Annotated in this window: 58 protein-coding genes and 2 pseudogenes (2 of these 60 running past the window's edge); 37 read left to right on the forward strand and 23 right to left on the reverse strand. The window is 51.7% G+C overall.

Annotated features, from left to right (window positions below; translation table 11 throughout):
• The 5 genes from ACK2JC_RS10210 to ACK2JC_RS10230 form a co-directional block, all read left to right on the forward strand.
• Positions 1-1,273: the 3' portion of a relaxase/mobilization nuclease domain-containing protein gene (locus tag ACK2JC_RS10210; RefSeq protein ID WP_118447844.1), read on the forward strand. The gene continues 350 nt to the left of window position 1, outside the view; only the last 1,273 of its 1,623 coding nucleotides appear in the window; the start codon falls outside the window, past its left edge; it ends in the stop codon at positions 1,271-1,273.
• A gap of 184 nt (positions 1,274-1,457) precedes the next feature.
• Positions 1,458-1,670: a hypothetical protein gene (locus ACK2JC_RS10215; RefSeq protein WP_005927784.1), complete on the forward strand. Its 213-nt coding sequence runs from the start codon at positions 1,458-1,460 to the stop codon at positions 1,668-1,670.
• Entirely contained in the window at positions 1,660-2,403 is a 744-nt protein-coding gene (locus tag ACK2JC_RS10220; RefSeq protein ID WP_117783661.1) for a phage replisome organizer N-terminal domain-containing protein, read from the forward strand. The genes ACK2JC_RS10215 and ACK2JC_RS10220 overlap by 11 nt, the downstream gene beginning before the upstream one ends.
• A complete protein-coding gene (locus ACK2JC_RS10225; RefSeq protein ID WP_117783660.1) occupies positions 2,400-3,254 on the forward strand; it encodes an ATP-binding protein in 855 nt (284 codons plus the stop codon). Before ACK2JC_RS10220 ends, ACK2JC_RS10225 begins: the two co-directional genes overlap by 4 nt.
• Positions 3,251-3,448, forward strand: a complete 198-nt coding sequence (locus tag ACK2JC_RS10230) for a transposon-encoded TnpW family protein (RefSeq protein ID WP_009320846.1) — start codon at positions 3,251-3,253, stop codon at positions 3,446-3,448. The genes ACK2JC_RS10225 and ACK2JC_RS10230 overlap by 4 nt, the downstream gene beginning before the upstream one ends.
• A 61-nt stretch (positions 3,449-3,509) precedes the next feature.
• On the opposite strand, the gene ACK2JC_RS10235 is transcribed toward ACK2JC_RS10230, so the two are convergent.
• Positions 3,510-4,049, reverse strand: a complete 540-nt coding sequence (locus tag ACK2JC_RS10235; protein WP_117783659.1) for a DUF3795 domain-containing protein — start codon at positions 4,047-4,049, stop codon at positions 3,510-3,512.
• A 213-nt stretch (positions 4,050-4,262) separates the two neighbouring features.
• Here ACK2JC_RS10235 and ACK2JC_RS10240 point away from each other — a divergent pair, with 213 nt between their 5' ends.
• From ACK2JC_RS10240 to ACK2JC_RS10305, 14 genes are all read left to right on the forward strand, one after another.
• Positions 4,263-5,873, forward strand: coding sequence for a recombinase family protein (locus ACK2JC_RS10240; RefSeq protein WP_117783658.1), 1,611 nt, complete (start codon positions 4,263-4,265; stop codon positions 5,871-5,873).
• A 36-nt stretch (positions 5,874-5,909) separates the two neighbouring features.
• Positions 5,910-6,056, forward strand: coding sequence for a Maff2 family mobile element protein (locus ACK2JC_RS10245; protein ID WP_411338513.1), 147 nt, complete (start codon positions 5,910-5,912; stop codon positions 6,054-6,056).
• An 82-nt stretch (positions 6,057-6,138) separates the two neighbouring features.
• Positions 6,139-6,990, forward strand: a complete 852-nt coding sequence (locus tag ACK2JC_RS10250) for a VirB6/TrbL-like conjugal transfer protein, CD1112 family (protein ID WP_021749495.1) — start codon at positions 6,139-6,141, stop codon at positions 6,988-6,990.
• 4 nt (positions 6,991-6,994) lie between these two features.
• Positions 6,995-7,903, forward strand: a complete 909-nt coding sequence (locus ACK2JC_RS10255) for a hypothetical protein (protein WP_021749496.1) — start codon at positions 6,995-6,997, stop codon at positions 7,901-7,903.
• Position 7,904: 1 nt separating this feature from the next.
• The gene (locus ACK2JC_RS10260) at positions 7,905-8,297 is read left to right on the forward strand and encodes a PrgI family protein (protein ID WP_006774460.1); all 393 of its coding nucleotides are present in this window, start codon (positions 7,905-7,907) and stop codon (positions 8,295-8,297) included.
• Positions 8,257-10,653: a VirB4-like conjugal transfer ATPase, CD1110 family gene (locus ACK2JC_RS10265; RefSeq protein ID WP_036630487.1), complete on the forward strand. Its 2,397-nt coding sequence runs from the start codon at positions 8,257-8,259 to the stop codon at positions 10,651-10,653. The genes ACK2JC_RS10260 and ACK2JC_RS10265 overlap by 41 nt, the downstream gene beginning before the upstream one ends.
• Complete coding sequence (locus ACK2JC_RS10270; RefSeq protein ID WP_021749498.1) at positions 10,650-11,606, forward strand: DNA-methyltransferase; 957 nt, start codon at positions 10,650-10,652, stop codon at positions 11,604-11,606. The genes ACK2JC_RS10265 and ACK2JC_RS10270 overlap by 4 nt, the downstream gene beginning before the upstream one ends.
• Positions 11,603-13,570, forward strand: coding sequence for a C40 family peptidase (locus ACK2JC_RS10275; protein WP_021749499.1), 1,968 nt, complete (start codon positions 11,603-11,605; stop codon positions 13,568-13,570). Before ACK2JC_RS10270 ends, ACK2JC_RS10275 begins: the two co-directional genes overlap by 4 nt.
• A 21-nt stretch (positions 13,571-13,591) precedes the next feature.
• Positions 13,592-13,858 carry a DUF4315 family protein gene (locus ACK2JC_RS10280; RefSeq protein WP_007709576.1) on the forward strand — a complete coding sequence of 89 codons (267 nt, stop codon included), beginning with the start codon at positions 13,592-13,594 and terminating at the stop codon, positions 13,856-13,858.
• The gene (locus ACK2JC_RS10285) at positions 13,848-14,579 is read left to right on the forward strand and encodes a DUF4366 domain-containing protein (protein WP_021749500.1); all 732 of its coding nucleotides are present in this window, start codon (positions 13,848-13,850) and stop codon (positions 14,577-14,579) included. Before ACK2JC_RS10280 ends, ACK2JC_RS10285 begins: the two co-directional genes overlap by 11 nt.
• Positions 14,576-16,651 carry a type IA DNA topoisomerase gene (locus ACK2JC_RS10290; protein WP_021749501.1) on the forward strand — a complete coding sequence of 692 codons (2,076 nt, stop codon included), beginning with the start codon at positions 14,576-14,578 and terminating at the stop codon, positions 16,649-16,651. The genes ACK2JC_RS10285 and ACK2JC_RS10290 overlap by 4 nt, the downstream gene beginning before the upstream one ends.
• The gene (locus ACK2JC_RS10295; RefSeq protein ID WP_002584962.1) at positions 16,648-17,016 is read left to right on the forward strand and encodes a cysteine-rich VLP domain-containing protein; all 369 of its coding nucleotides are present in this window, start codon (positions 16,648-16,650) and stop codon (positions 17,014-17,016) included. The genes ACK2JC_RS10290 and ACK2JC_RS10295 overlap by 4 nt, the downstream gene beginning before the upstream one ends.
• A 124-nt stretch (positions 17,017-17,140) precedes the next feature.
• Positions 17,141-20,491 carry a YodL domain-containing protein gene (locus tag ACK2JC_RS10300; RefSeq protein ID WP_021749503.1) on the forward strand — a complete coding sequence of 1,117 codons (3,351 nt, stop codon included), beginning with the start codon at positions 17,141-17,143 and terminating at the stop codon, positions 20,489-20,491.
• Positions 20,492-20,495: 4 nt separating this feature from the next.
• Complete coding sequence (locus ACK2JC_RS10305; protein ID WP_002584960.1) at positions 20,496-20,705, forward strand: transposon-transfer assisting family protein; 210 nt, start codon at positions 20,496-20,498, stop codon at positions 20,703-20,705.
• A gap of 201 nt (positions 20,706-20,906) precedes the next feature.
• Here ACK2JC_RS10305 and ACK2JC_RS10310 read toward each other — a convergent pair whose 3' ends face one another.
• The 3 genes from ACK2JC_RS10310 to ACK2JC_RS10320 all read right to left on the reverse strand — a co-directional run bounded on the left by ACK2JC_RS10310 (position 20,907) and on the right by ACK2JC_RS10320 (position 23,089).
• Positions 20,907-22,241 (reverse strand): relaxase/mobilization nuclease domain-containing protein, encoded by a 1,335-nt coding sequence (locus ACK2JC_RS10310; protein ID WP_021749504.1) that lies wholly within the window; start codon positions 22,239-22,241, stop codon positions 20,907-20,909.
• The gene (locus tag ACK2JC_RS10315; RefSeq protein WP_002584958.1) at positions 22,202-22,531 is read right to left on the reverse strand and encodes a plasmid mobilization protein; all 330 of its coding nucleotides are present in this window, start codon (positions 22,529-22,531) and stop codon (positions 22,202-22,204) included. The genes ACK2JC_RS10310 and ACK2JC_RS10315 overlap by 40 nt, the downstream gene beginning before the upstream one ends.
• 201 nt (positions 22,532-22,732) lie before the next feature.
• Positions 22,733-23,089: a helix-turn-helix transcriptional regulator gene (locus ACK2JC_RS10320; protein WP_002584957.1), complete on the reverse strand. Its 357-nt coding sequence runs from the start codon at positions 23,087-23,089 to the stop codon at positions 22,733-22,735.
• A 398-nt stretch (positions 23,090-23,487) separates the two neighbouring features.
• Here ACK2JC_RS10320 and ACK2JC_RS10325 point away from each other — a divergent pair, with 398 nt between their 5' ends.
• The 6 genes from ACK2JC_RS10325 (at position 23,488) to ACK2JC_RS10350 (ending at position 28,193) form a co-directional block, all read left to right on the forward strand.
• Entirely contained in the window at positions 23,488-23,673 is a 186-nt protein-coding gene (locus ACK2JC_RS10325; protein WP_003431289.1) for a cysteine-rich KTR domain-containing protein, read from the forward strand.
• Between the two features lie 16 nt (positions 23,674-23,689).
• Entirely contained in the window at positions 23,690-24,673 is a 984-nt protein-coding gene (gene rlmN / locus ACK2JC_RS10330; RefSeq protein WP_002584956.1) for a 23S rRNA (adenine(2503)-C(2))-methyltransferase RlmN, read from the forward strand.
• Between the two features lie 473 nt (positions 24,674-25,146).
• The gene (locus ACK2JC_RS10335; RefSeq protein ID WP_002604474.1) at positions 25,147-25,584 is read left to right on the forward strand and encodes a sigma-70 family RNA polymerase sigma factor; all 438 of its coding nucleotides are present in this window, start codon (positions 25,147-25,149) and stop codon (positions 25,582-25,584) included.
• Positions 25,568-25,810, forward strand: a complete 243-nt coding sequence (locus ACK2JC_RS10340; RefSeq protein WP_002604473.1) for a helix-turn-helix domain-containing protein — start codon at positions 25,568-25,570, stop codon at positions 25,808-25,810. Before ACK2JC_RS10335 ends, ACK2JC_RS10340 begins: the two co-directional genes overlap by 17 nt.
• A gap of 458 nt (positions 25,811-26,268) precedes the next feature.
• Complete coding sequence (locus tag ACK2JC_RS10345) at positions 26,269-26,442, forward strand: transposon-encoded TnpW family protein (protein WP_002604472.1); 174 nt, start codon at positions 26,269-26,271, stop codon at positions 26,440-26,442.
• Positions 26,443-26,519: 77 nt separating this feature from the next.
• On the forward strand, positions 26,520-28,193 hold the full coding sequence (locus tag ACK2JC_RS10350) for a recombinase family protein (protein ID WP_002604471.1): 1,674 nt from the start codon (positions 26,520-26,522) through the stop codon (positions 28,191-28,193).
• 7 nt (positions 28,194-28,200) lie between these two features.
• On the opposite strand, the pseudogene ACK2JC_RS10355 reads toward ACK2JC_RS10350, so the two are convergent.
• Positions 28,201-28,389: pseudogene (locus ACK2JC_RS10355) on the reverse strand (recombinase family protein); the annotation flags it as partial.
• Between the two features lie 3 nt (positions 28,390-28,392).
• Complete coding sequence (locus ACK2JC_RS10360) at positions 28,393-28,647, reverse strand: hypothetical protein (protein WP_368272236.1); 255 nt, start codon at positions 28,645-28,647, stop codon at positions 28,393-28,395.
• A 264-nt stretch (positions 28,648-28,911) separates the two neighbouring features.
• Between ACK2JC_RS10360 and ACK2JC_RS10365 the strand changes: the two genes are divergently transcribed.
• The 10 genes from ACK2JC_RS10365 (at position 28,912) to ACK2JC_RS10410 (ending at position 36,813) form a co-directional block, all read left to right on the forward strand.
• Positions 28,912-29,100, forward strand: coding sequence for a DNA-binding protein (locus ACK2JC_RS10365; protein WP_368272237.1), 189 nt, complete (start codon positions 28,912-28,914; stop codon positions 29,098-29,100).
• A complete protein-coding gene (locus ACK2JC_RS10370) occupies positions 29,093-29,785 on the forward strand; it encodes a response regulator transcription factor (protein WP_368272238.1) in 693 nt (230 codons plus the stop codon). The genes ACK2JC_RS10365 and ACK2JC_RS10370 overlap by 8 nt, the downstream gene beginning before the upstream one ends.
• A gap of 5 nt (positions 29,786-29,790) precedes the next feature.
• On the forward strand, positions 29,791-30,708 hold the full coding sequence (locus tag ACK2JC_RS10375) for a sensor histidine kinase (RefSeq protein ID WP_368272239.1): 918 nt from the start codon (positions 29,791-29,793) through the stop codon (positions 30,706-30,708).
• Positions 30,709-30,843: 135 nt separating this feature from the next.
• A complete protein-coding gene (locus tag ACK2JC_RS10380) occupies positions 30,844-31,770 on the forward strand; it encodes an ABC transporter ATP-binding protein (RefSeq protein ID WP_368272240.1) in 927 nt (308 codons plus the stop codon).
• Complete coding sequence (locus ACK2JC_RS10385; RefSeq protein ID WP_368272241.1) at positions 31,763-32,557, forward strand: ABC transporter permease; 795 nt, start codon at positions 31,763-31,765, stop codon at positions 32,555-32,557. Before ACK2JC_RS10380 ends, ACK2JC_RS10385 begins: the two co-directional genes overlap by 8 nt.
• A gap of 12 nt (positions 32,558-32,569) precedes the next feature.
• Positions 32,570-33,385 carry an ABC transporter permease gene (locus tag ACK2JC_RS10390; RefSeq protein WP_368272242.1) on the forward strand — a complete coding sequence of 272 codons (816 nt, stop codon included), beginning with the start codon at positions 32,570-32,572 and terminating at the stop codon, positions 33,383-33,385.
• Positions 33,386-33,390: 5 nt separating this feature from the next.
• Positions 33,391-33,852, forward strand: coding sequence for a hypothetical protein (locus ACK2JC_RS10395; protein WP_368272243.1), 462 nt, complete (start codon positions 33,391-33,393; stop codon positions 33,850-33,852).
• Between the two features lie 383 nt (positions 33,853-34,235).
• Complete coding sequence (locus tag ACK2JC_RS10400) at positions 34,236-34,670, forward strand: sigma-70 family RNA polymerase sigma factor (RefSeq protein WP_287826608.1); 435 nt, start codon at positions 34,236-34,238, stop codon at positions 34,668-34,670.
• Complete coding sequence (locus ACK2JC_RS10405; RefSeq protein WP_287826607.1) at positions 34,667-34,903, forward strand: helix-turn-helix domain-containing protein; 237 nt, start codon at positions 34,667-34,669, stop codon at positions 34,901-34,903. The genes ACK2JC_RS10400 and ACK2JC_RS10405 overlap by 4 nt, the downstream gene beginning before the upstream one ends.
• 542 nt (positions 34,904-35,445) lie before the next feature.
• A complete protein-coding gene (locus ACK2JC_RS10410; RefSeq protein ID WP_368272244.1) occupies positions 35,446-36,813 on the forward strand; it encodes a reverse transcriptase/maturase family protein in 1,368 nt (455 codons plus the stop codon).
• A 110-nt stretch (positions 36,814-36,923) separates the two neighbouring features.
• On the opposite strand, the gene ACK2JC_RS10415 is transcribed toward ACK2JC_RS10410, so the two are convergent.
• Positions 36,924-37,562, reverse strand: a complete 639-nt coding sequence (locus ACK2JC_RS10415; RefSeq protein ID WP_411338484.1) for a PD-(D/E)XK nuclease family transposase — start codon at positions 37,560-37,562, stop codon at positions 36,924-36,926.
• A gap of 263 nt (positions 37,563-37,825) precedes the next feature.
• On the opposite strand from ACK2JC_RS10415, the gene ACK2JC_RS10420 reads away from it, so the two are divergent.
• Positions 37,826-39,523 carry a PucR family transcriptional regulator gene (locus ACK2JC_RS10420; RefSeq protein WP_320938450.1) on the forward strand — a complete coding sequence of 566 codons (1,698 nt, stop codon included), beginning with the start codon at positions 37,826-37,828 and terminating at the stop codon, positions 39,521-39,523.
• Positions 39,524-39,631: 108 nt separating this feature from the next.
• Here the strand turns inward: ACK2JC_RS10420 and ltrA are convergent, their stop codons facing one another.
• The 12 genes from ltrA to ACK2JC_RS10480 form a co-directional block, all read right to left on the reverse strand.
• Entirely contained in the window at positions 39,632-41,023 is a 1,392-nt protein-coding gene (gene ltrA, locus ACK2JC_RS10425; protein ID WP_411338485.1) for a group II intron reverse transcriptase/maturase, read from the reverse strand.
• A complete protein-coding gene (locus ACK2JC_RS10430) occupies positions 40,983-41,201 on the reverse strand; it encodes a hypothetical protein (RefSeq protein ID WP_166434608.1) in 219 nt (72 codons plus the stop codon). The genes ltrA and ACK2JC_RS10430 overlap by 41 nt, the downstream gene beginning before the upstream one ends.
• 314 nt (positions 41,202-41,515) lie before the next feature.
• The gene (locus ACK2JC_RS10435) at positions 41,516-42,829 is read right to left on the reverse strand and encodes a hypothetical protein (protein ID WP_276854530.1); all 1,314 of its coding nucleotides are present in this window, start codon (positions 42,827-42,829) and stop codon (positions 41,516-41,518) included.
• Between the two features lie 12 nt (positions 42,830-42,841).
• Complete coding sequence (locus ACK2JC_RS10440; RefSeq protein ID WP_320936096.1) at positions 42,842-43,663, reverse strand: polysaccharide deacetylase; 822 nt, start codon at positions 43,661-43,663, stop codon at positions 42,842-42,844.
• Positions 43,653-44,507 (reverse strand): polysaccharide deacetylase, encoded by an 855-nt coding sequence (locus ACK2JC_RS10445; protein WP_368272194.1) that lies wholly within the window; start codon positions 44,505-44,507, stop codon positions 43,653-43,655. The genes ACK2JC_RS10440 and ACK2JC_RS10445 overlap by 11 nt, the downstream gene beginning before the upstream one ends.
• Positions 44,508-44,780: 273 nt before the next feature.
• Complete coding sequence (locus tag ACK2JC_RS10450; protein WP_320936095.1) at positions 44,781-45,548, reverse strand: SDR family NAD(P)-dependent oxidoreductase; 768 nt, start codon at positions 45,546-45,548, stop codon at positions 44,781-44,783.
• 128 nt (positions 45,549-45,676) lie between these two features.
• Complete coding sequence (locus tag ACK2JC_RS10455) at positions 45,677-46,453, reverse strand: SDR family NAD(P)-dependent oxidoreductase (protein ID WP_242999244.1); 777 nt, start codon at positions 46,451-46,453, stop codon at positions 45,677-45,679.
• Between the two features lie 14 nt (positions 46,454-46,467).
• On the reverse strand, positions 46,468-47,172 hold the full coding sequence (locus ACK2JC_RS10460) for an ABC transporter ATP-binding protein (RefSeq protein ID WP_107435824.1): 705 nt from the start codon (positions 47,170-47,172) through the stop codon (positions 46,468-46,470).
• Entirely contained in the window at positions 47,172-47,948 is a 777-nt protein-coding gene (locus ACK2JC_RS10465; RefSeq protein WP_320936094.1) for an ABC transporter ATP-binding protein, read from the reverse strand. Before ACK2JC_RS10465 ends, ACK2JC_RS10460 begins: the two co-directional genes overlap by 1 nt.
• A 3-nt stretch (positions 47,949-47,951) precedes the next feature.
• A complete protein-coding gene (locus ACK2JC_RS10470) occupies positions 47,952-48,827 on the reverse strand; it encodes a branched-chain amino acid ABC transporter permease (protein ID WP_411338486.1) in 876 nt (291 codons plus the stop codon).
• 13 nt (positions 48,828-48,840) lie between these two features.
• Positions 48,841-49,716, reverse strand: a complete 876-nt coding sequence (locus tag ACK2JC_RS10475) for a branched-chain amino acid ABC transporter permease (protein ID WP_107435826.1) — start codon at positions 49,714-49,716, stop codon at positions 48,841-48,843.
• Between the two features lie 130 nt (positions 49,717-49,846).
• The gene (locus tag ACK2JC_RS10480; protein WP_092371972.1) at positions 49,847-51,025 is read right to left on the reverse strand and encodes an ABC transporter substrate-binding protein; all 1,179 of its coding nucleotides are present in this window, start codon (positions 51,023-51,025) and stop codon (positions 49,847-49,849) included.
• A 455-nt stretch (positions 51,026-51,480) separates the two neighbouring features.
• On the opposite strand from ACK2JC_RS10480, the gene ACK2JC_RS10485 reads away from it, so the two are divergent.
• Positions 51,481-52,731 (forward strand): AraC family transcriptional regulator, encoded by a 1,251-nt coding sequence (locus ACK2JC_RS10485; RefSeq protein WP_276951988.1) that lies wholly within the window; start codon positions 51,481-51,483, stop codon positions 52,729-52,731.
• Between the two features lie 156 nt (positions 52,732-52,887).
• On the opposite strand, the gene ACK2JC_RS10490 is transcribed toward ACK2JC_RS10485, so the two are convergent.
• The 4 genes and pseudogenes from ACK2JC_RS10490 to ACK2JC_RS10505 form a co-directional block, all read right to left on the reverse strand.
• Positions 52,888-53,988, reverse strand: coding sequence for a hypothetical protein (locus ACK2JC_RS10490; RefSeq protein ID WP_092371848.1), 1,101 nt, complete (start codon positions 53,986-53,988; stop codon positions 52,888-52,890).
• A 299-nt stretch (positions 53,989-54,287) separates the two neighbouring features.
• Positions 54,288-55,223 (reverse strand): annotated as a pseudogene (gene arcC, locus ACK2JC_RS10495) (carbamate kinase); the annotation flags it as partial.
• A 27-nt stretch (positions 55,224-55,250) separates the two neighbouring features.
• Positions 55,251-56,243: an ornithine carbamoyltransferase gene (gene argF, locus ACK2JC_RS10500; RefSeq protein WP_092371847.1), complete on the reverse strand. Its 993-nt coding sequence runs from the start codon at positions 56,241-56,243 to the stop codon at positions 55,251-55,253.
• A gap of 38 nt (positions 56,244-56,281) precedes the next feature.
• A protein-coding gene (locus tag ACK2JC_RS10505; protein ID WP_320936092.1) for an arginine deiminase crosses the window boundary here: on the reverse strand, positions 56,282-56,333 show its final stretch. Its footprint extends 1,175 nt past the window's final position; only the last 52 of its 1,227 coding nucleotides appear in the window; its start codon lies beyond the right edge, outside the window; it ends in the stop codon at positions 56,282-56,284.

Below are 56,333 nucleotides of genomic sequence, written 5' to 3' on the forward strand. Positions count from 1 at the left end.
CCAAGCCCTAATCTGCACCCACCCGGACGGGCATAACCATAGCGGCAATATCCATGTGCATATCGTCATCAACTCCCTGCGGATTTATGAAGTCCCGCTTCTGCCCTACATGGACAGACCAGCCGATACACGGGAGGGCTGCAAGCACCGCTGCACCAATGCCGCTATGGAATATTTCAAGAGTGAAGTCATGGAGATGTGCCACCGGGAGGGGCTTTACCAAATCGACCTCTTGAACGGCAGCAAGGAACGGATAACGGAACGGGAATACTGGGCGGCAAAGAAAGGGCAACTTGCCCTTGATAAAGAGAACGCCGCCAGAGAAGCCGCAGGACAGCCGACCAAGCCCACCAAGTTTGAAACGGACAAGGCGAAGCTGCGCCGGACGATACGGCAGGCACTTTCCCAAGCCGCCAGCTTTGACGAGTTTTCTTCCCTTTTGCTGCGGGAGGGTGTGACCGTCAAGGAGAGCCGGGGGCGACTTTCCTACCTCACGCTGGACAGGACGAAGCCTATCACAGCCCGGAAGCTGGGGGACGATTTTGACAAGGCTGCTGTCCTTGCCCTGCTCACGCAGAACGCCCACAGAGCCGCCGAACAGACCAAAGCCATACCCGAATACCCTGCTGCAGTTAAAAAGCCGTCACAAGGGGAAAAAACCACAAAAACCACCCCAGCAGACAACACCTTGCAGCGCATGGTTGACCGGGAAGCCAAGCGAGCCGAGGGCAAGGGCGTGGGCTATGACCGCTGGGCTGCAAAGCACAACCTAAAGCAAATGGCGGCTACCGTTACCGCCTATCAGCAGTACGGCTTTTCTTCCCCGGAGGAACTGGACGAAGCCTGTTCTGCCGCCTATGCCGCCATGCAGGAAAGCCTTACAGAGCTGAAGCAAGTGGAAAAGACGCTGAACGGGAAAAAGGAGCTGCAACGGCAGGTGCTTGCCTATTCCAAGACCCGCCCTGTCCGGGACGGGCTGAAACAGCAGAAAAACGCCAAAGCAAAAGCAGCCTACCGACAGAAGCACGAAAGCGACTTTATCATAGCAGACGCAGCCGCCCGCTATTTCAGGGAGAACGACATTTCCAAGCTGCCGAGTTATAAAGCCCTGCAAGCAGAGATTGAAACCCTTATCAAAGAGAAAAACAGCGGCTACAACGATTACCGGGCAAAACGGGAGGAATACCGCCGCTTACAGACTGTCAAGGGCAATATCGACCAGATTTTACGACGGGAACGCAAGCCTGTGAAAAGGCAGGAACAAGAGCGATAAAAACCACCCAAAAATGTACCCGAACCCATACAGAACAAGGGGGCTGCCCCGTACCCTATCCGCAATACCAAAGGATTTTTTAACGGGCTTACAGGGCAGAAAAACCCCGAAAATGATACCGAGATGATACAGAATTACCGCCGATACCGCCACACCAGCGGAAACGGCAGAAAGGAGCGCACCCATGCCAAGAATGAGCAAGAAACGGCGGCTGGAATGGTCTTTTTTCCTGCGGCAAGTGAAAGTCGGGAATACCACCTGCGACCGTATCACATACAACGACCTCTGCCGGGGCTGTACCCATAGCTGCAAGCAGAGCTTCCGGGCGGTTATCATACTCTGCCCCCGCTACTACTCCAAACGCCGGAAAAAGGAGGACAGGGACAATGGCAGATAACCGCAAGTATTACTACCTCAAGCTGAAAGAGAACTTTTTTGACAGCGACTCCATTGTGCTGCTGGAAGATATGAAAGACGGGATTTTATATTCCAATATCCTCTTGAAGCTGTACTTAAAATCGCTGAAAAACGGCGGGAAGTTGCAGCTTGACGAGCATATCCCCTACACAGCGCAGATGATAGCGACACTGACCCGCCACCAGATAGGGACAGTTGAGAGGGCTTTAGAGATTTTCCGGCAGTTGGGGCTTGTGGAGCAGCTTGACAGCGGGGCTTTCTATATGACCGATATTGAGCTGATGATAGGACAGTCCTCTACCGAAGCCGAGAGGAAACGGGCTGCAAGGCTGGAAAACAAGGCACTTTTACCGCCCCGGACAAAAGGCGGACATTTGTCCGACATTCGTCCACCAGAGATAGAGATAGAGAAAGAGATAGAGATAGAAAAAGAGAGAGAGGGAGAAACGGGACACCCCGCCCCTGCCGTTTATGGCAGATACAACAATGTGATACTGACCGATACAGAGCTTTCCGGGCTGAAAACAGAGCTGCCCGACAAGTGGGAGTATTATATTGACCGGCTTTCCTGCCATATCGCTTCCACCGGGAAGCAGTACCACAGCCATGCAGCCACCATTTACAAGTGGGCGCAGGAGGACGCTGCCAAAGGCAAGGCTGCCCCGAAACAGGGCATACCCGATTATTCATGCAAGGAGGGCGAGAGCTTATGAAAAACGAGATTGAAGCTATGATTACGGACATTACAACCACTACCGCCGAAGCGGAGGACTACACAGGCGAGGACGGGCTTTTATACTGCGGCAAGTGCCATACGCCCAAAGAAGCCTACTTTGCAGAGGGAAAGACCTGTTTCGGGCGTGACCGCCACCCAACAGACTGCGACTGCCAGCGGGCAGCCCGTGAAAAGCAGCAAGCCGCCGAAAGCCGACAGAAGCACCTTGAAAAAGTGGAGGACTTGAAACGCCGGGGCTTTACCGACCCCGCTATGCGGAACTGGACATTTGAGCATGACAACGGCAGAAACCCGCAGACCGAAACCGCCCGCTTTTATGTGGATAGCTGGGAAACCATGCAGGCTGAAAATATCGGCTACCTGTTTTGGGGCGGTGTGGGAACAGGAAAAAGCTACCTTGCCGCCTGTATCGCCAACGCCCTTATGGAAAAAGAGGTTGCCGTCTGCATGACAAACTTTGCAACAATACTCAATGACCTTGCCGCCAGCTTTGAGGGCAGGAACGAATATATTTCCCGCCTTTGCAGCTACCCTCTGCTGATACTTGATGATTTTGGTATGGAGCGAGGGACAGAGTACGGGTTGGAACAGGTTTACAGCGTGATTGACAGCCGTTACCGAAGCGGCAAGCCGCTGATCGCCACGACCAACCTCACGCTGGAGGAATTGCAGCACCCGCAGGACACACCCCACGCCCGTATCTATGACAGGCTGACTTCCATGTGCGCCCCCGTCCGCTTCACGGGCAGCAACTTCCGAAAGGAAACCGCACAGGAAAAGCTGGAACGCTTAAAGCAACTGATGAAGCAGCGAAAGGAGAGCCTATGACAGAAACCAAACAGACAAGCACCACCAAAACAGACCGCCGCCCGGACTGTGTAACGGAAATCCGCATGGGCAACTCCGTCCTTACCGTTTCCGGCTTCTTCAAGCAGGGCGCAACCGACACCGCAGCCGACAAGATGATGAAAGTGCTGGAAGCGGAAGCTGCTGCCGGACATACACCACCGTTCAGCGCATAAGTGATGACATGGAAAAGCGGTCACGCCGGGGAGCATGACCGCTGGAATATCAGTAACAACTTTATTTTTTCCGAAGTTTCAACTCAATGCCTTTTGGAGCAGCTATATCCTGCAACAGTTTTGCGATAACAGAAGCCTGTTCTTTCTTCCCCATACTTTGAAAATCCTTATCGGATTTAACTGTTTGCAAGATATTTTCAATTTCTTTAATCGTTAAGAGATTGACTGCAACACAGAATAGATTTTTTCTGCGCCCGTCATTATAGTGTGACAAGAGGAAATCCAATAATTTGCGCTTTTCTTCCTGTTCAGCATTATAGGCGGGAATCCCTATCTGGCTGGCTTTTTCCATGTCATTCATTTGATTCTGATGAGTTATAAAAGAATCAAAATCATCTATATGAGCGTATTTGTCACAAGGGAAGCTGGTACACTGAAAGCAATATTCGATTTTCCCATGTTCAATACTGCACTTTGCGATTTTACAACTTTGATTATCAACGCCGCAACCGGAACAATGCCCTGCCAAATTCATAGGACACAATTTACAATTTAGACCACAAAGAGAAAGGTACTGATTGTTACGGACAAACCCTTTCATTGTCACACCCCCTTGTATTGATTAGCTCCATTTTACCATAAGAACAAGAGTTTTTCTACTATGCAATCCCAATCATCTGCTACACAAAAAATAGCAATTTGACCGACCATAAAGAAGCAGATTTGACGCTTTTGCCGCTATACAGACAGCCGCCCCATGTGGTACAATCAAGGTACGGAATAGTGGGGCTGGCTGTCGGAAACGGAGGATTTTATGTTAAGACAGACCAACCAACAACCAATTACCGCCCTTTACCCAAGACTTTCCCATGAGGACGAGCTGCAAGGCGAGAGCAATTCCATTTCCAATCAGAAGCGTATCCTTGAAACCTATGCAAAGCAGAACGGCTTTTCTAATCTGCGCTGGTACACGGACGACGGTTATTCTGGTGCGAACTTTCAAAGACCCGGTTTTCAAGCCATGCTTGCGGATATTGAAGCCGGAAAAGTCGGGACAGTTATCGTAAAGGATATGTCGAGGTTAGGGCGAAACTACCTGCAAGTGGGAATGTACACAGAAATGATTTTCCCACAGAAAGGCGTCCGCTTCATCGCTATCAATGACGGAGTGGACAGCGCACAGGGCGACAATGACTTTGCCCCGCTGCGGAATATTTTTAACGAATGGCTGGTGAGAGATACGAGCAAGAAAATCAAAGCAGTAAAACGCTCAAAAGGCATGAGTGGCAAGCCCATCACAAGCAAACCTGTGTATGGCTACCTCATGGACGAGGACGAAAATTTTATCATTGACGAGGAAGCCGCACCCGTAGTCAAGCAGATATACAACCTCTGCCTTGCCGGGAATGGTCCGACCAAGATAGCCCGTATGCTCACAGAGCAGCAAATCCCCACGCCGGGGACGCTGGAATACCGCAGGACGGGAAGCACACGCCGCTACCACCCCGGCTATGAGTGCAAGTGGGCGACCAATACTGTCGCACATCTCCTTGAAAACAGGGAATACACGGGCTGTCTGGTAAACTTCAAGACGGAAAAACTTTCTTACAAAGTCAAGCACAGTGTAGAAAATCCCCCGGAAAAGCAAGTGATTTTCGAGAACCACCACGAGCCTATCATAGACACCCAGACATGGGAACGGGTGCAGGAGCTTCGCAAGCAGCGCAAACGCCCCAACCGTTATGATGAAGTGGGCTTGTTCTCCGGCATACTGTTCTGTGCAGACTGCGGCAGCGTCATGTATCAGCAGCGATACCAGACGGACAAGCGCAAGCAGGACTGTTATATCTGCGGCAGCTACAAGAAGCGCACCCATGACTGTACGGCGCACTTTATCCGCACCGACCTCTTGACCGCTGGTGTACTCTCTAATCTGCGGAAAGTGACCAGCTATGCGGCAAAGCATGAAGCCCGGTTTATGAAGCTCTTGATTGAGCAGAACGAGGACGGGGGCAAGCGCAGGAACGCCGCCAAGAAAAAGGAGCTGGAAGCCGCCGAGAAACGCATAGCCGAGTTATCCGCTATCTTCAAGCGGCTGTATGAGGACAGCGTGACCGGGCGTATATCAGACGAGCGTTTCACAGAGCTGTCGGCAGACTATGAAGCAGAACAACGGGAGCTGAAAGAAAGAGCCGCTGCTATCCAAGCGGAGCTTTCCAAAGCACAGGAAGCCACCGTGAACGCAGAAAAGTTTATGAATGTTGTCCGGCGGCATACCAGCTTTGAAGAACTTACCCCTACTCTGCTGCGGGAGTTTGTAGAGAAAATCGTTGTGCATGAGTGCAGCTATGACGAGAACAAGACCCGCAGACAGGACATTGAGATTTATTATTCTTTTGTTGGCAAGGTGGACTTGCCCGAATAAACGCCCGACCTATCCGACACAAGAGCTAAGTGCCGGATAGGAACGGCAAAATTTTTTACACTTCTGTTACTTCTTTATCGCACATCAGCAAAAAGCCAGGGCATGAAGCAGCTCATGGCGGGCGGCGGCGTCGCTTTGATCGGCGGCACCCTTGTTCCGCTTCTTTCCAAACTTTTTGGATAATGCCTAAAACAAATACCACCCGCCGCGCCCTCTCGGAAACGGGAGGGCGCGGGAAAGGAGGGATTAACTTTTGATATGGCAGATGATTGAAGATTGGTTTCGTGGCATTTTGACAGACGGGATTTTATCGAACCTCTCCGGCTTGTTTGACAGCGTAAATACAGAGGTTGGAGAAATCGCAACGCAAGTCGGCACGACCCCCGCCGGGTGGAACGCGGGCATATTCAACATGATACGCAGCCTTTCGGAAAATGTCATTGTACCGATTGCGGGCGTTATCATTACCTTTGTCATGTGCTACGAACTAATCCAGATTGTAATTGAAAAAAACAATCTGCACGATCTCGACACTTGGATTTTCTTCAAATGGATTTTTAAGACCTTTGTTGCGGTGCTGCTGGTAACAAACACTTGGAACATCGTCATGGGAGTTTTCGACGTTACGCAGAGCGTCGTCAATCAGAGCGCGGGGGTTATCATATCCGATACAAGCATAGACGTTACCACCGTCATTACCGACATTGAAGCAAAACTCGACGCTATGAGCGTGGGCGGTCTTTTGGGGTTATGGTTTCAATCCCTCTTTGTAGGGCTTACCATGAAAGCCCTGTCAATCTGCATTATGCTTGTGGTGTATGGGCGCATGATTGAAATATATCTTGTAACGAGCGTTGCCCCTATCCCTATGGCAACAATGGTAAATCACGAATGGGGCAGCATGGGACAGAATTACTTAAAATCTTTGCTTGCGCTTGGTTTTCAGGCGTTTTTGATTTTGGTGTGCGTGGGCATTTATGCGGTCTTGATACAGACAATCGCAGCAACCGACGACATTTCCGGCGCGATCTGGGCTTGCATGGGCTATACCGTCCTCTTGTGCTTTACCCTTTTCAAAACGGGGAGCCTTGCAAAGAGCGTCTTTTCGGCACATTAAGGGGGTGAGTTATGATTTGAAAATCGGCTTAATCGACGTTGACAGCCATAATTTCCCCAACCTCTGCTTGATGAAGCTATCCGCGTATCATAAAGCAAAGGGGCATACGGTGGAATGGTGGAACGCAAAGGGGCGGTACGACCTTGTATATAAAAGCCGCGTCTTTACGGACACCTATTCCAAAGACACGATAACCGTTACCAACGCGGAACAGGTTATTTTCGGCGGTACGGGCTACGACACGAAAAACCGCTTGCCGCCGGAAGTGGAACACAGTTACCCGGATTATTCTATCTACCCGCAGTTTTTCGGGATTGCCTACGGCTTTTTAAGCCGGGGTTGTCCGAGAAATTGCGGGTTTTGCATTGTCAGCGGTAAAGAGGGGCGCAAAAGCGTTAAGGTTGCGGATTTGTCCGAGTTTTGGAAATGGCAGCCGGAAATAAAAATCATGGACGCTAATCTGCTTGCCTGTCCCGACCATGAAAATCTCATTGAGCAGCTTATACGAAGCCGCGCATGGGTGGATTTTTCGCAAGGGCTGGATATTCGCCTTGTGAACAGGGATAATGTCAGCCTGTTAAATCGGGTACGGATAAAAGCGGTACATTTTGCATGGGATAATCCCGACGAGGACTTGACCGGGTATTTCCAACGTTTTTTGGATTTGACAGCCATTAAAAGCAGCCGCCAGCGGCGCGTGTATGTTCTTACCAACTACGGCAGCACTCACGAACAGGATTTATACCGCGTGAACACCTTGCGGGCTATGGGCTTTGACCCGTATGTGATGATTTACGAGCGTCCAACCGCCCCGCCTGTTACCCGCCATTTGCAACGATGGGTAAACAACAAGCGGCTTTTCTATGCTGTTCCCCGCTTTGAAGATTACATTCCGGGCAGAAAGGAGGTATGAAATGGCGTATGTAACCGTCCCAAAGGACTTAACAAAAATCAAAAGCAAGGTAATGTTCAACCTTACGAAACGACAGCTAATTTGTTTCAGCGCGGCGGTGGCAATCGGACTGCCGCTGTTCTTTTTGGTAAAAGGCAGCGTTGGAACGAGCGCAGCGGCATTGTGCATGGTGCTTGCCATGCTGCCTATGTTTTTGCTTGCCATGTACGAGAAAAACGGGCAACCGCTGGAAGTGATTATTCGGCAATTTGTGGAAGTGAAGTTTCTTCGCCCCAAAGAGCGACCTTATCAGACCAACAATTTTTATGCCGCCCTTGCGCGGCAAGAGCAATTAGATAAGGAGGTACGGGCGATTGTCAAAGGAAAAGAAAAACACCCAAAACGAAAAGCGTAAACTTTCCCGACAGGAAAGAAAACAGATAGATACCCTTATCCGACAGGCAAAGGGCGACGGGAAGCCCCATACGGCGCAGGACAGCATACCGTTTGAGCGAATGTATAAGGACGGGATTTGCCGCCTTGCAAACGGGCGGTATTCCAAGTGCATTGAGTTTGAGGATATAAATTATCAGCTTGCGCAGCCGGACGACAAAACCGCCATTTTTGAAGCCCTTTGCGATATGTATAACTCGTTCGACGCTTCTATCAGCGTGCAGCTTTCCCTAATCAGCCGCCATGCGAACAAGGACGATTTTAAGAACAGTATCACGATTGCACCGCAGAATGACGACTTCGACAGTATCAGAGCAGAATACACCGAAATGCTTAGGACGCAGCTTGAACGCGGAAACAACGGGCTTATCAAAACCAAGTTTCTCACCTTTACCGTTGAAGCAAAGGACATTAGATCGGCGCGGGCGCGTCTTGCCCGCATTGAAACGGACACCCTCAACCATTTTAAGGTGATCGGCGCGGCGGCGCGGGTATTGGACGGGAAACAGCGTCTTGAAGTGCTGCATGGGATTTTTCACCCGGACGGGGAACGCTTTAACTTTGCGTGGGAATGGCTACCCGCAAGCGGGCTTTCCGTCAAGGACTTTATCGCCCCGTCCTCTTTCCGATTTGGCGACGGGCGAATGTTTCAAATGGGCGGCAAGTTTGGTGCGGTTTCCTTTTTGCAGATCGTCGCGCCGGAACTCTCCGACCGTATGCTTGCCGACTTCATGGACGCGGAAAACGGGATTATCGTCAATCTGCACATTCAGAGTATCGACCACAACGAAGCAATCAAGACGATTAAGCGCAAGATCACCGACCTTGACCGCATGAAGATTGAAGAACAAAAGAAAGCAATCCGCAGCGGTTATGACATGGATATTATTCCGTCCGACCTTGCCACCTACGGCGGGGAAGCAAAAAACCTACTCCGCGATTTGCAGAGCCGCAACGAAAGAATGTTTCTGCTCACGCTGCTTGTCTTAAACCTTGCAGATACCAAGCAGAAATTGGATAACGAAGTATTTGGGGCGGCGGCAATCGCACAGAAATACAACTGCATTTTGACCCGCCTTGACTACCGGCAGGAACAGGGGCTTATGTCCTCTATCCCGTTGGGGGAAAACCTTATCCATATCCAGCGCGGCTTGACGACCAGCAGCACCGCCGTTTTCGTTCCCTTTACGGTGCAAGAGCTGTTCCAAAGCGGCGAAGCATTGTATTACGGCTTAAACGCCCTTTCCAACAACATGATTTTGTGCGACCGAAAGAAGCTGAAAAACCCCAACGGCTTGATACTCGGCACACCGGGCAGCGGCAAAAGTTTTTCTGCAAAACGCGAAATCACAAACGCTTTTCTTATTACGGCAGATGATATTATCATTTGCGACCCCGAAGCCGAATATTACCCCCTTGTCGGACGTTTGAAAGGACAGGTTATCAAGGTTTCGCAGAACAGCACGCAGTACATTAACCCTATGGATATTAACCTCAATTACAGCGAGGGCGACACGCCCATAGCCTTAAAGAGCGATTTTATCCTTTCCTTTTGTGAGTTGATTATGGGCGGTAAAAACGGGCTGGAAGCTGTTGAAAAGACCTTGATTGACCGCGCTGTTATCAGCGTGTACCGCAACTACCTTGCCGACCCGAAGCCTGAAAATATGCCGATTTTGGGCGACCTCTACGACGAAATCAAGAAGCAGCCGGAAAAGGAAGCGCAGCGTATCGCGGCGGCATTGGAACTCTATGTAAACGGCAGCTTGAACATTTTTAACCACAGGACAAACGTTGACATTCATAATCGCCTTGTCTGCTTTGATATTAAGGAACTCGGTACGCAGCTTAAAAAAGTCGGTATGCTTATCGTCCAAGACCAAGTATGGAACAGAGTAACGGTAAACCGCAGCGAGGGCAAGGCGACGCGGTATTACATCGACGAGTTTCATTTGCTCTTGAAAGAGGAACAGACCGCCGCCTATTCCGTCGAGATTTGGAAGCGTTTTCGCAAGTGGGGCGGTATTCCGACAGGTATCACGCAGAACGTCAAAGACCTTTTGACGAGCAGAGAAGTTTCAAACGTTTTTGAAAACAGCGATTTTGTCTATATGCTCAACCAAGCCCAGGGCGACCGGGAAATCCTTGCCAAGCAGCTTAACATTTCGCAGCAGCAAATGACCTATGTAACCCATTCCGAAGCGGGCGAGGGACTTATCTTCTATGGCAACGTGATTTTGCCCTTTATTGACCGTTTCCCGAAAGATACGGAACTCTACCGCGTAATGACGACCAAGCCCGGCGAGGTGTCGGCATGAGGATAGAAACGGATAAAATCTATTGCGGCGACAGCTTGCAGGTGCTTCAAACCTTGCCGGATAACTGTTTGGATTGTTGCGTAACGTCCCCGCCCTACTATGCTTTGCGCGATTACGGCACAGACGGGCAGATCGGGCGGGAAGCAACGCCGGAGGAATATGTTTCCCGCATTACGGCGGTTTTCCATGAGGTAAAGCGGGTGCTTACGCCGGAGGGTACTTGTTGGCTGAATATCGCGGACACTTATTGCGGCACAGGCAGCAAAGCCGACCACCAAGACCCGAAATACCCCAAAGGCAGGAACGGGCAGCAAGTGGCGGTAAACCACCGCGCCCCCGGCTGCAAGCCGAAAGACCTAATCGGTATTCCGTGGCTTGTAGCCCTTGCCTTGCGGGGCGACGGTTGGTATTTGCGCAGTTCTATCATTTGGCACAAGGGAAACGCCATGCCGGAAAGCACGCGGGACAGACCGACGCGCTGCTATGAATATGTGTTTCTGCTTACCAAGTCAAAGAAATATTACTATGATTGGCAAGCAGTAGCCGAGCCGATAGCCCCCACAACGGCGGTACGGCTGAAAAGCGGAGTTGGGAAAGGCAACAAATATGCCGCTACCGTTCCGGGGCAAAACCAGCCGCAGAAAATCAACCGTCCCCGCAGGAAAGGCGCATACACCGACGAAATGATTTCCCCCGTCCGCAGCCGCCGCAACGTTTGGCAGATCAACACAGCTTCCTATCGCGGCGGGCATTTTGCAGCGTTCCCGCCCAAACTTGCGGAAACGTGCATTTTGTCGGGCTGTCCTGTCGGCGGGATTGTGCTTGACCCGTTTTTAGGCAGCGGCACGACCGCAGCGGCGGCAAAAAGCCTTTCCCGCCGCTATGTGGGTATAGAGATCAACCCCGAATACTGCACCCTTGCAAAACAGCGTATTGGAGGTGATGAACATTGAGCAAGGAATTAAAAGCCCCCGACAAGGTAACGCAGAAAATGACCCGCGACGGGGCGATTGCGGAAAACCTTACGACGGGCGAAACAACGAGTATCAGCGAAAGACCGCCGGAGGAAAACTATTCAGCCCCCGTAGCGGGAGCAGCAGAAAAGACAACCCAACGTATCAGCACAGAGGTTAGCCGCCACTTTGAAAAGGGCGCGGAGAAAAAGACCCTTGACGCAGCACAGCTTAAAACCCATACGTCCCGCTTGCAGTTTTCCGAAGCGGAACGGGCAACGCCGGACCTGCAAAAGGCAATCAAAAAATCCGATACGGCGGCTGACCGTTTAGACAAAGCGCGGGCAGCTATCCCCAAACAGACCAAAATCACAAAAGAGCGCGTTTTTGACGAAGCCAAAGGCAAAGCAAAGACGCGCCTTGCTTTTGAAAAAACGGATAAGCCCCCAAACGGCAAGTTGCGTCATAACCCGTTATCCCGTCCGGCGCAGGAATTGGACGCCGCCGTACATGGAAAAATCTATGAGGTGGAGAAAGAAAACGTCGGTGTGGAAAGCGGACACAGGATAGAACTTGTGGGCGAGAAAGCGGGCGGCATGACGACGCGGGCAGTAAAACGCGGCATACGCAGCCATAAGCTGAAACCTTACCGGGCGGCGGCAGCAGCCGAGAAAAAGGCAGCAAAGGCAAACGCCGATTTCCTCTACCAAAAGGCGCTGCATGATAACCCCGCCCTTGCGCACTCCAACCCGATTTCCCGTTTTTGGCAAAAACAGCGCATTAAAAAGCAGTATGCAAAGGCGTTGAAAACGGGCGGCAAGGTGAAAAAGACCGCCGAAGCCACCGCAAAGGCGGCGAAGAAAACGGCGCAGGAAACCAAACGGGCGACGTTCTTTGTCGTCCGGCATTGGAAAGGCTGTTTGATTGTGGGCGGGATTGCCTTTATCGTGCTTCTGTTTTTCGGCGGCTTGTCCTCTTGTTCCCTGTTCGGCGGCAACAGCGGCAGCGGCTTGATTGCGTCGTCCTATCTCTCCGAGGACGCGGATATTACAGGCGCAGAAAGCGCGTATGTCGCTATGGAAGCCGAGTTACAGGATATGCTGGATAACATCGAAAGCGAATACCCCGGCTATGACGAATACCGGGTAACGGCTGACGAGATCGAGCATGACCCGTATGTGCTAATCTCTATCCTCTCCGCTTGGCATGAGGGCGTGTTTACTCTCGATGAAGCGCAAAGCACCCTTGAAATGCTCTTTGATAAACAGTATATCTTGACGGTTACGGAGGAAGTCGAGGTACGCTACCGCACCGAAACGCGGACGGACAGCGAAGGCAACGAATACGACGTTGAAGTAGCCTATAACTATTACATTCTCAATGTGGATTTGGAAAACTTCAACCTCTCCCATGTTCCCGTTTACATTATGGGCGAGGAACAGCTATCCATGTACGCTATGTATATGTCGTCGCTGGGAAACAGACCCGATCTTTTCCCGCAATCCGGCTATATTTCAAAATACTATGAAAACCCGCCAGCGGATTATGAAATCCCGCCCGCCTATCTGGAAGATGAACAGTTTGCGCGGCTCATTGAGGAAGCGGAAAAGTATGTCGGTTTTCCTTATGTGTGGGGCGGCAGCAGCCCGGAAACCTCTTTTGATTGCAGCGGTTTTGTTAGCTATGTGCTGACGAACAGCGGCTTATACAATACGGGCAGACTTGGGGCGCAGGGGCTTTACAACATTTCAACCCGCGTTTCCAACCCGCAGCCGGGGGATTTGGTTTTCTTTACGGGTACATATGACACACCGGGGGTATCTCATGTGGGTATCTACGTTGGCGAGGACGGGGACGGAAGCCCCGTCATGCTGCATTGTGGCGACCCGATACAATACGCAAAACTTGATACAAGCTATTGGCAATCCCATTTTTACGCCTATGGGCGGCTACATTACAACTGACTTTGAAAGGAGTTTATTTCTATGGCAAACACGAAACTTGACCGTATCGAAAGGGATATTGAGAAAACGAGGGCGAAAGTCCTTGAATACCAAAAAAGGCTGAAAGACCTTGAAGCGCAGAAAATCGAGGAAGAAAACGCGCAGATCGTTCAAATGGTGAAAGCGGTACACCTTGACGGGGCGCAGCTTGCCGCGTTCCTCTCCGCCTATGCCAACGGCGAAATCATTTTGCCGCAGCCGGACACAGACTATACCGACGAACAGGAGGAAACCGAAGATGAAGCATAAAAAACTGTTCCGCAGCGTTACCGCTTTGCTTGCCGCCCTTGTACTCATGGGCGGCTTTTCTGTTACCGCTTTTGCGGGCGGCGGTGATGTGAGCGACGAGCCGCCTACCCCCGTAACCGAAACCGAGCCGGAAGAAACGACGGGCGGCTATGAGCCGCAGCCCTTAACGCCGGAGGGCAACATGAGCCTTGTGGACGACATAACGGGCGAAGCGTCCGGCGATAAGCAGTTTATTACCGTCGTTACGAAAAACGGAAACTATTTTTACATCATCATTGACCGCGCCGAGGACGGAGAAAACACCGTCCATTTCCTCAATCAAGTTGATGAAAAAGACCTTTTGCAGCTTATGGAGGACGAACAGACCGAAGCCCCCGCTTGTAGCTGTACTGAAAAATGCGTTGCCGGAAGCGTCAACACCGATTGCCCCGTTTGCAGCGTCAATATGAGCGAGTGCGCGGGCAAGGAAGCCGAGCCGGAGCCGGAAGAAACCGAGCAGCCGGAGCCGGAGGAAGATAAAGGCGGCGGCATGGGCGGTGCTATTCTGCTTGTCGTGCTGCTTCTTGCCGCAGTGGGCGGCGGCGCGTTCTATTACTTTAAGATTATGAAGCCCAAAAAGGACGCGGCAAAAGGCAGCAGCAACCTTGACGATCTCGATTTTGACGAGGACGACGAGGACGAGGAAGAATTAGAAACCGAGCAGGAGGACGAGAAAGTATGAAACTTGTAATTGCAGAGAAACCGAGCGTCGGGGCGGCGATTGCCGCCGTACTTGGCGCGAATGAAAAGCGCAGAGGATATTTTGAGGGCGGCGGCTACCTTGTGTCCTGGTGTATCGGGCATTTGATTAGCCTTGCGGACGCGGCGACCTACAACGAGCAGTACCGAAAATGGAAGTATGACGATCTCCCCATTGTCCCGCAGGATTGGCAGTTTACCGTTGCCAACGGCAAGGAGCAGCAGTTTTCCGTACTCAAAGACCTTATGCACCGCAGCGACGTTTCCGAGATTGTCAATGCGTGCGACAGCGGGCGCGAGGGAGAACTCATTTTTCGCTTTGTCTATGAACAGGCAAATTGCAAAAAGCCCTTTTCCCGCCTTTGGATTAGCAGTATGGAAGAAAGCGCAATCCGCGAGGGCTTTTCAAACCTCAAAGACGGGCGCAGCTATGACAACCTCTATCAATCCGCGCTTTGCAGAGCAAAGGCAGATTGGCTTGTCGGGATTAACGCGACCCGCCTTTTCTCTATCCTCTATCACAAAACGCTGAATGTCGGCAGAGTGCAGACGCCCACCCTTACCATGCTGGTAAACCGCGACTATGCGATCAGCAGCTTTAAGAAAGAAAAATATCATGTTGTCCGTCTGGACGCGGGCGGTGTTTCGGCTTTGTCCGAAAGGTTGAACGACGAAGCGGCAGCGCAGCAGATGAAAGCGGCTTGCGAGAAATCGCAAGCCGTTTGTACTTCCCTCAAAAAAGAGAAAAAGACCGTTGCACCGCCGAAGCTGTTTGACCTTACCGCGTTGCAGCGCGAAGCCAACCGCCTGTACGGGTTTACGGCGAAACAGACCCTTGATTATGCGCAAGCCCTCTATGAAAAGCGGCTTTTGACCTATCCCCGCACCGACAGCAAATATATCACTTCCGATATGCAGGACAGCACAAAGGAACTCATTACCGGGCTTTGTTCGCTGCTTCCCTTTATGCGGGACGTGAAGCTGCAAGCAGACCTTACAAGGGTTTGCGACAACAGCAAAGTAACCGACCACCACGCTATTTTGCCGACAGCCGAGTTTTTGAAAACGGGCTTTTCTTCCCTTACCGACAGCGAAACAAAACTTATGACCCTTGTATGCGCGAAGCTGCTTTGCGCCGCAGCCGCGCCCTATGAATATGAAGCGGTTACGGCGGTTATCTCTTGCGGCGGTTATACCTTTACCGCAAAGGGAAAGACGACGCTTTGCGAGGGGTGGCGTGAGATTGAAAAGCTGTCCCGCGCCGCGTCCGAGGAACAGGACGAGGACGCAGAGCCGGAAACCGTTTTGCCGCCGCTTGCCGAGGGGCAGACCTTTGACAATCCGGCAGCGGAGATCTCCGAGTGTTACACGCAGCCCCCGAAAGCATATACCGAAGATACGCTTCTGTCCGCTATGGAGAACGCGGGCAAGGAAGAAACGCCGGAGGACGCAGAGCGCAAAGGGTTAGGCACTACCGCAACGCGGGCGGGTATCATTGAAAAACTCATTAGTGCGGGCTTTGCCGAGCGCAAGGGCAAAAAGCTAATCCCCACAAAGGACGGGTATAACCTTGCCGCTATCCTGCCCGACAGCCTTACGTCCCCGCAGCTTACGGCAGAATGGGAAACGCGCCTTACCGGGATTGCAAAGGGCAGCGACAGCCCCGCCGACTTCATGCGCGGGATTGAGGAAATGACAGCGGGGCTTGTCAAGACCTATTCCGCGATTTCCGAGGATAAAGCGAAGCTGTTTACCCCGCAGCGGGAAGCAATCGGCACTTGCCCCCGTTGCGGCGCGGCGGTTTACGAGGGCAAGAAAAACTTTTACTGCTCCGACAGGGCTTGCAGCTTTGTGATGTGGAAGAATGACCGCTTTTTTGAGCAGCGCAAAAAGGCTTTCACAAAGGCGATTGCCGCCGCCCTTTTGAAAGACGGAAAGGTAAAAATCAAAGGTATGTACTCGACCAAGACGGGAAAGACCTTTGACGGAGTTGTGCTGCTTGCCGACACAGGCGGCAAGTATGTAAACTTCCGCGTCGAGCAGAACCGAAAATGATAAGGCTTGATGAAAAGCAATACCGCGCCGTAAAGAAAATGACCCGCGCCGCTTGTGCAAACAACGATTGCGGGAATTGTCTGCTGCTGGACGACGGGGAAACTTGCGTGTGTGTGCAGAGTATCAGCTATTCGCTGTTATGCCGCTATTTCCGCGAAGCGGTATTACCCGCCGACAGGCAGCTTTGCGAACAGATCACCCGCAGCGGGGAAACCGATTTGAAGCGTTGCGCGGTATGCGGCAGCACGTTTGCGGCGGGCAGCAACCGGGCGAAATACTGCCCCGATTGCGCGGCAAAGATACGCCGCAGACAGAAAGCCCAAAGCGAGAGAAACAGGCGTTTACGGATAAAAACAACTACATAGCAAGCACAGCAAACGAGTACCCGTTTGCGAGAAATGCCCGCGCTTCCCATAGAGAGCGCGGGCATTTTGCTTGTTGGGATAGTCCCAAACCCTTAAAAATCGAGAAAGGACGTGATGAAACAATATGCCGTATTCTTCATACGACCATGACAAATTGGAAACCGCCGAAACCATGCGGATAGAACGCCGGATATATTTTGAAGCAAAGGACGGGGATATTGCCCCCTATGTTTCCTTGCCGCCGGAGCAGCTACACGCCATGCGCGAGGAAAGCGCGGCAGCGGAACAGGCGATTTTTAACGATCTCTCAAGCCGCGCCGCCGCATGGGAGGAACAGGCGGGCAAAACGCTTTTGCTTGACAAAGCGATTGAATACACAAGGACAACCGTTGTGCAGCACACCGCTAACGAGTGGCAGACCACCGAGCATAACCGCCATATTCGCAGCAACCGGGTATATCAGATGAATTACTACATTTACGAGAATACCCGCTACGACAAAGAAGCGCAGAAATCTATCCCGTATTCATGGACGCTTACATGGAGCGTGCGCACCAACAGCCCAAGCAGAACCCAAGCGAAGATTGCCGGACAAGATAGAAAGGTTTTCACCGACAAGGCAGCTATGGAAAAGTATCTGAATGGGCGTATCAAAGCGTATGACCGCTTGTTTACGGAAATCTCCCCGCCTATCCCGCAGGAGTACGCCGACTATTTCAAAGTAAACGGTATGCTCATGCCGGACTACACCATAGAGGGCGAAGAACCCCCGCAGCAGCAGCAACAGGCGGCAGCTATCCCCGAAACTACCGGGCAGGAAAAGGAGCGTGAACACATGAGCGAACAGTTTTCTATTATGATTGGCAACCGCAGCCGTTTTGAAGCGGGCGACCCAAGCGGCTATTGGCTGGATATGCCCGCCACAAAGGAGCAGCTTCACGAAGCCATGCAGAGCGTCGGCATTACCGCCGATAACCCGCAGGATTTTTCCATTCGCGGCTTTTCCGACGACCCGGAGAAACATATTGCCTTGCCTTATGAAATGGTATGCGCCGCCGACGTGGACGAACTCAATTTTCTTGCGGCGCGGCTCGAACAGCTTGACCCCGCCGAGGTTGGCAAGCTGAACGCAGCTTTGCAGCAGAAAAACGGGCTTGCAAATATTGGACAGGTAATTGACTTCACCTACAACGTGGATTTTTACGTCCATATCCCCGAAGTACATAACTACCACGATTTGGGCGACTATTACTTAAATCAATCCGGCATGGTACAAATGCCCGAAGAATGGAAAGGCGGCATTGACCTTTCTACTTTTGGCAGGAACGCTGCCGCGCAGGAAAAAGGCGCGTTTACCGAGTACGGCTATATCGTGGAAAGCGGCGACGAGTGGGAGCGTCAGTTTGAGGGGCGCGAAGTGCCGGAAGAATACCGCATTATGAGTTACCCGCAGCCGGAGCGCGGCGAACAGGACAAAGCCTATATGGACGCAGCCGAAACGCAGCAAGCAGACGCACAGGCCGCAGAGCCGCAGCAGCCCCGCCCCGTCGTCCCCATTATCCTTACTTCCGAAAAGCCCGCCGAAAAGGTAAAGGAGATCACCGCGCGTTTGGAACAGGGCGTACAGGCGATTTTTGACAGCGACCGCTACAAAGAGTTTCTAACCGCTATGTCAAAGTTCCATGATTATAGTTTGAATAACACTATCCTAATTGCTATGCAGGGCGGCAATTTGGTAATGGGCTTCCGTCAATGGGAAAAGGAGTTTGACCGCCATGTAAAGAAAGGCGAGAAAGGCATTAAAATCTTTGCCCCCGCGCCCTACAAGGTGAAAAAGCTGGTTGATAAAATCGACCCCGAAACGAGAAAGCCCATGCTTGACCGCGAGGGAAAAGTGGTAAAGGAAGAAAAGGAAATCACCGTCCCCGCCTTTAAGGTTATAACCGTCTTTGATATTTCGCAGACCGAGGGCAAGGAGTTTCCCGACCTTTCCGTTAAACCGCTGCTTGCCGATGTGGAGCAGTACGAGGATTTTTTCGCCGCCCTTGAAAAAGCGTCCCCCGTCCCGATTGCATTTGAGCAGATCACAAACGGCGCAAATGGGTATTTCAGTTTGACCGACAAGCGTATTGCAATCAAAGAGGGCGTGAGTGAATTACAGGCGGTAAAGACCGCCATTCACGAAATCGCCCATGCGAAGCTGCACGACGTAGACTTAAACGCCCCGCCGGAGCAGCAAAACCGCGTTGACCGCCATACCTGCGAGGTAGAAGCGGAAAGCGTCGCTTATACGGTTTGCCAGCATTTCGGCCTTGATACTTCCGATTACTCTTTCGGCTATGTGGCTGGTTGGAGCAGCGGCAAGGAAATGACCGAGTTAAAAGCGTCCCTTGAAACAATACAGACCACCGCAAAGGAACTCATTACCGAGATTGAGGGGCATTTTACCGAGTTGCAGCAGCAGCGGCAAGCCGAGCAGGAGCAGGGCGATACCTTTTCCATTTATCAGTTAAAGCGCGGGGACGAAACAAGGGACTTGCGCTTTGAGCCTTATGACCGTCTGCAAGCGGCTGGACTTACCATTGACCGGGTAAATTATGAACTCGTCTATACTGCACCGCTTACAAAGGATATGACGCTGGGCGACATTTGGGAAAGGTTTAATATCGACCACCCCGCCGACTTTAAGGGGCATAGCCTTTCCGTTTCCGACATTGTTGTGCTTCATCAGAACGACGAGGACACCGCCCACTATGTAGACAGTATCGGTTTTCAGCAAGTGCCGGAGTTTTTGCAGGAGCAGCAGACCCCCGTATTTGACAAGCTGCCGCCCGAACAGCAGCAAGCCTTGTCCGACACCGTACAAGACACTTTGCAAATGCTGGTTGACGCAGACAAGCGGATTTATGGCGACGTTACGGGCAAGACCCTTGAAGCAATCGCGGCGCAAGGATATTCCTACAAGGACGGGCAGCTTGAAAAGCAGCAGCCGGAAGCGACCCCCGACAGCCTTTTGACGGGTGAAACCGTTAGAACGCCGAGGGGCAATTTTCATATTACCGATATGAGCCGTGAACAGATCGAAGCGGCGGGATTTGGTTTTCACCATGCGTCGGAGGACGGGAAGTATCTCATTATGGGGAATGGCACACAGGCTTATGCCATAGCCGCCGAGCAGCCGCAGCGGGATAATCCCTTAAAGCACGTCGAGGACACCATAGAGCAGAACGACAACAATTTTGACGGGCTTATCAACAATACGCCGCAAACGCCCACCGTTGCAGATTTTGAGCAGCGGGCAAAGGCGGGGGAAGCGATTTCCGTTACCGACCTTGCAAAAGCGGTAAAAGCCGAGAAACGGGAACAGCCGCAGAAAAAACCGTCCATTTTGAAGAAGCTGGACGAATACAAGAAACAGGCGGCGCAGCAGCCGAAAGATAAACAGAAAGAGCATAAAAAGGATTTGGAGGTTTGATAGCATGAATACCCGCTTTACCATTGAGGAAGAAAACATTGTTGCGATCTACGCCGAGGACAGCCGGGAAACAACGCTTGAAAATATCCTTGCCGCCATGCCCTACATGGACGAGGATATGCGCCAGCTTGCCGCCGCAGCGGTGAACAAGCTGCAAGCCATGACGGACAGCGAGTTTTCCGAAAGGGAGTTTATCTTGACCGACGAGGAATAGCCCATAGAGAACAGGGGCGCGGTTGCCGATTTCCGGCACCGCGCCCCTGTTCTTTTTTTGTCCTTGCGTGGACAATTAGAAAGCCGTTTTTGCGGGTTTGAATATACTTTATCGTCTATGTCGTTTTCATGCGCTGGAAGCCGCAGAAACACAGGCGTTTTCAGCCCTTAACATTCCACTTGCCACCCCATGTTTTGCGCCTTATCGCTCCTGCTCCCGCGCCCTGCTTTGGGACGGGTAAAGAATACTATCGACGTTCTTTTTGACAACGCCGTATTCCTGCATTTGCTTCTTGGCTTGCCGATAATCTTCATACAATTTGGTTTTCCTGTCGTTTAAGCTTCTATACTCCTTGCGCAGCGCGGCGAGATCGGGCAGCTTCTTTATCTGCATTTCCTTTAATGCCCTTGCCGCAGCTTCAAACAGGATAATTTCGCTTTCATGCCCCCGCAGATACTTTTCCTTGTCCGGCGATTTTCGGTATTCATCGTAAATCGGTTTTAACTGTCGGTATGTGGTGGTGTGCTTGATAAGCAGCGACAAATCAGACATACGCTGTTCCACTTCCTTAACCGCCTTTGCCGCCGCGTCATGGGCGGTCATAATATCCGCAATTTTGCTTTCAAGGTCGCTATAATATTCAATCTTGTTTTCGGTCAAGAAGTTCATGCTTTTCGCAGCCTGTTTCAGATTATGGATTTTCGCCCACCGTTCATAGCCCGCCGATTGTTGGGCTTTGATACTGTTTTCAAGATCGACGACAAGCCGGATTTTCTTATCTTCCCGCAGCGTTTTTGTTTTGGCAACATACACGCCCTTGATACGCTCCTTTATCGCTTCTTCCGTATAGGCCGCGCCGAGCGTCTTTGTGCGGGTAAACCGTTCCTGTCCGGCAGCGCGAAAGGAAATGTATTTGCCCTGTTTGATTTCATACCCCATTTCCTGCAAGCGGCGCAGCAGTTCGTCAAAATCTTTCACTTGGGGAATGAGAGTATCTATCGCCGTTTTCAGCTTTGCTTTGTAGCTTGTCCCTTGCTTTTCGGCGGTGTATTCTGCATAGCTTTTTCCCTTGTCCTGTCCCGGTACGACGACGGATAGCCCATGCTCTTTACATATCCTGTCGCTGGTGCGCCGGATAAAGTGATAGCTTTGCTTGTTGGAATGGTACTTTTTGTAGTCAACGAAGCTAACCGCGTTGAAAATCAAGTGATTATGCAGATGGTCTTTATCGACGTGAGTTGTCAAAACAAACTCATACTTGCCGCCTAATACCGCCCCGGCAAGTTCCATGCCGATTTTGTGCGCTTCTTCCGGTGTGGTTTCTCCCACCGCAAAGGATTGTATCAAGTGCCGCCCTAAATGTGTGCCGCGATCTCCGGCAGCTTCCCGCGTCCATGCAAACTCAATATCGGCGGTTTCCAGCCCGCAGCCGAAAGAGGACGCAAGCAGCTTCCCGTCTGTCTTTTCGGGATTTAAGATATAGTCTATCGCAGCCTTTAAGGTTGATTTAATAGGGTGCGTCTTTGTAACCGCCATATCTCGTCCACCGCCTTTTTAATGTCCTCTATATCCTGCCTGTAAACCGTCCCCGTCGCATTGGCGCGTTTTGCAATTTGGTTGATGTTCCGGCTCACCGCTTGCAGTTCCCGGATATATGCTTTTGTGTCGCTTCGGTCAACGACAAGAATATACCCGTCTATCGCCATTTTACGGAAGTATGCCCCATACTGCTTTATGGGAAGCTGCTTCATCTTCTCGTCGATCAGCCGCTTTTCTTCTTCCGTAACGTAAAACTTCATCTGTATATTTCTCTTTCGGTTTTCCATTTCCGCACCGCCTTTCGGTATAAGGGTTTGGGATTATCCCAACAAGCATTTTCCGCAAACGGGTACTCGTTTGCTGTGCTTGCTATCTACTCCATACCCCCACCGAAAGGCGGTATTTGTTGCGCGTTCCTTTGATTTTGGACGCAAAAAAAGATTGCAGCCGCCATGCGCTGCAATCTCCCGATTTCTCATATTGTGAGGTTAATCCTCTGCTTTTTCGACTTCCGTTATCTCCCTTGCTGTTGCGGTTACAATCCGAATGCCTTTATCGCTCATACCGTCCAGCAGCGCGTCAAGCTGCCGCCGCCCGGTGGATTTCTCCGCATTGCTGTTCGGGAAGAAAAATTGATCTACCGAAATATGATACCGGGTTACAAGGTCATAGAATACCTGTAAACTCGGCTGTTGTCCCTTGTTCTCGATATTCGCAAGGTAGCGCGGGGAAATATATAACTCGTCGCTTACCTTTTTGCGGCTCTCGCCGTATTCATTTCTCGCGGCTTTTATAGCTGCCCCGAAAGCCTTAAAGTCGTACAATGGTACGGGTCTTTTTGCCATTTTCATTCACCCTGTTACATTTTACAGTTCACCTTTCTTTTTGGATATGTCCACACAATTCATATCATTAGGTTAAATACTTCCTGTTGTGTATTGACAGTAGACTGATTTTCTGATAAAATAAAATTTATGTAAAAGGAGGCGGCGTTTATGTTGCATAGCATGCGTATTAGATAAGCATTGAAAAAAAGGATTTTCCCATTTTCAACATGGGCTTTTTTGTCATGCTTATTTTGCGGATGCTATACAAAAAACTAACGACGTATAGATATAGTATAGACATAGTGCAAGCTATGCCTTAGTTTTGTTGTACTGCTCTGTGCATTATAAATGCAGGTCAATGCTCATGTTGAGGATTGACCTGCATTTTTTTGTGTAAAAAGGACGAGTGAAATATAATGCTTAAAAAATATTGGATAAAATGTCCGATTTGTAACGGAAAGACGAGAGTTCAAGTATTTCATAATACTGTATTAAAAGATTTTCCTCTTTTCTGCCCTAAATGCAAATTGACGCATATCATTGATGTAGAAAAATTAGAGATTGTAATCAAAAATACAGAAAAACAAACTTTTATTATTTAGAAGAAAGGATATAAAAATGAAACGTTTACCTAAATATACGCCTGCGGAAGTACGGAATGATCCATACGGATTTACTTACAAAGAAATGTCGGAAGTTATTGGCGAGAATGAAGCAAAAGCCTTATATGAAGAATTATATAAGCAATTACCACGCAAAAAAAATCTATCAATGTTGGTAAAAAATATTTGCAAAAGCAGTGATACTGAAAAGTATGTTTACGAACTGAAAGACAACAAATACATTGAAACGGTTTTTATCAAGCGGCGAGATGGTGGAACTGTTTGCGTGAGCACACAAGTCGGTTGTCCTGTTGGTTGTATTTTTTGTGAGTCCGGGCGAAATGGCTTTGTTCGTAATCTAACATCGTCAGAAATCGTACAACAGATTATATTGTTGCGTCGAAAAGTAAACCGTATCGTTTTTATGGGTATGGGAGAGCCTTTATTCAATTATGACAACTTGATAAAAGCAATCCATATTCTCCGAGATAGATATGGGCTCAACTTTCCAACCGACGGCATTACCATATCAACAGTTGGTCCGGTCGATCAATTAAAAAAATTGCGCGAGGAACATCTTAAAATTCAGTTGACAATATCTTTACACGCAGCAACACAATCTGCAAGAAATCGTATTATTCCTCACATGCGCATATATGCTATTGAAGATGTTGTTAAGCAAGCCTTATCCTATTCTGAAAGGCATAATCGCAAAATTGTCTTTGCGTATTTGCTTTTACCGGGTATAAATGACCGGCCCTCAGATGTAAGACAACTTGCAAAATGGTTTCGGGGCAAAAAAGTTATGATTAACGTGTTACAATACAACCCAACAAGCAATTCAAGAATTAAAGCACCACAGAAACGGGAAATAGTTGCATTCAAACATCAATTAGAGCAAGCAGGACTTGAAGTTACTATGAGAGTTTCTCATGGCAGAGAGATTAACGCGGCTTGTGGACAGTTAGCTAACACATATAATAAATTCAAAAAAAAATGATTAAAAGTGCCAGACGCATAGACGCAGAGCCGATAACGCATTAGGTCAAAAAACCTATGTGTTATCGGCTTTTTTATTTAATATTGCGCAAAAGCCGCTGTTCCCTATTATAGAATGGATTGCGGGTAGTGTATTAAAGTCGCCCTTTTTTAAGGATACGGCGGTATCGGGGAGGTATCGCCGTGTCCATTTTTATTTACTGTAACCCGCCTAATGCTTTGCGGTCAAAAAAAGCTATGCTCCGCAAGCGGGATATTCCGGCTATGAATGTGAACTGTCAATACATTTAGCTACTGCTTACATTTCCTTTGCGCCCGTCCGCGTCTTGCGGACGGGCGCATTTTGCTTTTTTCAACTTTTTTCTGAAAAGCGCACTCAAGAGCCATCTCCCGAACGGGTACGGAGCGAAAGGGGCAGAGAGGACAAGCCCTTAACTCCCGTCCTCTACTCCACGCGGGAAGGAGGTGAACTCTATGGAGCTATCTTCTTCCGACAAGGAAAGAATACAACATCAGTACGACGCATTAGCAAAGAAAACTTTGGTCGGCGAAGCGAAAAGCCACCGCCGCACTCTTGCGAAACGCGCAGCACGCGAAGTTACTTTTTCGGATTTGAGCGAAAGCGAACTCGCGCAGCTTTTCACAACGGACGAATACGAAAGCGATTATTTCCGTTTTCAAGTGTCCGGCTTTGATGTACTCGTCAAAAATGAACTGCTTGCCGAAGCCCTTAACGCTTTGCCCGAAAGGAAACGCGACATTATCCTTTTGTCCTACTTCTTGGATATGAGCGACGCGGAAATTGGCGAACTGCTGAATGTTGTACGCACGACGGTTTTCCGGCACAGGAAATCCGCGCTTGCGAAAATCAAACAGTATTTGGAGGGAAAAGCAGATGATGAATACCGTTAGGAAGTCTGAAAATCTGTTGCCGTTCCCTGTCATTTCCGCAGCGGCAAACGGCGACACAACCGCCATGTGCGCGATCTTGAAGCACTACGAGGGTTACATAGCGAAACTTTGTACCCGCACGCTGAAAGACGACGCGGGCAATACCTATTCCTATGTGGACGAGGAAATGCGTAACAGGCTGCAAGTGCGCCTTATTACCCGCACCCTTGCTTTTCATGTAGGATAATCTTTTAGCCCATGCGGGGAGCGTGTCCCCTTTCCACGCTTCCCGTTATGGGCTATTTGTCGTTCCGCAAAAGCATATCCGCTGTTGATGTGCTTTTGCAGGCCGACAAAGCCTATTGTTCTTTGACAAAGAAAGCGGCCTTTGGTGCGCAGCATAACAGGCAAACGGGTACATTCCGTCTGTACCGAGCCAGTCGGCGGGTACGCCATGACAGCTTTTCCCCGTAGGGGAAAAGCCGAGCGAGAACTACCGCGCCGTAAAACAGGTTTAGCAGCTTGTGGGCGACGACATACAAGGCGGCACAATGATACTCCCGCGTTGAACACCCTCAAAGTATTGCGCGGCGCACCCATAAGCATGGGCCGGGGTGAAACTCCCGTGAGGTTGCAGCTAACAACCGCCCGTTTTTGCCTTTTGACGAATATAGTTTATCCATACAGGAAAAGGAGGTTTTTCTAATGGATAAAAAACAGACAATTACAACCGAACGCAAAATAGGGAAAATCACCTATCTTGTTCAAGCGTTGCCGAGTGAAAAGGCAACCGATACAATCCATAAAAAGATTGAGAAACTCATTGTAAAGGATTTGCAGAAAAAGCCCGGAAATCCGGGATTTTTAGCGTCCGAGTAGTGCATTAGGCGGCGGGATATGGTATAATGATAGCAACACATTATACCTGTTTATTCGGCTGTCGGAAAGGAGGACTAATGTTACAGTCGAATAAAATCACCGCCCTTTACTGCCGTTTAAGTCAAGAGGATATGCAAGCCGGAGAAAGCGGAAGCATACAGCACCAAAAAATGATACTTCAACGCTATGCGGACGAACACCATTTTTTGAACACAAAGTTTTTTGTGGACGACGGATTTTCCGGCGTGAGTTTTGAGCGCGAGGGGCTGCAAGCGATGTTGCAGGAAGTGGAAGCCGGACGAGTGGCGACGGTCATTACCAAAGACCTTTCCCGTCTTGGCAGAAACTATCTGAAAACGGGCGAACTCATAGAGATTGTATTTCCCGAAAACGGAGTACGCTATATCGCGATCAACGACGGAGTTGACACAGCGCGGGAGGATAACGAGTTTACCCCCTTGCGGAACTGGTTTAACGAGTTTTACGCCCGCGACACAAGCAAGAAAATCCGCGCAGTTAAACAGGCACAGGCGCAAAAAGGCGAGCGCGTCAACGGGGAATATCCATACGGCTATATCCCAGACCCGAACAACCGCCACCACCTTATACCCGACCCGGAAACCGCGCCGATTGTCAAACAGGTTTTCGCTATGTTTGTTAGCGGTGTGCGTATGTGCGAAATCCAAAAATGGCTTGCGGAAAACAAAGTCTTGACGATTGGAGCGTTGCGCTATCAGCGTACAGGACAGGCGCGGTATCAGCGGGCAATGATCGCCCCCTATACTTGGCCGGACAAAACGCTCTATGACATATTAGCAAGGCAGGAATATTTAGGGCATACCATAACCGCGAAAACTCACAAGGTATCCTACAAGTCGAAAAAGACCCGGAAGAACGAAGAAGAACAACGCTATTTCTTCCCAAACACCCATGAGCCGCTTGTTGACGAGGAAACCTTTGAACTTGCGCAAAAGCGGATTGCTACCCGCCACCGCCCGACAAAAGCAGCGGAGATTGATATTTTTTCCGGCTTGCTGTTTTGCGCTGGTTGCAGACATAAGATGTATTACCAACAGGGCGTAAATATCGAGCCGCGCAAGTTTTCCTATTCTTGCGGCGCATGGCGCAACAGGGCAAGGACAGGCAGCGAGTGTACCTCTCATTATATCCGCAAAAACGTACTTCTTGATTTAGTGCTGGAAGATATGCGGCGGGTTTTGCGGTATGTTAAGGAACACGAACAGGACTTTATCTGTAAAGCTACCGAGTACGGCGACATGGAAGCGAGAAAGGCATTAGCGCAGCAGCAAAAGGAACTTTTCAAAGCACAGGCGCGTATGACCGAACTTGACACGCTTTTCCGCAAGCTGTATGAGGACAACGCATTAGGCAGACTGACAGATGAACGGTTTGTGTTTCTAACTTCCGGCTATGAGGACGAAAAGAAATCCCTTGCCGCAAGGATAGACGAGTTACAACAGCAGATCGCAACCGTTACCGAGCGAAAAAGGGATATATCAAGGTTTATTCAGATTGTCGGGAAATACAGCGACATACAGGAATTGACCTATGAAAACGTCCATGAGTTTATCGACCGTATTTTGATACATGAATTAGACCGGGAAACCAACACCCGGAAAATCGAAATCCATTACAGCTTTGTCGGACAGGTTGATACCGAGCAGGAGCCGACGCAAGTTGTCAACCATGACCGCCGCAACATGGTAGATGTAAAAAGTATCGCTATCTAACCTCAGCAAAAGTGACACCGGAAACACCGTCATCAATGAAAAATGTGGGATTGGAAAAATGATTGTCCGTTGCGTATTTGAGCAGGATTTTCTTCTGATTGGCAATGCTGTTGCTCTCGCCGTCCAGCGCATCCTCTTGGGACAGGCGGGCGTATAAAGCGGTGATGTTGTCGGGATAGTTTGTGTTTGCTGTCATGGTTCATTCCTCCTGTAATGAACGCCCGACAAACAGGTTGCTGTCCTTATTATACCGCGCTTTGTGGTCTTTGTCAGCATCTGTGATGGCTTCCGAGCGAATGAGCCGCACCATTTTGTCATAGAGCGCTTCCGTTCCGCCGCAGGAAGTTTCGATTTCAAAGACCGTCCCGCCGATCTTGTAGCAGATAGTTTCTTGCAGCGGATTTCCTCTTTTCGGAAGATAATCGTTCTCTTGTGCTTTTGGCTTCTGTTCCATTCCGTTCCCGTCCTTTCCGGGGAAGCCACAACAGAGCAAGCATAGGGAGTGTAGCCACACTCCCGCAAAATCTCCGTTTCCAGCCTGCTGCCGGAGCGGAGATTCTTGCCTGTTGGGAACTTCCCAAACCCTTGTTTTTTGCTTTGCCAATAATACGTTTACAAGGACGGAAACTGCCCGCTAAATGAAAACTTTTAATTTTACATTCCGTTTCTTGTATCATTCTTTTGTAAGAACTATAATACTATTATCGGAGGTGCGGACATGGATTACATAACAGTCAAGGAGGCAAGCGAAAAATGGGGCGTGACACCTCGCAGGGTAAATTATTATTGTGCCGGAGAGCGTATCCCCGGCGCTGTGAAAATGGCTGGTATTTGGCTGATCCCTAAAACTGCGGAGAAGCCGATTGATGGGCGGACAAGACAAGGGAAGGAACTGCGCCATGAATAAAATTTTGATTATAGATGATGACAGAGAACTGTGCGCTTTGATTAAACGCAGCGTACAAGCAGAAAACATAGAAGCTGATTTTTGTAATACCGGAAAAGAGGGCTTGCAGAAATTAAAAGAGCAGGAGTATCAGCTTGTAGTGCTGGATGTGATGATGCCCGGTATGGATGGCTTTGAAACGCTGGAAGAAATCCGCAAAGAGAACAGCTTGCCGATTTTGATGTTCACATCCAAAAATGACAGCGCTTCTAAAGTGCGGGGCTTACGGGCCGGAGCGGACGATTATCTAACAAAGCCGTTTGATATGGACGAACTGATTGCCCGTATTGCGTCCCTCATTCGCCGCTACACCCGCTTTAATCAGCAAACGGGAACTATGCAAAAACTGGATTTTGATGGGTTGCAAATTGACCTTGAAAATCGTTCTGTTACGACGGAAACCGGCACTTTTGAACTTCCGCCAAAGGAATTTGATCTGCTCCTGTACTGTGCAAAACATCAAGGAAAAATTTTGACAAAACAGCAGATTTATGAGGAAGTTTGGGGCGAAGAATATTTCTATGATGACAGCAATATTATGGCGATCATCAGCCGGCTTCGTAAAAAATTAGAAGTCAATCCTTCCAGTCCAAAGTATATCCAAACGGTCAAAGGGATTGGCTATCGCTTTAATAAGGAGGTGTAGCCAGTATGGAAATCATCGTTTTCTTGTCCATTGGGATTGCTGTTGTGGCTGTGCTGACTTCCATTGTTCTCATTCGGCGCGTAAAAAAGCAAATCGCAGAAATGACCGATGCACTGGTTGATGTGAAAAACGGAAATGGCAACCGGCGTATTTTATCTGCAACAAATGAACTGACAGCACCTCTTGCCTATGAAATCAATGAGATCGTTGTGTCCTATGAAAGCAGACTTTCAACTGTACGGCAGACAGAGGAAACCAACCGCCAGCTTATGACGAGCCTTTCCCATGATGTTCGGACACCCCTTACAACCCTCATCGGCTATCTTGACGCTGCACACAAAGGACTGGTCACAGGAAAAGACCGGGATGATTATATTGAAACCGCCCGCCGGAAAGCCCATGATTTGAAAGAGTATATTGATGTACTCTTTGACTGGTTCAAGTTAAATTCCAACGAGTTTGCTTTAGAAATCCAGAGCGTTGAGGCCGCAGAGCTGACAAGAAATATCCTGATTGACTGGATACCGATTTTTGAGGATAAACAGGTCGATTATGACATTGATATTCCAGAACAGCCTATCCGGGTAAAATTGGATATGGACAGCTATATGAGGATCATCAATAATCTCATTCAAAATGTAATCGCTCACAGCCATGCGAATAAAATCAAAATCGCCTTGTCAAAGAAGGAAAATAACATGGAACTGCTGTTGGCGGATAATGGGGTGGGAATTGAGAAAGAAGATTTGAAACACATTTTTGAACGGCTTTATAAGTGTGATAAGGGTCGGTCTGAAAAAGGCAGCGGTCTTGGTCTTTCTATTGTCCATCAGTTAGTAGAAAAGATGGGTGGAAATATAACAGTTGAAAGTGTACCGGGAAAAGGAACTGAATTTATGTTGCTTTTTCCTTTGGAGATTTAAGCGGGTTCCCGTCCTTGCGGCGGGAACCCTTGTCATTTTAGCCGGATTCTAAATTGCAAGGTTAATGCAAGGTTGCGGCAAGGTTAATGCAAGGTTGGCGTGATAGAATACCTTACAGAACAGGAGGTTTTGAATATGGATACAAATTACATCATTGAAACAAAAAATCTGACGAAGCAATACGGCTCTCAAAAGAGTGTGGCTGACTTAAATATCCATGTGAAGCGTGGGAGAATTTATGGTCTGTTGGGCAGAAACGGAGCCGGAAAAACCACTACCATGAAAATGCTGTTGGGCTTAACGAAGCCGACTTCCGGAGAGGTCAAAATCTGGGGAAAGTCTTTACAGGGGAATGAAAAGAAGTTGCTGCCCCGTATTGGCAGCCTGATCGAGTCCCCCGGCTTTTATCCCAACCTGACCGGCACAGAGAACCTGCGTATCTTTGCTACCCTGCGGGGCGTACCAAACAATCATGCCATCAAAGACGCTCTGGATTTGGTAGGACTGCCCTACAAAGATAAAAAGCTCTTTTCACAGTATTCTCTTGGTATGAAGCAGCGGCTTGCCATCGCTCTTGCTGTTATGCACGATCCGGAACTTTTAATTTTGGATGAGCCGATCAACGGTCTCGATCCCATCGGTATTGCGGAGGTACGCTCCTTTATTCGGAAGCTTTGCGATGCAAGAGGAAAAACGATTCTGATTTCCAGTCACATTCTTTCGGAGATTTCCCTGCTGGCTGATGATATTGGAATTATCGACCACGGCGCATTGCTGGAAGAAGAAAGTCTTGCCGAGTTGGAGCAAAAAAGCAGTAAGCATATTCGTTTTACGCTCTCTGATACTGCACAGGCGGCAAGGATTTTGGAACGCAATTTCCGTGAAAACCATTTCTCTATACAGGACGACCACAATCTGCGCCTGCACAACCTTGATCTGCCTGTGGGGAAAATTGTAACTGCCTTTGTAGAAAACGGATTGGAGGTATCTCAGGCCGCAACCTCAGAAGAAAGCCTTGAAGATTACTTCAAGCGTGTGACGGGGGGCGAAGGAATTGCTTAAACTAATCAAATGCGAATTTTTGAAATTAAAACGGAAGCCACTGGTATTGATTTCCCTGCTGCTTTCTGTTTTCATGCCATTGGCTTACGCTTTCTTTCTGGCAGATGTAAACACTGATGTGGATGCTGTAAATGGAGTGATGTCCAGCCTATTCCAGCTCAGTGCCTATTTGCTTTTGATGCCGCTTCTTGTGATACTGGCTTCCAATCTTCTGTTTGAGGAACTGGACAATGACACACTGAAAAATCTTGTTACCATACCGGTAAATAGAACCAAGCTGGTGCTTTCCAAGATGCTGGTTTTACTGTTGTTTGCCGTTGGCTTTATGGCAGTTGGAGGATTGGTAAATCTTGCGGTTTTGCTGTTTCAGGGCTGGGAGCCAGTTGGGTTTTGGACATTGTTTGGCGTTGGAATTGAAGAAGGGTTGATTATGTGGGTTGGCGCACTTCCCTGCATTCTGCTCGTTGTTCTTCTTAATAAAAACTATATCGTGTCGGTTGTGATTACCTTTTTCTATACGATTGCGAATTATATCCTTTCCATGAGCGATATGTTTCTCACCCAGCCTTTTGGTTTGAACATCGGAACCCTGTTTCCGGGGCCGCTGGCTTTCCGCTGGACATTCCAATTTTATGACCAAAGCCAGACCGGTGCGGAATTGGCAGACTTGTTGGAACGGATCAGTCCGTATTTCCTGAATAGTGTTCAGGTGTTCGGCGTGATTATTGTGGAAGCGATTGTATTTCTTGCGTTGATTGCGATGGTTTACCGGTGTCAGGAAATCTAAGGGGGTGTAATTATGTGGAATTTATTAAAATCGGAATTACTGAAACTACGCCGGTGCCAAATACTTTGGGTGGGGCTGGTAGCGCTTGCACTCTGTCCGTTGGTGCAATATGGGAGCCAGCTGATTGTGGAGGCGGAGTACCGAAATCCAAACTATGATTTTTCCACTCTGTTTGAGAATGTTGTCTGGGGCAATACGCAGATGTTTTTTCCGATTTCACTGGTGATGATTGGCAGTTGGCTGATTGACAGAGAATCCACCCATGATACGCTGAAAAACATCATGACAATTCCTGTTTCTATGCCAAAAATGCTGGGTGCCAAACTCTTTTGGGTTGGTATTCTTGCAGTCCTGCTGGGAATATACAGCGTTGGCGTTACCTTGATTACTGGATTGACGGTTGGCTTATCTGGGCTGACAGCGGAAATGTTTTTTCATGGAGGTACACAGATCGTGTTGGCAGCTCTGACGACCTATTTGGTCTGTATGCCGCTGATCTTGATTTTTGGGCAGATCCGAGGGGCATATCTGGGCGGTTCCATTCTGGCGTTCTTCCTTGGATATAGCATGCTGTTCTTCAAAGGCGGTATCCTTGCCAGCATCTATCCGTTTTCTGCTGCGCTGATTTTAGTGGGCTTTGACATGAGTGGATATGCCGGAACAACCACAGCCCCGAATCCTTTGCTGGCAGTCATTGGGGTTGGCATCATGGTTCTCTGGGCTGTACTTTTATTAGTGATGTCCAGTAACAAAAAAGAAATGAAAGCCCGTAAGCAGACAAAGGCCAAGGGAAGAGGAAAGCGTGCTGTACGCAGGAAAGGAAGGTGATACCTGTGAAGAAAATAGTTCTATCATTATGCCTGATACTGTTGGGGGCTTCTGTACTTTCTGGTTGTACAAAAGATGAAGTTCTCGATCAGTATAATAATATCGTTCAGTCTGCTGGTTCCATAGCGCTTACCGGAAATTTATCTTTACAGGGCACGAAAGAAAAAGGAATTGACGATTATACCGGAAGCTATACAGCCGACTATGAGGATTTTTCAGATACAGAGTATTTGTTCGGAGGAACTTCCATAAAGAGAGGAGCCGGTAAGGAGCTGTCTATTGATTGCACTTTGGAGGTTACGGAAGGTACTGCAAAAGTATTTTGGATTTCTGGATCTGATGAAGCAGTCACTTTACTTGAAACAACCGGAACATATAGCGATACAATTACACTCCCTGAAGGCGGAAACTATATCGGCATTGAATGTGAAAATTTCACTGGAAGCATTGAATTGAATATGGAGTAACATTCTGCCGCACGACGGCAAAAGAAAAAAGCCGTCGTAAAGCAGACACATTTCCACGCGCCTATGAAGCGGCGGCTTTGATTTGCAGAGCCGCCGCTTCTCTTTGCCCGGCGCAGGATCGGCGGCCCACGGAGGGAGCCGCCATGCTGGTACGTCCTATTTTTCAAAAGCATAACTTCTTAAAAAAAGATTGTCCTTATCATGGGAGTGGTACGGACAAAAAGATGTACTATACAGTGTAGATGATCTTCAAATTACATCAACTTCCACTGGGCTGATATCGCGGCATTTCGGAGCGGGCCGGAGCTGCCGCAACAACATAGACACAGGGGCGGCGCAATCGACCACATTTTCTCACTCTCCCGCGGATCGGGGGTGAGAAAATGAAATACATCCCTGATGATTATGGAGAATGCTACCGGTTTGACGCTTTCTGCAAAACTGTTCTCCGCCATGAGGCTATGAACTATTTCCGGGAACTAAATCGCCAGCGGAAACGTGCAATCCAGTTCAGTACCTTGTGCCAGCATGAAATGGACAAACTCTGCTCGATGGACGAATACCCAAGCGACAGTATCCTATTCACGGCCTACGGTTACACTCTGCATATCCGGGACGAGCTGGTGGCTGATGCCTTTGCCAGCCTGCCGGAACGGGAGCAAGGCATTTTGATCCTGTATTGTGTGTTGGAACTGACAGATGGTGAGATTGGGAGTATTGCAAGAATGTCCCGTAGCTCCGTTCAGCGGCGCCGTACTAAGGCCCTGAATGAATTGCGGAAACGATTGGAGGACGACGGAGGGAGGAAAGCGAAATGAAGCAGCCAACTTTCTGCGGACGGGAGCTGTTGCCTTTATCCGTGATTGAGGCGGTCCGCGTCGGTGATCCGTTGGCCGTGGAAAGTGTCTTGCGATATTATGACGGCTACATGAATAAACTGTGTACCCGGACACTCTACGATCTGGACGGTTTGCCTCATGTGAGGGTGGATGAACACATGAAAGACCGCTTGCAGGCAAAGCTCACGGAAGTCATCGTAAACAAGAAATAGCAAAGACAAAGGAAGCCGTCAAGGGTCGAGATGAACACTCCGCGCCCTTGACGGCTTCCTTTGTCTTTGCTGTGTGGTAACCAAGCGGGCGCAAGCAGAAATTCGCTTGCGCCCGGTGCTATTATGACGTTTGTGCCTACGCATTTAGAGGGTAGAAAGGCCCGATACTACTGGGCGTTTCTGGTGTGGTTGGGCTGCTGGAAGTACCATACCATTCTTACCCCTGTAAATGCAGTTTGAAATGCGTAGAATAGTTTGACTTTGTGCGTATTTAGGTATAAAATAATATTACCTTACACGTTTGGCTGTAAGGGCGGAGCATTTCTGTCAAGTCTGGCCGAATTGATGTTTCTATGAGTAACGTTACACATAGAACCACCAATTCTAGGTTGGGTTCGTTGAACATGATACTCCTTTCCAGTATGATTATACTACGGAACGCTATCAGATGCACCCAGGACAATAATGTTCATGTACCTGCCTGCTAACTTAGGGATGTTGTCCCCCATGTTAGCAGGCATGATGCATTTTAGGGGGGAATTATGAAAACTCAAAAAGAATATAATCAATGTCAACAACCTATATCTTGTCATAATTGTAGTTCAAACCAGATATGTCAAGCATGGGTTAACTTTGTTAAACACCACAATGATACTAAGCCTTATGCACATTTTGATCTGCGCGTGTCGTTATCCATGCCTTCAATTAGAAAATACGTAATGGATCGGACTAAAATAGTTACACACAGTTTTTATCCTTTTATCCACTTTGAGAAGAAAAACTCTCGTTATGGAAAGAAAGGGCCTAAAAAGCCACGAGAGCTATACTACTGCTCACATTTAGATAGGTGTGTATATCAGCGATATGCATTTTTATTGAACTGCCAGTATAATATTTTGGCTTGTGAAAATAACATAGATGACGTTGCAATTGCATATCGAGATAGCTTAGGGAAAAACAATATTGATTTTGCCAAGGATGCTTTTGATGCAATACGCAGCTTTCCTCAGTGCTTCATTTTAGTAGGTGATTTTACTAATTTCTTCGACAACTTGGAACATCAATATCTCAAGAAAATGATGTGCGAAGTGCTTGGTGTTGAGCGTTTGCCTCAAGATTACTTTTCTGTTTTCAAAAACATCACCCGTTTTTCAAGCTGGGACTGGAAAGACATTGTAAAGGCAGCTGGCGAAAACATTGCAGAAAGAGGTGTTCGCAAAAAAATCAATAGTAAAGAGACAGTGCTGACTAAAGAACAATTTCAGAAAAACAAAAAAGATATAAAAAAGAATATTTCTGGGGTGGGCGTTCCGCAAGGTTCCCCAATTAGCGCTGTACTATCCAACATTTACATGATAAAGTTTGATAAAGACATTAAGCGTTATGTAACCAGCAAAGGCGGGATTTATATGCGCTATTCAGACGATTTTATCATTGTCTTGCCATACGAGAGAGATGCCGAAATCGCGGATTTTACAAGCTACATTTTTTCCTATGTAGAATCAATGAAAGGACTTATTGATTTACAAAAGGAAAAGACTTCTTGCTATACTTATAAGGACGAAGTAATCTATGAGGGTGATCAGCCATCTAGCATAAATTACTTAGGATTTCTATTTGATGGCAAAAACATTAGAATAAGGCCACGTGCGATAACAAAATATTATTACAGGATGCGTCGAAAAGCTAATACCATTGGACGCAGTAATTGGACATCATCTAAAGGCAGGCGTATATCAGCAAAAGAACTATATAGTATTTATTCTCGTAATGATGAAAAACAAACGTTTATTGACTATGCAAGAAAGGCAAAAGGAATATTGAAACTTAATGATCAAGAAGCAAATGCCTTAATAAAGCATCATAAACGAAAAATCGCTATGGCTATAAAAGAAGGCCAGAAAAAATAAGAAGAACGCTCATGATTCTACAATTGAGAATCATGAGCGTTCTTTTAGCAGTACCTGTTTGTCAGCCGTTAAGTTCAATTAGCTCTTGATACTTCCTTATCGGTGTTCAACTAATGAAGATACTCCTTCGGGCACCGGTGAAATTCAGCAGTGCTTTTCTGAATCAGCACAATGGTATAGACCCGCTTGATATCGTGATACGAAAACCGCTCCCCGGTCCTGCGCTTCTCCTCCCGCACCTGGGAATACTGCCGCATGAGCAGGTCGCTGGAATAACAGGCGCAGCGGGCGCCGGGAAACAGGTAGCCCACTCGCTGAATCTCCACGTTCACTAACGCCCCGGACGCCAGTCTTACCAGAATATCCATCACCAGCAGAGACCCGCCCTCGGTCAGCCGCCCGGATTCATTGGGAATCACCTGGAGAATCTTCACCTTCTCCCCAAGGCAGAGACTGATGAACTCCTCCAGCCGCTCCGGCTTCGTTCCAGGGTCAAAGACAAACTTAAACATGGGATCATAAGTGATCCGCATCCCGTTCACCCCCATACAGAAGTGCAAAAACTCCTCCTTTAACCCCTGGGACAGCCTTTGATACTCCGCAAAAAGCGCCTCGTCCTTTTCCAGCTCCGCCAACACCTCTTCCCTTGCGCTGCAGGGCCCGAACACCTCCGGGTGGCGCTCCATCCAGCGGACCGCCTCCGTCTGCGCCCCGCAAGAAACTGTTTCCTGATTGTGATTGAATTCCATAGACATTCCTCCAGATGTGAAATTAGATAAACGTGAATCCCGGCCGATCTGGCCATAGACCGTTGCAGAAGAACTCTGCAATCGAATGTAACTAGAGATACATTTCCTTAATCCTATCACAAACAGGGCGTCTGTGGAAGCCCCTATTCCGTGTTCCGGCATGTTTTTCTGTGTTTTTGTTTCTCTCTTGCCCGCCGCCCTCATGGACGCTATAATAGAAGCAATCACAACGCCACACCATACCAAGGAGGCCTCACGAACTCATGGATCTGAATTTAAATAACCTCGTCAGCAGCGGGCTTCTGCTGCCCGCCGCCCAACCGCCGGAACACATGCAGACCGCGGAAATTCATCAAATCGTTATCTTCGAGCCGGAAAATCCCGGCTTCCCCGATTCCGTCGAAGGGCAGACTCTGCTGTTCTTTCCCAGGGGAACCGGGCGGCACTTAAACGGCCAGATGCTAGAAGTCCTTACCCACCGCTCCTGCGCCGCCGTGCGCTACGGAGACGATATCACATTTCCTTCGGACGCGGAGCGCCTCCTTCCCACGTTTCTGATCCCCGGGGATTCCGACATATCCCGAACCGTTTCCCAGTGCTGCCAGCTGGCCTACAGCGGGATGCAGCGGCTGGCCGAGGCCTCCTTAGAGACCATGGAACGACTCTCCAAGGAGCTGCTCCACCACAAGGGAAAAGGGGAGAGTATCATCCGCATCGCCGCGGAGCTGCTGGAATGCCCCGTGGCCTTCGTCACGTCGGATTTTCACCTGCAAAATACCCACGACACCTCCGGCTACCTGGTATTGAACCCGTTCTGCAACGAGGATTCCTTCAACTGGGAATCCGCCCTGGAATCCATCCCCAATCCTCCGGCGGCAAGCCAGACCTGCCTGGCGGAGGGCATCAACGGCAATCGGATCAACGGTTATCTGTACCGGAACCATTACTGCCGCAAACAGGGCTGCCGGATCTTCATTTTCCCCATCGTGGACGAGGGCAACTGTTATGGCTACCTTCTCCTCTCTCTGGACGAGCGCACGGACACGCTGTCCCCGGAGCGCAGCATCAAAATCCAGCAGATTCTGGCGATCATGAAATTTGAGATTATCAAGTCCGATGAGATCGCCCATACGGTGAACCGGTATTACGACTTCCTGCTGGACGAGCTGGTGGAGTCGGAACAGACGGATTTCCGCAAGCTCATGCAGAAATACGGGCTGGTGCAGAAGGTAATTTACGACGAATACTACGTGCTCATCGCAGGCCGGACTCCCCAAAGTACCTCGGACACTTTTTTCCACGAGCTGCTCACCAGCCAGCAGTTCAACGCCCTGTACGACCACCTGGTAAATGCCATGGGCACCATCAACTTTTTCCTGTTTGAGCGGAAGGACTACATCGTGACCCTGTTGCCCAAACAACTGGTCTCCCGCGGCAAGCCGGATTTTGAGCGCGTCATCGGCCTATTCCGCGAGTTTTTGCAGGAACAGTACAACGGCGTCGGGATCAGCGGAATCGTGCCCACCGAGCGGGTGAGGCAGGGCTATCTGCAGGCGCTCAAAGCCCTGGCCATCTCCCAGCACTCCCTGAACAAGGCGTCCTGCTATTACGACGAGCTGGGCATCCTCCGCTTCTTCTTCGACCGCTCCAACCAGGTGGATTTCGCGCCCCTGCTGCAGGTATACCAGGAATATATTCAGCCGATCACGGACTATGACAGCCGGCACAGCGGGGACCTGCTCCCCACGCTGACCGCCTACATCACCTGCTGCGCCTCGCCCTCCGCCATCTGCAACCTTCTGTACATCCACAAAAATACGCTGTACGCCCGGCTGAACAAAATTTCCCAGATACTAGGAAAAGATTTGTCCGACAGCGAGACCGTGTTCAACCTGTCCCTGGGCCTGAAAATCCAGACCCTGATCCAGGCCGGAATCCTGGACCGGGACCTGGACCCGTAGGGGGCGCCCGCAATCACTGTCCCCATCCCATCTCCGAATCGAGTAGGAGGGAGTGATTAACTCCCGTCCTCTCACACCACCGTGCGTACCGTTCGGTACACGGCGGTTTCAATAGTTGACGTGCACGGACTGATAGGCAGTAGCTAAATCATAAAAGCCACTGTTTATCAGTCTTTCTTGTGTTAATGCTCTGTTGACCGCTCCCATTCCCGATACATACCAGTATTTCCTGCGGCTGTTTGCCGCCTGATGTGCAAAATATTCAGGTATTCCGAGTTTTATTAGGTTTCTTTTCCTTGTTTTGGGTAACTTCCATTGTTTCCATATGCACATTCGAATACGGTGATACAGCCATGAGTTTAGTTCGTCTATCCTGTTCTTCATATCCGCAATCCCATAATAATTCAGCCATCCACGCATGAATACTTTTATCTTTTCCAATGAAGGACGTATACTCTGACAAGACCTTCGGGAACTGAGCTCTTTCAGTTTTGTCTTCATCTTCTTCCATGACTTCCCATGAACCCGGACATATATGCCCTTCCCGTTCTTTCCCAATGTGAAGCCAAGAAACTTAAAATTTCGGATTGCAAACACACTTACTACACGACTTTTCTTTTGATTCACTTTCAGTTTCAGTGTTTTCTCCAGATATTTCGTGCTGGATTCCAGTAATCTCTTTGCGGCTCTCTCACTTTTGGCTAACAGCACAATATCGTCTGCGTAGCGTACAAATGCCACTCCCCGCTTCTCAAACTCCTGGTCGAACTCGTTCAGATAGATATTTGCCAACAGTGGCGAGATGTTTCCGCCCTGCGGCGATCCTTCTTCTGTTTCCATGACTATACCGTTTTCCATGACACCACTCTTTAAGTATCTCTTAATCCACTGGATTACCCTTTCGTCCTTTACATTCCTTCGCAGGATATTCAGGAGCATTTCGTGGTTAAGTGTATCAAAGTATTTCGACAGGTCTAATGTCACTGCATGGATATATCCCTGTTCTGCATACTCCTTCACTTTCAGAATGGCGTCTTTTGCGCTTATCCCCGGTCGATAACCATAGCTATTTTCCGAGAATGACGGCTCATAGACCGGCATGAGCTGTTGTGTTATGGCTTGCTGGAAAATACGGTCTTTGACTGTTGGAATACCAAGCTTTCGTATTCCACCGTCTGGCTTTGGGATTTCCACTCGTCTTACCGGGTCGGGAGTATATTTCCCCCTTTTGATTCTCCCGATAAGCTCTTTCTGGTTCTCCCGAAGGTATGCTCCGGCTTCCTCCACGGTCATTCCGTCGATTCCCGGCGCACCCTTGTTTGCCTTTACTCTTTTGAACGCTCTGTTCAGGTTGTCCTTATCCAGTATCTTCTCTAAGAGCTCCGGTTGTGCACTGTCCCGTTCTTTCCATATCCGACGGAAAGAACGGTGCGCTCTCACATACCCTTCACGTTCCGCGCTATCTCTTTGCAAGCAGCTTTCTCTGTTTTCTGCACCCAATGTTCTTTCCTCCTTTCCCGGTTGTACTAAGGACTCCTATTGATTCGGTCCTTCGCCTCTCGGCTACTATGACCTCGGCTGACTTCTGTACGTTCAGCATTATCTCACGATGATGGTTATCCCTTTCAGGACATATCGTACAGACCTCCCCGGGTACCACACGTTTCTTTCTCTCCATCTATCTGCCACATTTACCATACATGATTCCGTGTAGTTATTGGGCTTCAACTTGTGGGGCAGTCTTACCCTCATGCATAGCCTGATGTGATTTCTGTTCGTCAGACCAGAGATTTGCCCATGGGTTAGTATGTTCCCCATATCCGGCTTCCTTCAGATTCCACCTCACGATGGACACCCTTGCCTTCGGCTATATCCTTCCCACTACCGGGCGGATTCCGGACTTGCACCGGTTAGAAACGTGCGCCGCCGGGCGCACCCCACAAAACAGCAGCGCCAGGCTTCAAACCGGCGCTGCTGCTTCCTATCTCCTATTCATTCCACCTGAAACGTCCGATCCTTAATCCCCCGCATGGAAACATGGGCGCAACACAACTTTTCGTACAGCTTCCACTGCTGCGTCACATCCTCGGTCACGGAATTGAAATACTCCCTCACCACGTCCCGCGAGTAGTCGTGGGCCACAAAATGCCCGTCGTCCTCCGCCATGTGTCCGACGATTTCCGCCCCGGTTCCCGGCTCGGCGAACCCGTAGCGCTCCAGGAAGCGCCCGGCCTCCTCCTCCGTCCACACCTGATCCCAGATCTTCCGGCTGGCCTCCAGCTTTCCGTAGCCGGAGAGCTCACAGAAACGATGCCACAGCGGCATAAGCTCCGCCAGCCCCGGATCGATTCCCGCGTTCCTGAAAATGACTTCCCGCTCAAACTCCGTCAATTTTTCCACCGAGTTATCGAAACTCATGGAGATCACGTGGCGGGCCGAGCCCTCGCCGAAGGCGTTGGAGGTGGAGAACTGGGACACGATGGACATTTCCGGCCAGCAGGTATCGATCATGGTCTGAAGCCGCTTCTCAAAATAAGTCAGATGCCCCGGCTCCATCTCATGCCCCACATACTCCACCACCTTGTCCACGGTCCAGGGGTACAGCAGGTTGAAATTCCGCTCGTACTCGATGTGGTTGTAGTCGTACCCAAAGAGAATGGACAGAAATACCATGTCCTGATTGGGCAGCTCCCGCACCCGCACCCTGGGCATGCTGTTGCCGGTCACGTCCATGCGCTTCACGGCAATGTCGTGGAACACCTGGGTGGAATCCTTGATCACGGCCAGCAAGTGTTCCGGCGGAATCGCCAGCTTCTTGCGGAACCCCACAATCTTCTCCTGCACGGACCCGGTCCCCGGCAGCGCCTGATTCAGCTCCTCCAAAATATCGTCAAATTTTTGACAATCCGTGGCAGGCGCCACCAGGCAGTAAAGCCCGTCCGTCATCTGATCAAAGGAAAACCGTTCCCCCAGGAGCATCCGGGCGCGGACGTTTAAGTTCTGCACATGATCCAGAAGGTAATTGACCCTCTGCATCTCCTTCTCCCCCGCGTTCACCTTGTACTGCTCCAGGCTCTTTGTAAGGCTCTCCGACTCGTCCAGAATATTCTCCAGAGTCTTGCCGTGCTTCATGTCCCCGATCTCATAGTCCGGGATAATCTTATACTCCCGGGAATAACGCATGTTTGTTCTTCTCCAGAACGGCCCCTCGGTGTACCACTGCAAATCCCACGCATCGTAGCGCGTCTTGCACAGGGTCAGGTCCACCAGCTGCTGGGCCATTGCATTCAGTGCTGCTTCTGCCAAAATATACCTCCTTTACGCTCCAAAAAACGCGGCGATCTCTTCGCCCGTCGCTACCCAAACGTCCTCCGCCTTCTGTATCTCCGTCAGAAGCTCCTCCAACATGAAAATGCGCCCCTGTTCGCCGATGGCCTGAGGGTCCAGCTGAAGGTTGAACAGCGTCCCGAACCGCCTGGCGCCCTCCAGCTCGTAGAGCCAGTTCTTCAACACATCGTCCATGCGGGCGCTGCGGGACTGCCCCGGAGGGATGGGCGGATCAAATGTGAACGCAAAATAAGGCAGGTCGAACAATTCCCAGTGGATGGGCAGCTCCAGAAGCCCGCAGGACTCCCGCACATAGGGCACGTCGTCGTCGGACAGGGAACTGGAGTAGGAAAATCCCAGCGTTTTCACCAGCGCCAGCGTCTCCTCGCTGATCTCTCCCTCCGGCATCCGAAATCCCGCAGGCGCCTTACCCGCCGCCTTTGTCAGAAGATCCCTCGCCTCCGTCAGCGCCGCCCGCTGCTCCTCTGCGGTCATGTGGGCCAGAATTTCATGGTTGTTTCCGTGGCAGCCGATCTCATGCCCGCGCTCCACGATGGAGGCCACCGCCTCCGGGTAACGCTTCACCACGGCTCCCGGTATAAAGAAGGTTGCCTTCACCTCAAAGCGGTCCAGCACCTCCAAAAGCTTCGGCAGCCCAAAACGGATGCCGGTGCGGCCCAGGCGCAGGATATCGCCCTCGTCCACGTTAACGTCCGGATAGTAAATCTTGCCGAAAAACTCGGCGTCCAGATTCACGCTGATCATAGCCGCGCATGTTTTATTGGACGGCCACGCCGTCTTTTCAATGAGCATCGTCATTCCCCTCCATTGCCGCTTTATAATAATCCGCTATCTCCAGGCAGGTGGCGCACCACACGTCCCGGTTGGAAGCCAGATATTCGCAGAAACTGCTAAATATCACCGCTCTCCCCGGCGTACCCGCGATCTGTGGGTGGAACGCCGTGGAACCGGAATTCCCCATACGCACCATACCCTCCACCTCGCGGACCCAGTTGGAATACGCGTTCTCGTAGGGCGCGATGCGGGGCATTCCCACCAGCACCGCCGGGTAGGAGTGGAACACCGTCTGCACGTAGTCGTCCATCTGCTCGTCCCGGCAGGGGATATTTACCGCACCGGTGAGTTCCCCCTCCACCTCGTACCAGCCGCAGGCCTCGCCGCTGATCCCGGCGCTGGAGTACACAAACCCGCCCTCCGAATAGATCCACCGCTCCGTTTCCGGCAGCAGCGCCCCTGTGGGCCTAAAGCCCAGGGCCCGCCGCCCGGTATATTTCTCAAATATCTCCTGACAGCGCTCTATGCGCTCTCTCTGCTCCTGGAAGGTCGCTCCGTACTCCCCGGTGTGGTCCAGTCCATGGTGGCCGATCTCATGCCCCCGGTCCAGTATGGTCTCCACCAGACCCGGATGCTCCATCACAATGTTGGCCGGAATAAACCAGGTGGATTTTAAAGAAAATTCATCCAGAATTTCCAGCACCCGCAGCGCGCCCTTTTTCGTTCCGCATTGGCCGATGGAAGGCCCCTTGATGTAGCCGCTGCCCTTAGGCAGCGTTTTTGTCTTGTTGCGCCAAATGGTGTCGCCGTCCAGGTCAAACCCTAAAGCAAACGCACTTTTCGCTCCGTTAGGCCATCTCATATATTTGCTCCTTCTATCCGTAATATTCTGCTCGGGTCCGCTTTCCGGCGCCCAGGCCGGTTCTCAGTCACCCGAGCTGCTTTCCGCCGCCCAGGCCGGTTCTCAGTCGCCCGAGCAGCTTTCCGCCACCCAGGCCGGTTCTCCGTCGCCCGAGCTGCTTTCCGGCGCCCGAGCTGCTTTCCGCCGCCCAGGCCGGTTCTCCTGCCATCACAGACAGGCCTCCCAATCGGAACCGCCCGGCCCGCCTGCGCGCAAACCGCCCTTTCGCTCCTCTTAAACCGGCGTCCGTCTCCCCCCATTTGGGGCCAGCACCTGGCCGGTGACATACTCCGATGCGTCTGAGGACAAATACAACACCATGTCCGCGATGTCCTCCGGCGTTCCGATGCGCCCCCATGGGATATCCCGCAGCTCATCCTCCACAAACACATCGAAATCCGTCTCCTTCAGCATAGGCGTCTGGGTGGTGGGCACCGCGATGGCGTTGGCGTTGATGTGGTCCTTGCCCAGCTCCTTTGCGATGGACTGGGTGAACCCGATCAGCCCGGCCTTGGCCGAGGCGTAATGGGAACAGAACTCGCAGCCGATGATCCCGGACCCGGAGCTGATGTTGATGATCTTGCCGTGCTGCTTCGCCTTCATGTAGGGAATCACCTCCCGGCTGAGATAAAAAGGCGCGGTGAGGTCCACCCGCAACATGCGGTCCCAGTCCTCGTCCGTGATCTCCTCAAAAGGCAGGGAAACGCTGCCGATGCCCGCGTTGTTTACCAGGATATCCACGGTTCCATAGGCCTCCACCGCGGCCTTCACAAGCTCCTTCACCTGCCCCGGGTCCGCCACGTCGCAGTGGCAATACATGGCGGTTCCGCCTCCCTCCCGGATCTCCCGGACCGCGTCCTCGCCCCAGTCGTCACGGACGTCGCAGACAACTACCTTCACGCCGAAGCGCCCCAGTGCCAGCGCCGTCGCTCTCCCGATTCCCCGGCCGCCGCCTGTGACGATTGCGGACTGTCCGGCTATTTTCAGATAATCATATTCCATAAAACGCACCCATTTCCTTTCCTAAAATCAAGCCTCCTCCGGCACGGCAGACGCCTTTACTCCCCGCGCCCCATACCCGCATCCCGCCGGAAACGCAGCCGGTCGGACAGCCGCCCGGCTCCCCAAACCTACATCCATGCCCCGCCGTTGGGACAGAGCACCTGTCCGGTAATATACTCCGCCGCCTCGGACACCAAAAACACAATAGCCGCCGCCTGGTCCTCGGGCGTCCCCACACGGTGCCAGGGCAGGCCCTTTGTCTCGTCCTCCCAGGAACGCCCCGGCAGATGGGCCATGCGGGTATCCGTCAGCCCGGTTCCCAGCGCGTTCACATTGATCCGGTGCTTCGCCAGCTCCTGGGACAACTCCTTTGCCAGTCCGATCATCCCGGCCTTGGAGGCCGCATAGTGGGGATCGGAGAAATCATATCCAAGGGCCGCGCCCGAGCTGACCATGCAGATCTTCCCGTGCTGCTTTTTCACCATATAAGGCAGCACCTCGTTGGTAAACATATAAGCACCGGTCAGGTTGATGCGGATCAGCCGGTCCCATTCCTCATAGGTCATCCTGTCGAAGGTCCTGCCCCCGCCGAATCCCGCCGCGTTATTGACCAGAATATCCACGCCACCAAAGGCCTCCGCCGTCTTCCCGATAGTGTCCCGGATCTCCTCCAGATTGGTCACGTCGCAGCGGTTGTAAAGGGCCGTACCGCCCCGTCCGCCGATCTCCTCCGCCACCTTTTTTGCGCTGTCTCCCTCGATATCGCAGACCATCACCCGCGCGCCCAGGTCCGCCAGCATAATCGCCGTGGCGCGGCCGATGCCGTTGCCCGACCCGGTCACGATAGCCGCCTGTCCCTCCAGGCGGAAATAATCAAACATTGCCTTCTGTACACGCTCCTCCACGCCAGATTCCCCCTCTACCGCTTTTTCGTTTTTCCCAGATACGCCGCCACGATGCTCTCATCGGCGGCCAGCTCCGCCCCGGTTCCCGTCTTGACGATCCGTCCCTGCTCCAGCACACAGGCGTGGTGGGCGATGGACAGGGCCTTGCGGGCGTTCTGCTCCACCAGCAGCACGGAGATTCCCTCCCCGTTGATCTGCCGGATAATGGACATGATATCATTGACAATCAGCGGAGCAAGCCCCAGGGACGGCTCGTCCAGAAGCAGCACCTTGGGATTTGCCATCAGCCCTCTGGCGATGGCCAGCATCTGCTGCTCGCCGCCGGACATGGTGCCCGCCCGCTGTTTCCTTCGCTCCTCCAGCCGCGGGAACATCCCGTAAGCCCGCTCAATACCTGCGGCCCGGTTCTTGCTGGTGTATCCGCCCAGCATCAGATTCTCCTCCACCGTCAGATTGGGGAAAATCCACCGCCCCTCGGGCACCAGGCACACGCCCTGCTCCACCACCTTGTAGGCGGCCGGTTCCATTTTCCGGTCATTCAGGTAGACTTCCCCCCACTGTGGCTTTAACAGCCCGGCGATGCACTTCATGAGGGAGGATTTTCCCGCGCCGTTGGCTCCCACGATGGCCATGATCTCGCCCTTGTCCAGCTCGAAGCTGACGTTGCGGATCGCCTGGATTTTTCCATATGAAAAGCTGAGATTCTCCACTCTAAGCATTACTCATCCACCCCCAAGTACGCGGAAATCACTTCCGGATTGTTCTGAATCTCATCGGGCTTTCCCTCCGCCAGCAGCGTCCCGAAGTTGAGCACGCTGATCTGGTCGCAGATCGCCATGATCACGTCCATGTGGTGGTCAATGATCACCACGGTCACGTCCTTTTTCTCCCGGATCTCCCGGATGAACTCCGACAGCTTGTCGCTCTCCTCCTCATTCATCCCGGCCGCCGGCTCGTCCAGCAGAATCAGCTTGGGCCGGGTTGCCAGGGCCCTGGCGATCTCCAGCCGCCGCTGCATGCCGTAGGGCAGGTTGTTGGCCCGCTGCTGCCTCTGTTCCGACAGCCCCACCTCCTCCAGCAGACGGTCGCAGAACTCCCGGCTCTCCCGCTCCTGACTCCGGCACTTCTCCGTGCGCAGGATTCCGTCCAGAAGGCCGTAGGTGATGTTCTTCTGGCAGGCGGTCAGCAGATTGTCGTAGACCGACAGGTCCCCGAACAGGCGGATATTTTGAAAGGTCCGGGCGATTCCCCTGGCCGCGATCACGTGGGTGGGCAGCCCGTTGACCTGCTGTCCCTCAAAGAGCACCTTGCCCTCCGTGGTATCGTACACCCCGGTAATCATGTTGAACAGCGTGGTCTTGCCCGCCCCGTTGGGCCCGATGATTCCGTAAATGCTGCCCCGGGGCACATTGATGGTTATATCGTTGGAAGCCGTGATGCCGCCAAAGCGCTTCACGACATTCTGTAGCTGCAATATGTATTCCTGCTGCGCCATGGGCTACCGCTCCTTCCATTTCTTCTTGGCTTTGTCTCCCAGATCCCGCATCCCCTGTATGCTGAACTCCTTGGTCCCCATCAGGCCCGAAGGCTTAAAGATGATCACCAGCACCACCAGCAGGCCGTAGAACACCATGCGCCACTCCTGGACAGAGCCGAATCGCAGAATCTCGGGCAAGGGCACCAGGATCATGGAGGCCACGATGGTGCCGGTCAGGCTGCCGCAGCCGCCCAGAATCACCGTCATCACCAGCTCGTCCGACTTCACCATGTTGAACATGGTGGGATTCAGATAATGCATATAGTGGGCTAAAAGCGCACCGGAAATGCCGCAGAGCGCGCAGCTGATCCCCATTGCCAGCATCTTGTAATTGGCCACGTTTGCCCCGATGGACGCCGTGGCCAGCTCCTCCTCCCGCACCGCGATGCAGTTGCGCCCGTGCTTGCTGCGCAGGAAATTGCGCAGGCCCCACACGATCACCACCAGGAAGCAGAGCACCACCGGGAAGGTTGCCCCCTTGGGCACGTCCGTCAGGCCCCTGGCGCCGCCGGTGAGATTTGGCATGTTCTCGATGATCAGCTTGGTCACCTCCCCGATTTCCAGGGTGGCGATTACAAAATAATCCCCCTTCAGCTTCAGCGTGGGATAGCCGATGATCAGCCCGATCACCAGGGCGGTCAGCATCCCGCAGAACACGCCCACCAGAATGGGCACGTGGAAGGTCTTGGTGATCAGGGCGGAGGTGTATGCCCCGATTGCCATAAAACCCGCGTGGCCCATGGAAAACAGGCCCGTGAACCCGGTGAGAATGGAAACGCCCAGAATCGCAATCATATAAATGCCGGTCAGTGTCGCAACACCCATCCAATAATTCATCTTCGCACCTCCCTCATGCCTTGTCCTCCGTGGCTTTTCCCATCAGCCCCGACGGGCGGACGAACAGCACGATCACCAGCAGCGCGTAGGCGAAAATGTCTCGCATGGAGGAGGAAATATAGCTGGAAATCATGGTCTCGCCGATCCCCAGCGTGATCGCCCCCAGCACCGCGCCGGGGATGCTTCCCAGGCCGCCGAACACCGAGCTGATAAACGCCTTGTTGGTCATGGCCGTGCCCAGCGTCGGGAAGGCCGTGTATTTCGCGCCCAGAAGAGCCCCCGCCAGGCCGGCCAGGGAGCCTGCGATCAAAAATACCAGCAGAATCAGCTTCTGCACGTTCACGCCCATCAGGGAGGTGGCGTCCAGATCGTAGGACGCCCCCCGTATGGCCAGGCCCACCCGGGACTTACGGATAAACAGCTCCACCAGCACCAGGGCCGTGATGCTCACCACGAAAATGATCAGGTCCACCTGTCCAACGCTGGCCCCAAAGAGATTAATAGACTCGTTGGAAAAGTTCACCGGGTACACCCTGAACCGGCTGCTGAAGCTGATGATGATCAGGTTCTCGCACATGGTGGAAATTCCAAGGCCGGTGATCAGCAGGTAGATCCGGCGGGCCTTTTTCTTTAACAGCGGCCGGTATCCCAAAAGCTCGATCAGCATGGCCAGCCCTCCGGCCGCCAGCACCGCGATGAGAATCCCCAGGAACAGGTTCTGCACCAGCTGCGACAGGAAGAAAAACGCGCAGAAGGCTCCGATGGTGACGGTGATGCTGTGGGCGAAGTTCGTAAAGTTCAAAAGGCTGTAGATCAGGGAATACCCCACTGCCATCAGCGCGTAGATGCTTCCGATGGACAGCCCGTTTATCAACTGTTGAAAGAACAATCCTGTTCCCTCCCTCCTATTATTCGTAACAGTTCAGACATCCGATGTGAAAATTGACACGGAAATCCGCTTATAAGCGAGCTTGACGCGGCTTTCCGCGTCAATTTTCCCGCCGTCTGAACTGTTACTGTTATTCCATGCGGTACTCGTCGAGTTTTACAAAATCCGTTCCCTGAATCTGGAAAATGGAAGCGGTGCGGACGGGGTTGTGGGTCTGCGGGTCCATGGAAATCACGCTGGTCAGACACTGCACGTCTTTAGCATTTTCCATAGCGTCCCGGATCTTCTGGGGATCCGCCTCGCCCGCCGTCTCGATGGCGTACTTGACCAGCTCGAAGCAGTCGTAAGCCAGGTACGCATCCGTGCCGCCCTTGTCCGGGTCCATATTCCACTTCTCCTGGAAGGCGTTCTTGAATTCCTGAAGGCTCTCGTCGTTCACGTCCATGGCGCAGGGGAACACCGCTCCCTGTACCTCGTCCTTTGCGATCTCAAACAGGTCCTGCATCATCCAGGCGTCCACGCCCAAAAACGGTACTTCGATGCCCAGCGACCGCGCCTGCTTGGCGATCAGACCAACCTCCTTGTAGTTGGCCGGGATCATCAGCGCGTCGAAATCCCCGTTTTCCTTGATCTTGGAGAGCTGGGCCCGGAAATCCACGTCTCCGGTCTTATAGGCCTCGGTGATCGTCACCTGGCCGCCCTTGGCCTCAAAGGAATTGGTAAAGTTCTGGGTGATTCCCAGGGAATACTCGCTGCTGATCTCGTAGAGAATGGCAACCTTCTGGTAGCCCAGCTTGTCCTTAGCGTAACCGCCCATGATATCGCCCAGCTGCGGGTCGGACAGGCAGATGCGGAATGCGTAGGGCCGGACGGAACCGTCCTCCTCCCGCTGGGTCACCTTGTAATTGGTGCCCGTGGTGGTGATATGGGGGACCTTGTACTCCTCGCACACCTCCGCCAGGGCGATGGCACCCGAGGAGGAGTCCGGGCCGATGAAGGCCACCACGCCGTCGTTCTGGAGCGCCTTGCGGGCCGCGTTGGTGGTCTCCACCGCGTCGCCCCGGTTGTCGTAGATTTTCAGCTCAATCTGTTTGCCGATGATGCCGCCGTTTGCGTTGGTCTCCTCCACCAGCATTTTCAGGGTGTTGGATTCCACCTCCCCCCAGAGAGCGGATTCCCCGGTCAGGGGGCCCATGTACCCCAGTATGATCTTGTCGCTGTCCTTTTTGCTGCCTCCGCAGGCCGCCACTGAGAGCGCCATCGCCGTGGCCATCGCCGCCGCTGCAATCCTCTTAAACTTTCTACGCATAATCTTTCTCCTTCCTCCTGGTAAAAAAATTAAATTTTATGAGGGGTGCATCCCCTTTTGACCGACAGGTTATCCTGCAAAAAAATGGACTTTTGTCCCATTTCCCCCTTCCATAAATCCATTTTTTTGTATATCTGTACTAATTTTAAATTTTAAACGAATCTATCATTTTTGCAATCGTACAAAAATCCATATTTAAAAATGACCTTTTGTACTTTCGTTCATTTGGCCCTGTTTTTGAATTTTTTTTCATTTTGCAGGAAATTTATGCGTAAAATCCGGCTGATCCGGCCAAACCCCCATTAAAATACAGAAAAACACCCCCGGAAATGTCCCTATTTTCTCTTGCCCCATCCCTGCCACCACGCTATAATGACGTTAGAGAACCGTTCCTATGGCAAAACAGCCGGGATTTTGGTCTTTCCGCTATTACGTCCGACAAAGGAGGCCGCAGCATGGGAAAAATAGTGCCGATTCAAAATGGTTACTGCTCCAATCTGGATTACCGCAGGATTTGCAGCATCGACACCGAGGTGATCGATACCCCCACCACGCCCCTGATCCATCAGATGTCCCGCTTCTGGCTGATCAACGAGGGCCAGGGCATTTTAAAGCTCCAGGACCGGGAGTACGAGCTGAAGCCGGGCACCATCGTGTCCATCCTGCCCTGGCAGATTTCCGATGTAATCCAGGTGGATTCCCCCCTGCAGTATTATCTCCTTGCCTATTATTTCGACAATATCAACGCCATCATCAAATCCATTTACAACACCGACAGCCAGCCCTTGAGCCTGATCGAGGAGATGACGGGCTGCCCGGTGGTGCAGTGCGGCAAAGAGGAATATACGGAAATCCGCACCGTTTTCGAGCAGCTTCGGGCCGAGACGGGGGTGGAGTCCGTGAAGCCCGCGGAGGAGAGCGGCCGTCTCCACTCCCTCTACGTGAAAAACAAGCTGGTGGAGCTGATTGTCCTCTATCTCAGGGCCGGTGAGCGCAGCAAGACCGTGTCCCCGCCTGCCCGGACGGGGATTCAGAAAAGCGATATCCTCCACTACATGTACAACCACCTCAGCGAGAAGCTGACTCTGGCCAATCTGTCCAAGCTCTTTTTCATGAGCGAGTCCTCCATCAGCGCCTATATCACCCAGACCACCGGGTTGTCCTTTTTTGATTTGTTAAATGAGATGCGGGTGGGAAAAACCATCAATTTCCTGCTGTATACCAACCTGACCATGGAGGAGCTGGCGGAAATCCTGGGATTTGTGGACAGCTCCCACATCTGCAAGGTATTTGCGGCCCGGGTCGGAATGAAAGCCAATGATTTTCGGAAAACGTATCAGAATGTCTATGAAATATGCGATATCAGGATGACAAGAGATGCCTATGAGATCGTAACGTATATTTACCGGAACTATGCGGAGCATTTGACGCCCCAGAGCACGGCGGAGCAGTTCCATATTTCGCTGAAGGAGTTAAACACCATCCTCCTGTATCAGGTTGAGAAGAATTTCTCCGACTTTTTAAACTTCGTGCGCGTCAACCGGGCTTCTGAGCTGCTCAAGCGCACCGACAAGAGCATCACCCAGATCGCCATCGACGTGGGCTACAACAGCGCCAAGACCCTGACCCGCAACTTCCTGCGGTTCCGCACCATGACCCCGGGGGCATTCCGGCAGAGCATCGAGATTCAGGAAAACACGCTGTAAGAGATATGCGCCGTCGGGCGCAGCGGCGGCGCCGGACAGCGCATTGCCGGGAAATATCCTGCCAAAAGGCGCAGGCCGTAGATTGGCCTGCGCCTTTTATTGTATGCAATGGGCCCTGCGAAGCCCGCGGGCGATTGTTTGAATGCAATGGACCCGTTATTTCATCACGCCCAGCCCCTTGGCCACGATGGCGATAAAGTCCTGGACATTGGTCACAATGGTGGTGGCGGACAGGCTTCCGCGGTCCAGAAGTTTATTCACCACAAACTCGTCCGCATCCACGGTGTACAGGTACACGGGGCGGATCTGGCCGTCCGGCATCACCCGGAAGGAGGGCGTCATATTTCCGGTGGCGATGGTGTGCAGCATGGTAGCCAGGCAGATCACCGTGGTGGCGCCGCGCACCAGGCCACGCATCTCGGTCTGACCCCTGTAGGCGTCCCCGATCACCTCAGGCATGGGGCCGTCATCCCGGATGGACCCGGTCAGCACCATGGGCACACCGTTCTTCACGCAGCTGTAAATGATCCCGTTGTCGATCTTGTAGTCCTCGATAAACTGGGGGATGGAGCCGCTTCTGCGCACCTTGTTAATCACATCCAGGTGGTTGTAGTGGCCGTTGGGCTGGGATTTCTGGGTGTAAATGTCCTGCCCAAGGGCCGTGTGCAGCAGCGCGCCCTCCAGGTCGTGGGTGGCCAGGGCGTTTCCGGCCATCAGGCCGTGGGCGTAACCGTTCTCCACCAGAGCCTGCATGGCGGCTCTGGCGTCGTAGTCGAAGGAAAACGCCGGACCCATGACCCAGACGATATTCCCGTGCTCCCGCTCATGCCGGAGCAGCTCGAACAGGTTGTCGTAGTCCCGGGCGTAGGAAGTCTCGCGGCTCCTGCCCTGGCGGAACACGAACTGGTCGTCCAGATCCTCGCCCTCCGCCGTAAAGCCGTTGCAGTGCATGTAAATGCCCTCCTCGGCCTTCTCGCTGCGGCCCAGGATCACTTTATCTCCCTTTTTCAGGTTGCGGTTCTCCACCACCGCCAGGTGGCCGTCGTCACAGATCACCACGCTGGAATCCATGCGGCTCTCCTCCGCCAGCACCCATTTCCCATTGATCTTGAAATACTCCGGGTACATGGAGGTGCTGTGGTAATATTCCGGCGCCACGCCGTCCATTTCCGCCTCCTCAAACTTAACGTCCGGGGCGTTTACAAACATGGGCTGGGTAAAATCCGGATGATGATATTCAGGTAATTTAAAAGCCATAATAATATCCTTCCTCCCTTTCTCTGCAGGGTATAATTCGCTTTCAGATTTCAGATTGCAGTAACCAACACGTCGCCGTCCTCCTGGAACGCAGGACACGCGGGCGCGCCTTGGGGGGCGGTTTCAGCCGGGGCCGCTCCACCCGAGTCCGCTCCATACCGGGCCTCTCCATACCGGGCCTCTCCATACGAGTCCGATCCATACCAGGCCGCTTCACATCGGTCCGCTCCACACCGGGCCTCTCCACACAAGTCCGATCCATACCGGGCCATCCCGCCGGGGACCGTCTCCTCCGACCGTATCCACGTGCCGCTCAGCCCTTCCAGGGCCGCCCGGGCGCTCTCCAGGGACGTGATCACCGCCGCCCGCCCCGGCAGGGCTTCTGCGAACTCCAGGCAGGCCTCCACCTTGGGCAGCATGCTGCCCGGCGCGAATTGTCCCTCTTTTATGTATTCCTGCGCCTGACCGATGGTCATCCGGTCCAGCGCCTTCTGGTCCGGCCGGTTGAAATTGATACAGACCCGGTCCACGGCCGTGAGGATCAGCAGCATATCGGCCTTCATCTGGACCGCCAGGCGGCTGCAGGACATATCCTTGTCCACCACCGCGTCGATGCCGCGCAGCTCCCCATCCTCCTCCACAACCGGAATCCCGCCTCCGCCTGCGGCGATGACCAGCAGGCCGCTCTGCACCATCTTGCGGATGGCGCCCAGCTCCACGATCCGCCTGGGCCTTGGGGACGGCACCACCCTGCGGTAGCCCCTCCCCGCGTCCTCAACAAAGGTAAATCCCCGCTCGGCGCTGATCTCTTCCGCCTCCTCACGGGTGTAAAAATTCCCAATGGGTTTGGTGGGATGTAAAAATGCCGGGTCCTGGGGATCCACCTCCACCTGGGTCACAACGCTGACCACCGTCTTGCCGATCCCCCGCCTCTGCAGGCTCTGCTGAAGGGCCTGCTGGAGGTGGTAGCCGATAAAACCCTGGGACATTGCCCCGCACTCGGCGAAAGGCATATAGGGCGTTCTCGGGCCGCACTGGGCCGCGTAGTTCATGGCCGAGTTGATGATCCCCACCTGGGGCCCGTTTCCGTGGCCGATGATCAGCTCGTGGCCCTCCGCGGCCAGGTCCGCGATGATCCCGGCGGCCGCCCGCACCTGCTTCAGCTGCTGCGCCGGGGTATTTCCCAGGGCGTTGCCTCCCAGCGCCACCACAATCCGTTTTTTATTACGTTTCATAATGCCTCCTGAAAACGGGACCGGTTCTCAACACAAAGTCGCGTACAGTACCGCTTTGATGGTATGCATCCGGTTCTCCGCCTCGTCGAACACCACCGACTGGCTGGATTCGAACACTTCGTCGGTCACTTCCATCTCCGTCAGGCCGAATTTCTCCGCAATCTGGGCCCCAATCACGGTTTTGGTGTCGTGGAAGGAGGGCAGGCAGTGCATAAACAGAGCGCCGGGGCCGGCCTTCTCCATCAGGCTGCGGTTCACCTGGTAGGGGCGCAGCAGGCGGATGCGGGTATCCCAGACCTCGTCCGGCTCGCCCATGGACACCCAGATATCCGTGTAGATGATGTCCGCCCCTGTGGCTCCCTCGGTCACGTCCTCGGTCAGGCGCACGGTGCTGCCGTTCTCCGCGGCGATGCGCTCCGCCTCCCGCACCAGATCCTCAGCCGGGAACAGCTCCTTCGGCGCGCAGGCGGTGAAGTTCAGGCCCATTTTCGCGCAGGCCACCATCAGGGAATTGCCCATATTGTTGCGGGCGTCGCCCATGTAGGTGAAATTCAGGCCCTTCAGGCATCCGAACTTCTCCTCGATGGTCAGAAGGTCCGCCAGCATCTGGGTGGGATGGAACTGGTCGGTCAGGCCATTATAGACCGGCACGCCGGAGTATTCGGCCAGCTGCTCCACCAGCTTCTGGTCAAAACCGCGGTACTCGATGCCGTCGTACATTCTTCCCAGCACCCGGGCGGTGTCCGGGATGCTCTCCTTTTTGCCCATTTGGCTGCTGCCCGGATCCAGATAGGTGACTCCCATGCCCAGATCCCGGGCCGCCACCTCAAAGGCGCAGCGGGTCCTGGTGGACGTCTTCTCAAAAATCAGCACAATATTTTTGCCGGGCAGGTAGCAGTGGGGCGTCCCACTGCGCTTCATCGCCTTAAACTCCTTCGAGAGATCCAGCAGATAGCGGATCTCCTGGGGGGTGTAGTCCAGCAGTTTCAGAAAGCTTCTTCCTCTTACATTCATTCCCATTTTCGTATCCTCCTCTTCAATCAATCCATTATATAGCGCTACACTTCTTCCCGCCACAGCGGCATACTCATACAGCGCGGACCCCCTCTG

The sequence above is a fragment of the Enterocloster lavalensis genome, assembly GCF_046603895.1.
GTDB classification, from domain to species: Bacteria; Bacillota; Clostridia; order Lachnospirales; family Lachnospiraceae; genus Enterocloster; species Enterocloster lavalensis.

What these genes read in the sequence shown, in the direction of transcription:
- ACK2JC_RS10335 (WP_002604474.1), top strand. Translation starts at nt 25,147, where the DNA reads ATGGAGCTATCTTCTTCCGACAAGGAAAGAATACAACATCAGTACGAC.
- ACK2JC_RS10260 (WP_006774460.1), top strand. Translation starts at nt 7,905, where the DNA reads ATGGCGTATGTAACCGTCCCAAAGGACTTAACAAAAATCAAAAGCAAG.
- ACK2JC_RS10410 (WP_368272244.1), top strand. Translation starts at nt 35,446, where the DNA reads ATGAAAACTCAAAAAGAATATAATCAATGTCAACAACCTATATCTTGT.
- ACK2JC_RS10415 (WP_411338484.1), bottom strand. Translation starts at nt 37,562, where the DNA reads ATGGAATTCAATCACAATCAGGAAACAGTTTCTTGCGGGGCGCAGACG.
- ACK2JC_RS10370 (WP_368272238.1), top strand. Translation starts at nt 29,093, where the DNA reads ATGAATAAAATTTTGATTATAGATGATGACAGAGAACTGTGCGCTTTG.
- ACK2JC_RS10290 (WP_021749501.1), top strand. Translation starts at nt 14,576, where the DNA reads ATGAAACTTGTAATTGCAGAGAAACCGAGCGTCGGGGCGGCGATTGCC.
- ACK2JC_RS10235 (WP_117783659.1), bottom strand. Translation starts at nt 4,049, where the DNA reads ATGAAAGGGTTTGTCCGTAACAATCAGTACCTTTCTCTTTGTGGTCTA.
- ACK2JC_RS10225 (WP_117783660.1), top strand. Translation starts at nt 2,400, where the DNA reads ATGAAAAACGAGATTGAAGCTATGATTACGGACATTACAACCACTACC.
- ACK2JC_RS10350 (WP_002604471.1), top strand. Translation starts at nt 26,520, where the DNA reads ATGTTACAGTCGAATAAAATCACCGCCCTTTACTGCCGTTTAAGTCAA.
- ACK2JC_RS10430 (WP_166434608.1), bottom strand. Translation starts at nt 41,201, where the DNA reads ATGGAGAGAAAGAAACGTGTGGTACCCGGGGAGGTCTGTACGATATGT.
- ACK2JC_RS10250 (WP_021749495.1), top strand. Translation starts at nt 6,139, where the DNA reads ATGATTGAAGATTGGTTTCGTGGCATTTTGACAGACGGGATTTTATCG.
- ACK2JC_RS10365 (WP_368272237.1), top strand. Translation starts at nt 28,912, where the DNA reads ATGGATTACATAACAGTCAAGGAGGCAAGCGAAAAATGGGGCGTGACA.
- ACK2JC_RS10270 (WP_021749498.1), top strand. Translation starts at nt 10,650, where the DNA reads ATGAGGATAGAAACGGATAAAATCTATTGCGGCGACAGCTTGCAGGTG.
- ACK2JC_RS10315 (WP_002584958.1), bottom strand. Translation starts at nt 22,531, where the DNA reads ATGGAAAACCGAAAGAGAAATATACAGATGAAGTTTTACGTTACGGAA.
- ACK2JC_RS10340 (WP_002604473.1), top strand. Translation starts at nt 25,568, where the DNA reads ATGATGAATACCGTTAGGAAGTCTGAAAATCTGTTGCCGTTCCCTGTC.
- ACK2JC_RS10345 (WP_002604472.1), top strand. Translation starts at nt 26,269, where the DNA reads ATGGATAAAAAACAGACAATTACAACCGAACGCAAAATAGGGAAAATC.
- ACK2JC_RS10310 (WP_021749504.1), bottom strand. Translation starts at nt 22,241, where the DNA reads ATGGCGGTTACAAAGACGCACCCTATTAAATCAACCTTAAAGGCTGCG.
- ACK2JC_RS10465 (WP_320936094.1), bottom strand. Translation starts at nt 47,948, where the DNA reads ATGGCGCAGCAGGAATACATATTGCAGCTACAGAATGTCGTGAAGCGC.
- ACK2JC_RS10280 (WP_007709576.1), top strand. Translation starts at nt 13,592, where the DNA reads ATGGCAAACACGAAACTTGACCGTATCGAAAGGGATATTGAGAAAACG.
- ACK2JC_RS10305 (WP_002584960.1), top strand. Translation starts at nt 20,496, where the DNA reads ATGAATACCCGCTTTACCATTGAGGAAGAAAACATTGTTGCGATCTAC.
- ACK2JC_RS10450 (WP_320936095.1), bottom strand. Translation starts at nt 45,548, where the DNA reads ATGGAATATGATTATCTGAAAATAGCCGGACAGTCCGCAATCGTCACA.
- ACK2JC_RS10320 (WP_002584957.1), bottom strand. Translation starts at nt 23,089, where the DNA reads ATGGCAAAAAGACCCGTACCATTGTACGACTTTAAGGCTTTCGGGGCA.
- ACK2JC_RS10300 (WP_021749503.1), top strand. Translation starts at nt 17,141, where the DNA reads ATGCCGTATTCTTCATACGACCATGACAAATTGGAAACCGCCGAAACC.
- ACK2JC_RS10380 (WP_368272240.1), top strand. Translation starts at nt 30,844, where the DNA reads ATGGATACAAATTACATCATTGAAACAAAAAATCTGACGAAGCAATAC.
- ACK2JC_RS10480 (WP_092371972.1), bottom strand. Translation starts at nt 51,025, where the DNA reads ATGCGTAGAAAGTTTAAGAGGATTGCAGCGGCGGCGATGGCCACGGCG.
- ACK2JC_RS10405 (WP_287826607.1), top strand. Translation starts at nt 34,667, where the DNA reads ATGAAGCAGCCAACTTTCTGCGGACGGGAGCTGTTGCCTTTATCCGTG.
- ACK2JC_RS10470 (WP_411338486.1), bottom strand. Translation starts at nt 48,827, where the DNA reads ATGAATTATTGGATGGGTGTTGCGACACTGACCGGCATTTATATGATT.
- ACK2JC_RS10215 (WP_005927784.1), top strand. Translation starts at nt 1,458, where the DNA reads ATGCCAAGAATGAGCAAGAAACGGCGGCTGGAATGGTCTTTTTTCCTG.
- argF (WP_092371847.1), bottom strand. Translation starts at nt 56,243, where the DNA reads ATGGGAATGAATGTAAGAGGAAGAAGCTTTCTGAAACTGCTGGACTAC.
- ACK2JC_RS10390 (WP_368272242.1), top strand. Translation starts at nt 32,570, where the DNA reads ATGTGGAATTTATTAAAATCGGAATTACTGAAACTACGCCGGTGCCAA.
- ACK2JC_RS10400 (WP_287826608.1), top strand. Translation starts at nt 34,236, where the DNA reads ATGAAATACATCCCTGATGATTATGGAGAATGCTACCGGTTTGACGCT.
- ACK2JC_RS10325 (WP_003431289.1), top strand. Translation starts at nt 23,488, where the DNA reads ATGCTTAAAAAATATTGGATAAAATGTCCGATTTGTAACGGAAAGACG.
- ACK2JC_RS10420 (WP_320938450.1), top strand. Translation starts at nt 37,826, where the DNA reads ATGGATCTGAATTTAAATAACCTCGTCAGCAGCGGGCTTCTGCTGCCC.
- ACK2JC_RS10440 (WP_320936096.1), bottom strand. Translation starts at nt 43,663, where the DNA reads ATGCTCATTGAAAAGACGGCGTGGCCGTCCAATAAAACATGCGCGGCT.
- ACK2JC_RS10285 (WP_021749500.1), top strand. Translation starts at nt 13,848, where the DNA reads ATGAAGCATAAAAAACTGTTCCGCAGCGTTACCGCTTTGCTTGCCGCC.
- ACK2JC_RS10460 (WP_107435824.1), bottom strand. Translation starts at nt 47,172, where the DNA reads ATGCTTAGAGTGGAGAATCTCAGCTTTTCATATGGAAAAATCCAGGCG.
- ACK2JC_RS10220 (WP_117783661.1), top strand. Translation starts at nt 1,660, where the DNA reads ATGGCAGATAACCGCAAGTATTACTACCTCAAGCTGAAAGAGAACTTT.
- ACK2JC_RS10490 (WP_092371848.1), bottom strand. Translation starts at nt 53,988, where the DNA reads ATGGCTTTTAAATTACCTGAATATCATCATCCGGATTTTACCCAGCCC.
- ACK2JC_RS10360 (WP_368272236.1), bottom strand. Translation starts at nt 28,647, where the DNA reads ATGGAACAGAAGCCAAAAGCACAAGAGAACGATTATCTTCCGAAAAGA.
- ACK2JC_RS10230 (WP_009320846.1), top strand. Translation starts at nt 3,251, where the DNA reads ATGACAGAAACCAAACAGACAAGCACCACCAAAACAGACCGCCGCCCG.
- ACK2JC_RS10240 (WP_117783658.1), top strand. Translation starts at nt 4,263, where the DNA reads ATGTTAAGACAGACCAACCAACAACCAATTACCGCCCTTTACCCAAGA.
- ACK2JC_RS10295 (WP_002584962.1), top strand. Translation starts at nt 16,648, where the DNA reads ATGATAAGGCTTGATGAAAAGCAATACCGCGCCGTAAAGAAAATGACC.
- ACK2JC_RS10485 (WP_276951988.1), top strand. Translation starts at nt 51,481, where the DNA reads ATGGGAAAAATAGTGCCGATTCAAAATGGTTACTGCTCCAATCTGGAT.
- rlmN (WP_002584956.1), top strand. Translation starts at nt 23,690, where the DNA reads ATGAAACGTTTACCTAAATATACGCCTGCGGAAGTACGGAATGATCCA.
- ACK2JC_RS10445 (WP_368272194.1), bottom strand. Translation starts at nt 44,507, where the DNA reads ATGAGATGGCCTAACGGAGCGAAAAGTGCGTTTGCTTTAGGGTTTGAC.
- ACK2JC_RS10375 (WP_368272239.1), top strand. Translation starts at nt 29,791, where the DNA reads ATGGAAATCATCGTTTTCTTGTCCATTGGGATTGCTGTTGTGGCTGTG.